Source organism: Brevibacillus borstelensis (assembly GCF_036700025.1).
In the GTDB taxonomy this organism is placed as follows: domain Bacteria; phylum Bacillota; class Bacilli; order Brevibacillales; family Brevibacillaceae; genus Brevibacillus; species Brevibacillus borstelensis.
Window position 1 is genome coordinate 4283446 of record NZ_CP144922.1, and the last position, 57671, is coordinate 4341116.

At 50.4% G+C, this 57671-nt stretch carries 48 protein-coding genes, 1 tRNA gene and 1 pseudogene (2 of these 50 only partly in view); 12 read left to right on the forward strand and 38 right to left on the reverse strand.

Annotation, left to right across the window (positions count from 1 at the left end; translation table 11 throughout):
- Both V5G20_RS20590 and V5G20_RS20595 read right to left on the reverse strand, forming a co-directional pair.
- Positions 1–224: the start of a hypothetical protein gene (locus tag V5G20_RS20590; RefSeq protein ID WP_051925441.1), read on the reverse strand. Its footprint begins 301 nt before the window's first position; 224 of the gene's 525 nt are visible here — the first part of the coding sequence; its start codon is at positions 222–224; the stop codon falls past the left edge of the window.
- Between the two features lie 284 nt (positions 225–508).
- On the reverse strand, positions 509–1147 hold the full coding sequence (locus V5G20_RS20595) for a cysteine hydrolase family protein (protein ID WP_024984450.1): 639 nt from the start codon (positions 1145–1147) through the stop codon (positions 509–511).
- Positions 1148–1443: 296 nt separating this feature from the next.
- Between V5G20_RS20595 and V5G20_RS20600 the strand changes: the two genes are divergently transcribed.
- A complete protein-coding gene (locus V5G20_RS20600) occupies positions 1444–3966 on the forward strand; it encodes an SEL1-like repeat protein (protein ID WP_024984451.1) in 2523 nt (840 codons plus the stop codon).
- A gap of 301 nt (positions 3967–4267) precedes the next feature.
- On the opposite strand, the gene V5G20_RS20605 is transcribed toward V5G20_RS20600, so the two are convergent.
- From V5G20_RS20605 to V5G20_RS20620, 4 genes are all read right to left on the reverse strand, one after another.
- Positions 4268–5449 carry an MFS transporter gene (locus tag V5G20_RS20605; protein WP_031932261.1) on the reverse strand — a complete coding sequence of 394 codons (1182 nt, stop codon included), beginning with the start codon at positions 5447–5449 and terminating at the stop codon, positions 4268–4270.
- An 82-nt stretch (positions 5450–5531) separates the two neighbouring features.
- The gene (locus V5G20_RS20610) at positions 5532–6086 is read right to left on the reverse strand and encodes a MarR family transcriptional regulator (protein WP_338462012.1); all 555 of its coding nucleotides are present in this window, start codon (positions 6084–6086) and stop codon (positions 5532–5534) included.
- Positions 6087–6386: 300 nt separating this feature from the next.
- On the reverse strand, positions 6387–7355 hold the full coding sequence (locus V5G20_RS20615; protein WP_003387920.1) for an NAD-dependent epimerase/dehydratase family protein: 969 nt from the start codon (positions 7353–7355) through the stop codon (positions 6387–6389).
- A gap of 179 nt (positions 7356–7534) precedes the next feature.
- Positions 7535–8056 carry a TetR/AcrR family transcriptional regulator gene (locus V5G20_RS20620; protein WP_003387921.1) on the reverse strand — a complete coding sequence of 174 codons (522 nt, stop codon included), beginning with the start codon at positions 8054–8056 and terminating at the stop codon, positions 7535–7537.
- A 594-nt stretch (positions 8057–8650) separates the two neighbouring features.
- On the opposite strand from V5G20_RS20620, the gene V5G20_RS27170 reads away from it, so the two are divergent.
- The gene (locus V5G20_RS27170) at positions 8651–8893 is read left to right on the forward strand and encodes an Ig-like domain-containing protein (protein ID WP_375338706.1); all 243 of its coding nucleotides are present in this window, start codon (positions 8651–8653) and stop codon (positions 8891–8893) included.
- Positions 8894–9393: 500 nt separating this feature from the next.
- Here V5G20_RS27170 and V5G20_RS20625 read toward each other — a convergent pair whose 3' ends face one another.
- From V5G20_RS20625 to V5G20_RS20660, 8 genes are all read right to left on the reverse strand, one after another.
- Positions 9394–10065, reverse strand: a complete 672-nt coding sequence (locus tag V5G20_RS20625) for a formylglycine-generating enzyme family protein (RefSeq protein WP_024984454.1) — start codon at positions 10063–10065, stop codon at positions 9394–9396.
- Between the two features lie 36 nt (positions 10066–10101).
- Positions 10102–10470 (reverse strand): DUF4180 domain-containing protein, encoded by a 369-nt coding sequence (locus tag V5G20_RS20630; protein WP_003387923.1) that lies wholly within the window; start codon positions 10468–10470, stop codon positions 10102–10104.
- A gap of 29 nt (positions 10471–10499) precedes the next feature.
- Positions 10500–11153 carry a TetR/AcrR family transcriptional regulator gene (locus V5G20_RS20635; RefSeq protein ID WP_338462017.1) on the reverse strand — a complete coding sequence of 218 codons (654 nt, stop codon included), beginning with the start codon at positions 11151–11153 and terminating at the stop codon, positions 10500–10502.
- 283 nt (positions 11154–11436) lie between these two features.
- Entirely contained in the window at positions 11437–12735 is a 1299-nt protein-coding gene (gene ltrA / locus V5G20_RS20640; RefSeq protein WP_024985477.1) for a group II intron reverse transcriptase/maturase, read from the reverse strand.
- Positions 12736–13354: 619 nt separating this feature from the next.
- Complete coding sequence (locus tag V5G20_RS20645; RefSeq protein WP_243013933.1) at positions 13355–15424, reverse strand: HelD family protein; 2070 nt, start codon at positions 15422–15424, stop codon at positions 13355–13357.
- A gap of 199 nt (positions 15425–15623) precedes the next feature.
- Entirely contained in the window at positions 15624–16208 is a 585-nt protein-coding gene (locus V5G20_RS20650; protein WP_003387927.1) for a TetR/AcrR family transcriptional regulator, read from the reverse strand.
- Positions 16209–16215: 7 nt separating this feature from the next.
- Positions 16216–16974: an alpha/beta fold hydrolase gene (locus V5G20_RS20655; RefSeq protein ID WP_003387929.1), complete on the reverse strand. Its 759-nt coding sequence runs from the start codon at positions 16972–16974 to the stop codon at positions 16216–16218.
- A gap of 395 nt (positions 16975–17369) precedes the next feature.
- The gene (locus V5G20_RS20660) at positions 17370–17945 is read right to left on the reverse strand and encodes a LysE family transporter (RefSeq protein WP_039071098.1); all 576 of its coding nucleotides are present in this window, start codon (positions 17943–17945) and stop codon (positions 17370–17372) included.
- A 137-nt stretch (positions 17946–18082) separates the two neighbouring features.
- Between V5G20_RS20660 and V5G20_RS20665 the strand changes: the two are divergent.
- Positions 18083–18948, forward strand: a pseudogene (locus V5G20_RS20665) (LysR family transcriptional regulator).
- Positions 18949–19150: 202 nt separating this feature from the next.
- Complete coding sequence (locus V5G20_RS20670; RefSeq protein ID WP_232425931.1) at positions 19151–19231, forward strand: putative holin-like toxin; 81 nt, start codon at positions 19151–19153, stop codon at positions 19229–19231.
- A 176-nt stretch (positions 19232–19407) separates the two neighbouring features.
- Here the strand turns inward: V5G20_RS20670 and V5G20_RS20675 are convergent, their stop codons facing one another.
- The 7 genes from V5G20_RS20675 to V5G20_RS20705 form a co-directional block, all read right to left on the reverse strand.
- The gene (locus V5G20_RS20675; RefSeq protein WP_003387932.1) at positions 19408–21684 is read right to left on the reverse strand and encodes an ATP-binding cassette domain-containing protein; all 2277 of its coding nucleotides are present in this window, start codon (positions 21682–21684) and stop codon (positions 19408–19410) included.
- 155 nt (positions 21685–21839) lie between these two features.
- A complete protein-coding gene (locus tag V5G20_RS20680) occupies positions 21840–22181 on the reverse strand; it encodes an ArsR/SmtB family transcription factor (RefSeq protein ID WP_122958667.1) in 342 nt (113 codons plus the stop codon).
- A 451-nt stretch (positions 22182–22632) separates the two neighbouring features.
- Entirely contained in the window at positions 22633–23376 is a 744-nt protein-coding gene (gene istB / locus V5G20_RS20685) for an IS21-like element helper ATPase IstB (RefSeq protein WP_025846873.1), read from the reverse strand.
- Positions 23373–24881 (reverse strand): IS21 family transposase, encoded by a 1509-nt coding sequence (gene istA / locus V5G20_RS20690; RefSeq protein WP_251256056.1) that lies wholly within the window; start codon positions 24879–24881, stop codon positions 23373–23375. The genes istB and istA overlap by 4 nt, the downstream gene beginning before the upstream one ends.
- A gap of 111 nt (positions 24882–24992) precedes the next feature.
- Positions 24993–25475 carry a DUF1062 domain-containing protein gene (locus V5G20_RS20695; protein WP_338462024.1) on the reverse strand — a complete coding sequence of 161 codons (483 nt, stop codon included), beginning with the start codon at positions 25473–25475 and terminating at the stop codon, positions 24993–24995.
- A gap of 202 nt (positions 25476–25677) precedes the next feature.
- The gene (locus V5G20_RS20700; RefSeq protein WP_228006877.1) at positions 25678–25839 is read right to left on the reverse strand and encodes a Mor transcription activator family protein; all 162 of its coding nucleotides are present in this window, start codon (positions 25837–25839) and stop codon (positions 25678–25680) included.
- Between the two features lie 466 nt (positions 25840–26305).
- A complete protein-coding gene (locus tag V5G20_RS20705; RefSeq protein WP_338462027.1) occupies positions 26306–27259 on the reverse strand; it encodes a YafY family protein in 954 nt (317 codons plus the stop codon).
- Positions 27260–27352: 93 nt separating this feature from the next.
- Between V5G20_RS20705 and V5G20_RS20710 the strand changes: the two genes are divergently transcribed.
- Positions 27353–28330 carry a quinone oxidoreductase family protein gene (locus tag V5G20_RS20710; RefSeq protein ID WP_172921036.1) on the forward strand — a complete coding sequence of 326 codons (978 nt, stop codon included), beginning with the start codon at positions 27353–27355 and terminating at the stop codon, positions 28328–28330.
- Between the two features lie 55 nt (positions 28331–28385).
- On the opposite strand, the gene V5G20_RS20715 is transcribed toward V5G20_RS20710, so the two are convergent.
- A tRNA-Ala gene (locus V5G20_RS20715) sits at positions 28386–28461 on the reverse strand.
- A gap of 399 nt (positions 28462–28860) precedes the next feature.
- Here V5G20_RS20715 and efeO point away from each other — a divergent pair.
- The 3 genes from efeO to V5G20_RS20730 are packed head-to-tail and all read left to right on the forward strand — an operon-like array spanning position 28861 to position 32900.
- Positions 28861–29721, forward strand: a complete 861-nt coding sequence (gene efeO, locus V5G20_RS20720; RefSeq protein ID WP_051567333.1) for an iron uptake system protein EfeO — start codon at positions 28861–28863, stop codon at positions 29719–29721.
- Positions 29722–29724: 3 nt separating this feature from the next.
- Entirely contained in the window at positions 29725–30996 is a 1272-nt protein-coding gene (gene efeB, locus V5G20_RS20725) for an iron uptake transporter deferrochelatase/peroxidase subunit (protein ID WP_338462030.1), read from the forward strand.
- 8 nt (positions 30997–31004) lie between these two features.
- Positions 31005–32900, forward strand: coding sequence for an FTR1 family iron permease (locus tag V5G20_RS20730; protein WP_422388006.1), 1896 nt, complete (start codon positions 31005–31007; stop codon positions 32898–32900).
- Positions 32901–33106: 206 nt separating this feature from the next.
- On the opposite strand, the gene V5G20_RS20735 is transcribed toward V5G20_RS20730, so the two are convergent.
- Positions 33107–34945: a copper amine oxidase N-terminal domain-containing protein gene (locus V5G20_RS20735; protein WP_338462034.1), complete on the reverse strand. Its 1839-nt coding sequence runs from the start codon at positions 34943–34945 to the stop codon at positions 33107–33109.
- Between the two features lie 226 nt (positions 34946–35171).
- The gene (locus V5G20_RS20740) at positions 35172–37757 is read right to left on the reverse strand and encodes an Ig-like domain-containing protein (protein WP_003387949.1); all 2586 of its coding nucleotides are present in this window, start codon (positions 37755–37757) and stop codon (positions 35172–35174) included.
- A 458-nt stretch (positions 37758–38215) separates the two neighbouring features.
- Here V5G20_RS20740 and V5G20_RS20745 point away from each other — a divergent pair, with 458 nt between their 5' ends.
- The gene (locus V5G20_RS20745) at positions 38216–38827 is read left to right on the forward strand and encodes a YdcF family protein (protein ID WP_051925436.1); all 612 of its coding nucleotides are present in this window, start codon (positions 38216–38218) and stop codon (positions 38825–38827) included.
- Here the strand turns inward: V5G20_RS20745 and dnaI are convergent, their stop codons facing one another.
- The 3 genes from dnaI to nrdR form a co-directional block, all read right to left on the reverse strand.
- Positions 38828–39769, reverse strand: coding sequence for a primosomal protein DnaI (gene dnaI, locus V5G20_RS20750; protein ID WP_003387953.1), 942 nt, complete (start codon positions 39767–39769; stop codon positions 38828–38830). It lies immediately after the preceding gene.
- A gap of 8 nt (positions 39770–39777) precedes the next feature.
- Entirely contained in the window at positions 39778–41256 is a 1479-nt protein-coding gene (locus V5G20_RS20755) for a replication initiation and membrane attachment family protein (protein WP_003387954.1), read from the reverse strand.
- Positions 41257–41484: 228 nt separating this feature from the next.
- Positions 41485–41958, reverse strand: coding sequence for a transcriptional regulator NrdR (gene nrdR / locus V5G20_RS20760; RefSeq protein WP_024983186.1), 474 nt, complete (start codon positions 41956–41958; stop codon positions 41485–41487).
- 136 nt (positions 41959–42094) lie between these two features.
- On the opposite strand from nrdR, the gene V5G20_RS20765 reads away from it, so the two are divergent.
- Entirely contained in the window at positions 42095–43225 is a 1131-nt protein-coding gene (locus tag V5G20_RS20765; protein ID WP_003387956.1) for an HD-GYP domain-containing protein, read from the forward strand.
- 206 nt (positions 43226–43431) lie between these two features.
- Here V5G20_RS20765 and V5G20_RS20770 read toward each other — a convergent pair whose 3' ends face one another.
- On the reverse strand, positions 43432–44478 hold the full coding sequence (locus tag V5G20_RS20770; protein ID WP_003387957.1) for a glyceraldehyde-3-phosphate dehydrogenase: 1047 nt from the start codon (positions 44476–44478) through the stop codon (positions 43432–43434).
- A gap of 768 nt (positions 44479–45246) precedes the next feature.
- Between V5G20_RS20770 and V5G20_RS20775 the strand changes: the two genes are divergently transcribed.
- Complete coding sequence (locus tag V5G20_RS20775) at positions 45247–45687, forward strand: VOC family protein (protein WP_024983185.1); 441 nt, start codon at positions 45247–45249, stop codon at positions 45685–45687.
- A gap of 274 nt (positions 45688–45961) precedes the next feature.
- Here V5G20_RS20775 and argH read toward each other — a convergent pair whose 3' ends face one another.
- The 9 genes from argH to polA all read right to left on the reverse strand — a co-directional run bounded on the left by argH (position 45962) and on the right by polA (position 56248).
- Positions 45962–47380 (reverse strand): argininosuccinate lyase, encoded by a 1419-nt coding sequence (argH, locus tag V5G20_RS20780; RefSeq protein ID WP_327927672.1) that lies wholly within the window; start codon positions 47378–47380, stop codon positions 45962–45964.
- 28 nt (positions 47381–47408) lie between these two features.
- Positions 47409–48137, reverse strand: coding sequence for an amino acid ABC transporter ATP-binding protein (locus V5G20_RS20785; RefSeq protein ID WP_003387960.1), 729 nt, complete (start codon positions 48135–48137; stop codon positions 47409–47411).
- Positions 48138–48166: 29 nt separating this feature from the next.
- Positions 48167–48826 carry an amino acid ABC transporter permease gene (locus tag V5G20_RS20790; protein WP_003387961.1) on the reverse strand — a complete coding sequence of 220 codons (660 nt, stop codon included), beginning with the start codon at positions 48824–48826 and terminating at the stop codon, positions 48167–48169.
- A gap of 96 nt (positions 48827–48922) precedes the next feature.
- A complete protein-coding gene (locus tag V5G20_RS20795) occupies positions 48923–49750 on the reverse strand; it encodes a transporter substrate-binding domain-containing protein (RefSeq protein ID WP_003387962.1) in 828 nt (275 codons plus the stop codon).
- Positions 49751–49979: 229 nt separating this feature from the next.
- Positions 49980–51275, reverse strand: coding sequence for a hypothetical protein (locus V5G20_RS20800; protein WP_003387963.1), 1296 nt, complete (start codon positions 51273–51275; stop codon positions 49980–49982).
- Between the two features lie 122 nt (positions 51276–51397).
- Positions 51398–51961, reverse strand: coding sequence for a lytic transglycosylase domain-containing protein (locus tag V5G20_RS20805; RefSeq protein ID WP_003387964.1), 564 nt, complete (start codon positions 51959–51961; stop codon positions 51398–51400).
- Entirely contained in the window at positions 51958–52560 is a 603-nt protein-coding gene (gene coaE / locus V5G20_RS20810) for a dephospho-CoA kinase (RefSeq protein WP_003387965.1), read from the reverse strand. The genes V5G20_RS20805 and coaE overlap by 4 nt, the downstream gene beginning before the upstream one ends.
- 4 nt (positions 52561–52564) lie before the next feature.
- Positions 52565–53434 (reverse strand): DNA-formamidopyrimidine glycosylase, encoded by an 870-nt coding sequence (gene mutM / locus V5G20_RS20815; RefSeq protein WP_003387967.1) that lies wholly within the window; start codon positions 53432–53434, stop codon positions 52565–52567.
- A 165-nt stretch (positions 53435–53599) separates the two neighbouring features.
- Positions 53600–56248 (reverse strand): DNA polymerase I, encoded by a 2649-nt coding sequence (gene polA / locus V5G20_RS20820; protein WP_003387968.1) that lies wholly within the window; start codon positions 56246–56248, stop codon positions 53600–53602.
- A 141-nt stretch (positions 56249–56389) separates the two neighbouring features.
- Here polA and V5G20_RS20825 point away from each other — a divergent pair, with 141 nt between their 5' ends.
- Entirely contained in the window at positions 56390–57229 is an 840-nt protein-coding gene (locus V5G20_RS20825) for a divergent polysaccharide deacetylase family protein (protein ID WP_003387969.1), read from the forward strand.
- On the opposite strand, the gene V5G20_RS20830 is transcribed toward V5G20_RS20825, so the two are convergent.
- A protein-coding gene (locus V5G20_RS20830; protein WP_003387970.1) for an N-acetylmuramoyl-L-alanine amidase family protein crosses the window boundary here: on the reverse strand, positions 57206–57671 show its 3' portion. 281 nt of this gene lie beyond the right edge of the window; only the last 466 of its 747 coding nucleotides appear in the window; its start codon lies off the right edge, out of view; its stop codon occupies positions 57206–57208. The genes V5G20_RS20825 and V5G20_RS20830 overlap by 24 nt on opposite strands.

Here is a 57671-nt window from a genome sequence, read left to right on the forward strand (position 1 = left end):
CGGTATTTTCGCGGATTAAAATTCAATGCTTTTTGAACTTCTGCCGGTGTCATCCCAAGTCGCAAAACGCCTGCACCCACATAAGGATCGATCACAAATTCCGTAATGCCGGGATACTCGCTGTCATTTTTGGGACGATCCTCTTTGGGAACATTTCTCGGAGGCTCTGGATCCGGAATGTTGTACTTTTTTATGATCTTTTCCTTTATATCATCGGGAAGCAAAGCCCTCTCCTCCTTGAGAAAAATCATATTCGACTCAAACCATCCATCTGCTCACCTATACAGTTTCCGCAGCGGTAACGAGCAATGGAACTTTTTCGAGCCACTCTCTCAAACTTTAGCACAAATTGCCAACGGTCTATATCGCCTCTCAATCACACATAAGTTCCAATTCGATCCTTTCAACGCTTCCCCTTCCATACAGATACATTTTTCTTTGTCCGCATAACAGAAAAAACGGCATCTCTGCCGTTTCTGTATGGGTAGATGAATTTGCAAGACGGACCTCACCCTCGCTGCACACGATGCATAAAGTCCTCCGCCGTCATGACATGAGCGGTCGACACATTGAGCAGAGCGAGCGTGACGCGGTGCACTTCCTCTGCCGGGACCTGGCCAAACCCAGTATCGGGATAGTCATACGTTCCGGTCGCATCGGAGAGAAAGGCGACGCGATACCCCAGGTACATCGCATCGCGGGCGGCGGAATGGCAGCAGTTTTCCGTCGTTACCCCGGTTATGGCTACCGTCTCGATCCCCTTGCTCCTCAAAATGATGTCCAGATCCGTACCGAAAAACGCGCTGTAGCGGTGCTTTTTAATCACCGGCTCACGGGGCTGCGGCGCCACCTCCGGATAAATTTCCGCACCCGGTCTGCCATCTATGAGACAGGCCCCTTCAGCGATCGGCGGATAGATTTCGCCAAACATGCCAAGGTCTGACCCATCCTCGCGATGAACATGCGCCGTATAGATCACCGACATTCCTGTTTCCCGGGCAAACGCAAGAAGGCGAAGCAAGGTGGGCAGGATGCGGCGCCCCATCGGCGTCTCAAGCGGCGCACCTTGTGCGATAAAATCATTTTGCATATCTACGACGAGAATGGCCGTCTTTTTCGGGTCAATCTGTTCAATCCGCATACCCATAGCAGTCGCCTCCCGATCTTTTGTCCAGCGCTTTTGAAGCATTCGCTCGGCAGCACCAGCTTGCCAGCCTAATGGAATCATTCTATCAGAGGTGCAGCCGCTTGAGTGTAATCCGGTTAACACCTTATCTGATTTTTCTGTATATTCATATAAGTATTCGCATTGACTCAATCGTATTGTGAGCGAATGGGTCTTTTGAAATATGAGCTAATAATCTATTGGTGCTATACTAAAGGGAAATTTAGCATAATCTAGCGTTTATCGTGAATTTAGAAAAAACAAGGAGAAACCAAAGGATGTCACACAGGGTATATGTATACAATGTCAGCACCCCTTCCGAAGCGCAGGACACCGACAGGATGATGCTGGAATGGGGCTATGAAATGCCTCTTTTATTGCAGCCGCTCCTGGTCGACGGCGGATTTGTTGCCGGCAACAATTACAACAATCACACAGAGCCCGATAATGCCGGCCTGTATTATGCTGCCCAACCGGGTATCGAAAACTTGAAGCGCTTTTACGATTTTCTCGAAAAACAGGAAATGCTGATCACAAACAAAGAAGCCTTTGTTGAAGCCAAAAACAATCTCTTCACTTACCTCGACAAACTGAAACTCCCGTATTTCCACCTGGATGCCTGGGACGTATTCAATATGGACGACACCCCGCATGCCGAACAGGCCGAAGTCTGGCTGGCCAATATTGCCCATAACAATGAGATCATCAAAAAGGCAATGGAAAACGACGACATCTCGCTGCTGAACGATTCCGACTTGATGGACGTGAGCCCCGGCTTTGCGTCGTTTGCCGAGCTGCTCAACTATGAAAATTACCAATACGGCTGGGGACACATCTGGCAGCCCTATGAAGAAGAGCCGGAAGTAGAGATTTATGAGGAAAATGGCTTATGGGGCCTGAAAGACAAGGATGGAAAGGTATTGCTTCATCCGCAATTTGACGAGTTTTACGGTTTTGGTCCCGAGGATCTTGCCGTGGTCTCGCAGGGCGGCAAATTCGGCTACGTGCATAAATCAGGCAGGATCGCCATCCCCTTGGTCTGGGAGGACGCATACGATTTTGAATACGGCACCACATCGGCTATTGTCAAACGAAATGGTCAATTCGGCCTGATCGACCCCAACGGCAACACAGTCGTCCCCGCACAATATGAAGCATTGGAATCCCTGGACTACAGCGGACTTTTCACGGCAAAGAAAGACGGGAAATGGGGAGTCGTGGACCAGAGCGGCTCCACCGTCATCGATTTTGAATGTGACGAAGCTTTCGAGAACGGGCACGGATTTTACCATACAGCAGTAAAAGGCCGTAAAAACAAGAAAATATTCAATGATCATTTTGTCTATATCGGTGAATTTCCGTTGTCAGCAGTGGAATCCATCGGCGAGGGGCTTCTCCTCGTAAAACCGCACAAGAATGCCAACCACAGCACCTTATACAAAAAGGACGGCACCATTTGCGCATCCGGCTTCGAGAAGATAAACAGGCAAGCCAGCTTTCCCAATATGCTTGTACTGCGAAAAGGGAAAAAGTATGGCGCTCTCGGTTTGCGGCAGGAAAGCCTGTTGCTCCCCTATGAATTTGATGCGCTGATTGATATGAACGCCTATATCGATTCTCGGCCGAGCAATTTGGTACTGGCCCAAAAGGACGGGCAAAAAGGCGTGTTTGACGGTGATCCCGATCGCCCGACATGGTTATTTCCATTGGAAGATTACCAAAGCATTCTTTGGCTGTACGAAAACGCTTTTGCCCTGAAGCGAAACGGGTTGTGGTGCATCGCCTATTCGCCTGAAAACCGGCTCGGCGGATTCGAATTCGATCTTGTGGTACGAAAAGCGCCTGTTAGCGGTTTCGCTTATGCTTTTAAAGGACCTGACGTGTTTGTGGCAGACGAGTCCGGGGTGTCGATGGCTGATAAAACTCTGGTTCTGCAGGATGCCGAGGATATCGATTACAACTATTATTTTGATGCCAACGTGCGCAATCGCCTGCTAACCTATGCAGAAGCGGCCATCGCCGATGATGGCGAAGCAGATGAACACACATCGGCGGAGGATTTGTATGATCTTGCCCTGGCTGCCTGTGACGCGGGCGATTATGAGAAAGCCATCCAGTACGATACCATAGCCGCTGAAAAGGGCTATGCCCCCTCCATGAACAATCTTGCTCACATGTATTACAGCGTAGAGGGCTATCTCGATGACGACAAGGCCTTTTTCTGGTACGAAAAGGGCGCTGAGGCAGGCAATGCGTATGCCATGAACGGTCTGGGCATTTGCTATCAAAACGGAGTAGGGACAGCACCCGATATGGAAAAAGCGTTGTATTGGCTCGGCAAAGCTGCGGACAACGGCCTTGCGCTTGCCCACACCAACATGGGCTCCTTGTATTATGAAGGACATCTGGTGCCGCAAGATATCGACAAGGCGCTCTGGCATTACCAGCAGGCGGAGCAATTGGGCTCGCCGCAAAACGGCTGGCTTGGCTACTTGCACGACCTGAAAGGGGAGTATGAAAAGGCCTTCGGTTATTACCAGAAGGATTATGCAGAGGGCAGCGACGTGGGAGCCTATAACCTGGGGATTTGTTTCAGTCAGGGACTGGGCACAAGCAAGGATGTTGCTGCGGCCATCACCTATTTTCATGCCGCTCTGGATAGAGAATATCTACATGCCCATATTGAATTGGCTAGAATATACCGCAACGAAGATGACTTTACGGATGAATCGCTGGCAAGACACCATATCGCGGAGGCCGAAAAGGCCGGCCTGGAAATCCCTGACGATCTCCATTCTTAACCCGGCCAACATCCCATGCACGCGCCTCTTCCGGCTCTACGTTGCGGCGCTGCATGGCGGCGGTGTTTATTTTCTTAAAAACCGCCGACGAATCTGTCGCAGTGGCCGTTCTCGGAAAAAGTAAGGGAACTACCACATACAAATCCCATGTCTTTTCGTGTTCACTATATGAAGACATAAGGGATTTTTCATGCCATGCCGCAGCAGCCCCGGGAAAGAACAAAAAACGCTCGGAATTCCAAGCGCTTGAGATTATTTTGATGGAGTATTGGTTGAAGCCCGGATGTGTCCATGAACGTGATTACTTCCCGGCATCCATTTCTTTCGGAATGTCTTCGCGGACCAGGCTGGCAGCCGCCAATCCAATGCCGAGAACGAGTGCAAGCAGGATAAATGTCTCCGCGAAGCTGCCCGTTTTCATAAATGAAATGGATAAAATCGGCCCCAGGCTTGTTCCCGCAAACAGGACAAAGGTATAAACGGAGACCGCAATGCCGCGCGATTTGCCTGCCAGCAGACCAACGAGAGAAATCAGCGAAGGAACAGCCAACGAGATTCCGCTGACAAAAATAAGCGACATCCCGATCAATAGCGGCAAATTGTCTGTCATTCCCAAGGGAGCTATCCCCGCAACAGCCAGCAACAGAGCGAAGCGCAATACGGTGCGGACTCCGAATCTTTTCGCCAGTTTTCCAGCGAGCGGGGAAATCAGCATGCCGTAAACACCGATCGCCCGGACGTACAGGATTTCCTGACTGGCAAGCCCAAAATCAGGCCCGCTCAGGTAATTTCCCAGCACGGTATACATGCTCACAAAAGACATCAACAATACCAGAGCCACAAGGTAGCACAATACAAGATTTTTTTGCCTGAACAGTCTTCCGATATGCTGAAACGGCTCCAAAATATTGGCATGAGGATGCTGAATTTCTCCCTTCGGCAGAAGCCACTGAACGAGTATCGCGGTAGCGGCGTAAACTGCTGCCAGGGTATAAAATACGGCGTTCCACCCGTATGCCTGACTGATCAAACCGCTGGCCACCTGTCCGACGATTCCGGCAACCAGAAATCCTGTGCTGATAAACCCGATTGTCGTCACCCTTTTGTCTGCCGGAAACATCTCTACAGCGTAGGCCAAAGCAACCGGGGAAAATGTGGCCGCAGCGGCCCCTTGCAGCCCTCGAAGGACAAGCACCCATGAAAAACGATCCACTGTCCCGAGCAGCAAAGAAATCAGCGACAATACAACAAGCCCGACAAAGATGATTGGCTTTCGTCCGTATTTATCGGACAGCGCACCGTAAATCAGGCAGCCAATCGCAAAACCGATTGAAAAAACGCTTCCTGTTGCGGCGGCTTGTGTAAGGGTAGCGCCAAACTGTTCTGCAAATAGGGAAACAAGCGGAATCGTCACATAGAGACTTGACATAACAACCATCCCGGACCAGCATAATACGGCCGTCATCAAGGAATAATTGCGCATGGTGCACCTCTTTTTCGTTTTTTCGATTTTGAAACTGATGCATGAATATAGTTAGATAATCTAATCATTAGCAGAAAAAAATTTATCTTCCCACTCCCAGCCTTCTTTCTATAGCAGCATTCAACCTAAGCAGCAGCTTTTCCAATACTCTGCGCTCCTCCGGCTCCAGCTCGCTGACGAGCGAAGAGCATGCCGACCAAAAGGTGGGAAGAACACCTTCGACCAACTCCCGTCCCTCGGGTGTAATGCTGACATGAATCATACGCCGATCCAAAGAGCTTTGCTCCCGTGCTATCCAATTGCGCTTTTCCAGCCAATCCAATAAAGCTGTCACAGAGGCGCGACGGATTCCAAGCCGCTCCGCGATTGCGGAGGGAGTGATCAGTTCCCTTCCATCGTGAAGCGTCAGCAGCAACAGCAAATCGAATTTGCTCTCGGTAATGTTAAAGGGCGCCAATTCCAGGTCCATCACATCTAAAACGTTGTCCCCGAGCCACATCAACAGCAGCCCCAGATGTGCCGAATGCCGGTCCGTGTTGCTGGAAGCAGTTTTGTCCATCAGCTCCAAATATGGCGTAACGCCTAACTTGGGCAAGGACTGATCCGCTAAATGGTCATGACTGTTTTTCCTGACCATGACTCCACCTCTATAATTAGATTATCTAACTATATGGTAATATAACTTGTTGTACACAGATTTGCAAGCCTTTGTTTTATCTTTTCTAGTCTTCCAAAGCCACCTTTGCCCATGGGAAGAACCCCCGCTTTTCTTTAGCTCCAAAAAGATTGATAAATAAATAAACGCAGCATACATCCGGCTGCGTTTAAGATAGAAATGGCAGGATATAGCGGGATCGATACACCGCTCTCTACCAGGTCAGTGCAGAGCCTTCCCTTAACGGTTCGTTCTACCTGATCATTAGTGATTAATCAATAACTATTGCAGAGACCCATTTCTTCCCTGCAGCAAACGAACCGTTCTCCCGATACCCTCTTCAAAAGCTGTCGCCCGAATCGGACCGATCAAGCTCTCGTATTTTTCTCCACTCAAGACTAGCGGCTCTTCTGTTAAATAGAGCATCTCGATTACCTCCTTCATCACCGGTACGAACATCCCAAGCAATGCCAGCCCTCCTCTGCCGAGAGGTATAACCGGTTTGGAGCTTCCGCTTGCCTGCCTGGCGATTCGCACGATCTCCTTTCCCGAAATCAGGCCTGCCCCCGGTATATTCCAATTCTCCCCATAGGCTTCTTCCTTGGCGGCCAGCTCCGCGATCATGAATGCCGCGTCCGGCAAGTAAACGTACTCCCGGGGAACACGCATGTTTCCGATGAAAAAAGCCATCCTGCCAGCCGCAATTGCTTCGAGCGTAGAGCCCAGATAGGAAGCCTCGTTCGCGGTGGGACCATAATAATCCGGCAAACGGACGATCATTACCCTGGCCCGCTTCCACCGGCTGTCGAACAGCATTTGCTCATACGCAAGCCTTGTCTTCCCTTTTCTCGTATGAGGCTGCTTCGGATGATCCTCGGTCACCCGCTCCATCTGTCTTCTGCCATAGGGATAAATGCCATCGATGGCGACTACCTTCAAGCTTAGCTGGCCCGCTGCCTCCATCACCGATTCGCCGAGAGGAAGCAGCTTGCTCTCCATCTCGTGATACGGCACATTCGCACAATGAAACAGGACATCCGCACCTTCCGCAGCCCTGACGATGTCATACGGACGAAAAGCATCCCCTGCCGCAAGCGTGAGATTCTCCGGATTGCCGAGTCTGTCCCTCAGCCGCTCCAGCTTCTGCAAAGATCTTCCGAAAGCCACCGTACGAATGCCCCGTTTCACTAGCTCTTCCGTTATCGCAGCGCCTGTACCGCCAGTTGCTCCTACAACAATCGCTTTTTCCAATGGGATCACCTCATTTGCTTTTGTTATCGATTAATCACTAACTATCGGACTAGCTAAATTGATCATCAGCAAGCTATTCGATTTCGTTATTTGTAATTGATCAATCACTAACTTAAAGACAATGTATCACGTTGTAATTGATCAGTCAATCACGACTTTCGCAAAATCTTTCCCCCCCTTCAAAATTCCTTCAATTCGGGCATGTTCAGCGCTGTCGAGATGTTGCACAGCATCCCTCGTGCCAGGAACAGCATTGTTCGTTCTTCCGGATTTGGAATGCCGGCAGCACGGAAGGCTTCCAATACGATGCGGCGAACCTCCCCGAATCCATTTCGCATCGCTTCGCGGATCGAGTCTTCTTGAATCGTCTGCGCCTGCATCTGAAGCAGTATTTCATTCCGGTACGCATTCAAAATTTCATCATAAGCCTGGATCAGGTCTGTCTCCAGATGCTCCGGCGACGCAGACCCCACGACCTTGCGGAAGGAATCGATCACCCGCATCCAGGATACCTCCAATGCTGCAAGCAGCAACGCTTCTTTGGTCGAGAAAAAGCGAAAAATGTACGGCTGCGATATTTCGGCTCGTTTCGCGACTTGTGCTGTCGTTGCCCTGTAGTATCCAATCTCTGCAAATACCTCGATGGCTGCAGATATGATCTCCGTCCTGCGATTCACTGAAGTCGTCTCTGATTTCGACATCGGATTTCTCCTCACTTTTTACTGGTTAGTGATTCATCAATTAGTTCCCTATTATATACCAGGATTCGCTATGAAACAATTCAGCAATGACCGATTCTTCATCAATTTGCGCCTATAGTAGCGCTGCTGGCGCTGGTTGTTGCCACGGTCACAGCGGTTTAATCAAATGGAATGACCGTCCTTGCAAAGGGTTACGGTCTGTTTTTCACCGTATTCCAAAGCAGACCGCCTTCAAAGGGGGTCTACTGAGCAAGGATTCGTGTCATCGCACGCCTCCTTCCCTGCGCCAATGACGAACTCGCGGTCTTTGGCCAGTTCATGAGTATTCAGAACCTCTCCATTTAATCGTGAGTTGTTACAAGCCGACGTTTTTTGTCGACAACAAAAACTGTAAATCAAGCAATATGCGTTGTACGATTAAATTGCCCGTTGTAAAGTATCTGTCTTATCCGTTGATGGAACGCCGTGTGCGATGAAAGTCGCCCGCACGGTGTATGCTCGAACGAAACCCTCACAAAGAGAAGGGGATAAGTCGAGAATAGCAATCGACCTCCTGTCGTTCAAGATCATAATGGAGTCCTGGAAGTAACTTATATAAATCAATACGCCGAGGGGACTTTAGGTCCAACTTACTCTGCTTTTTTGGACCCCGACGGAGATGAACTTACATTTACAGCCGAATCGGATGATCCATCAGTCTCTGTTACTGCTTATCCAACCAATTTATCTGCGAGATTTCCAAAACAAACAGTAGGAAGCACGATAACGATTACCGTTACAGCTCACGACGGTAAAGGCGGCACAGTATCCAGCAAGTGGCTTATCATTTGTAGATAACTTCCCTCCATCAACGGCCCTCGGGTTATTCCGAGGGTTTTTTATCGCTTTTTCGGGAAGCTCCCATCGTACTTTCTATAATTACCGTTTGTTACATGCTTGACCAATAACCAAACCCATTATGTAGGTCCTTTTATTCACCCTGTCATGAGTCTATTTTTCATTCCCGGAATATACTGCTGCTGAGAACTGGGAAGGAGTGTAAGAAAAATGGCTTATCCAGTCCAAGGACCTTCTTCACCGCCGCCTGGAACGATCCCTCCAAAACCTGCTGTTTCCTATATTGTTGATTGTTTATATGCGTTCACTTTTGTGTGGCTTATCAATGGGATAGGTTTTGGTTTTATCCAACGCGAGTAGAGTACGGCGAATTTTCCGGTTATAGATGGAATGGATTTGCTTGGGTGTTTTACGGAATCGATCCCAGATTTATTGATGCAGCTTCATGCCCACCAACCCCTCCCCCTTAGTAAGAGGCAGGGGTTACTTCATTTGCCGCCTCACACGGACCTGGCAAGACGAAAACCGAGGTCATCAATGCGAAACGTAGGGTGACTGCGGCGTCGGCATGTCGCTCCGCAGCCTCTAGCCTCTTCTGCCCAACTGCCACCGCGGAAAATTCTGTAGGAACCGTATACATTCTCATCATAGAGATCCCAGCACCATTCCCACACGTTTCCGATCATATCATAGAGCCCCCACGCATTTGGCGCCTTACTTCCTACCTCGCGAGCCATGCCGCCAGAATTTCCACGATACCATGCGATCTTATCAAGCTCTCCATACCGATACCCGGCAGCTCCTGCCTTGCATGCGTACTGCCATTCCGCTTCTGTGGGAAGACGATAACCATCCGCCTCCCAGTTGCAGACGACACTCCCACCATCATCACTTATCGAGTAACATTCCTGCAGGCCCGATAGCTGAGAAAGCAAATTGCAAAATAATACCGCATCATTCCAGGAGACCTCTACAACGGGAGTCTGAGGCGAGTCATTAGCTCCGGCTGTCTCTTGCATAATCGAGAAATATAGCTCATGCGTCACGGGAACCGCTGCGAGCAAAAACGAATTCACTTTTACCGTCCATGTCGTTTTCTTGCGATCATCTCTTAATTGAATATGACCCCGAGGAATTTTCACCATCGGATACTCAGCATGACTATGTCGCATGATTGACTGACACCCCCCTTCCGCCCGCTCTGTCTTCTACTTCAGCCTGCTTAACTTCTCAATCGCTTGTTCTTCTGTCGGCAGGAAAAAGATATCCTTTCCGTTGTTGGATTCATAGATGAAATCCTTTAAGCTCTTGCTTGAATACACAGAGAAATCTCCGACGATGGCAAGCTTCACGCGGTAATTGATGAACTTCTGCAGGATTTCGCCCGCCAGGCGTGTTTTCAAATCGAAAAAGCTTTCGCTTACCAGAGACTTGTTTAGAATGATGCGATCGCAGCCTGTCTCGTAATGAACAGTTGCAATAAGATCCAATGCCGACTGCACATCCTCTATAACGATCTCGCTGCTGCTCACAATGGCAACATCCGCCCCGCCTGCTTCGATTTTCGCTATTTTCATATATCTCCTCCTCGTTTTGCTTTGACTGCTTATTCCTTGGCAAGCCTTCTCACGTATTCCTCACAAATGTATCGGTTGTCTTCGCCATTTACGGTCGGAATGCCCGCCACTCGAAAGAAGCTGAGACCTACTACCATCGCCAGCAGTCCATACGCTGCGCTTTTGGGATCTTCTACAGACATATGTCCCGTTCTGTTGCCGTAATCAAAAATCTTGGCAATGCCATGAAGATCATTTGAATAGCTCTCGGATACGACTTCCTGCAAATTGCGATCCAGCGCGGCTTTTGAAAAAAACTGCAAAAAAAGCTTGGCTTTGTCTTCATATGGGATATACATTTTTTCAATGCCATCCAACTGAGAAACATTCATGCTTTTCCCTTCGTCATCACGGTAAGTCGGGAGGATATGCTTCAGAGTAACGTCAATCATTTCCTTGGCTGTCATCGTGCTTTCCATTTCTGCTTCAATTTTCAGACCAAAATACGCCAGAAATGCTTTAAAGGCTTCAATCGTCAGCGTATCCTTGTTCTTGAAATAATAGGTGACCACCCCTTTTGAGCAGCCGGCATACTCCGCGACCTTTTCAAAAGTCATGCCATCAATCCCGTGCTTGCTAATGCAGGTGAGCGTGGCGTTGATGACCTCTGCTCGACGCTTTGGTTCCATTCCTACTTTGGGCATTGTTTCACTTCACCTTACTCTTTTTTATACCGAACAGTCAGAATAAAAAGAGTGTACTCGATGATGGGGATTATTGTCAAATGGGGACGTTCATATGATGAGAAGATATGCATGGGACGTACTCTGCCTTGCCTGCTTGAGCGCGTTGTAGAGTAGAGAACTGAAACTTTCGGGCGACCGTATGGTCGCCTTGCTCATTTCAGCTCCCCCTCATCAAACCGTACGTGAGGTTTTCCCTCATACGGCTTTCCGATGTTCTTCTTTCTTTGGCATTCGGCTTACTTTATCCGGCTAATTTCAATAAACTACCCTGCGTGTTTTGTATGACCTTCAGCTTTCCGGCATGTTTATTCCGCTTGCTTCTTTTCTTGTTGCAGAAGATTGTAAGGCGTTCAATCACATACCAGTCTATCCGTCTTGCCCATCGTTTGGCGATGGGCGAGATGAAGTAGTAGTTCTTGAACCCCCTTAGCTTGCGATTTAGCCCTTTCACTAGCTCTTCTAGAGACAGAAACAGTTTGTTCCTTGGTGCAGTGTATTCCTTAATTTTACGTCTCATTTCCTTCATTGCTTTCTTAGCTGGTACATGAGACATAGCAAATACCTTGCTCCCCCCTTTGTTGAACACGGGGAATTTGCGATGGTGCAGCCCAAGAAAGTCAAACCCAGTGGAATTGTCCCAAATATTAACGAGTCTAGATTTCTCTTTACTGAGACTAAGCTCCAGCTTGTTTAGAATAGCCATCAGCACTTGAATGCTTTCCAATGCTTCTTGTTTGGTTCTGCACATGATAACGAAGTCATCCGCATAGCGGATAAGTGTGCCAAGATGGGAGAATTGATTTTCCCAAATGGTGTCCATGTAGTTTAGATAGATGTTTGAAAGAAGAGGCGAGATTACCCCTCCTTGCGGAGTTCCCAGTTCTGTTTCATGGAATTGATCATTTTCCATGACCCCAGCCTGCAGCCATTGTCGGATAAGTTTCAGAACACGTCTGTCGCTGATTCTCATTTCGACCAGTTTCATCAACTTCTCATGGTTGATGTTGTCGAAATACCCTTTAATGTCAACATCTACGACCCAATAACACCTCTTGCTTGCTTTGCGTATCTGTGCAATTGCCTGGTGAGCATTTCTTCCTGGCCGAAAGCCATAAGAACAGTCCCGAAAATCAGCTTCAAAGATCGGTTCAATGACTAGCTTAGTAGCCATTTGGACCACCCGATCCTTGATCGTCGGGATGCCGAGTGGACGTTTCTTGCCATCCGGTTTAGGGATGTAAGTTCGACGAACCGGATGTGGACGATACCGCTTTTCTTTTAAATCTAGATAGATCTCGTTAAGAAAACGGCTCTCCCCATACTCCTCCACAATCTGTGCGATGGATTGTCCGTCGATTCCTCCGCTCCCTTTATTTGCTTTTACTCTCCTCCAAGCTGTCGCTAGAATATCCGGGCGGTAGATTTTGTCATACAAGGCATGAAATCGCCGTTTTGAGTTTGCCTTGGCACAAAGATATAGGGTTGTCCAAAGTTGTCGAGCTTTTACATCGGTGTAGTTAGCAAGTTTACTTGCATTCACTCACTCTTACCTCCTTCGACCCGTGAACAAAGCAGGGCTCCTTCCCTCCATAAGGTTGTGTTGTCCTTATGTTCATCGGTACTATGAACCCCTCCGACTCCCTCTCTGCCATCCACCACTTCCCTTACGGTTATAGGTTTCCGTTTTACGCTCCTGACGGGGCGTGCAGAGTAGGGTCTCCCCAGTTCCGTTAACTACTTTCTCAACATACCGCTCCCCATACCCCGAGGGATTCATAGGTGCTGTATTCCAAGTTCTCCACACCGTCCTTGGCCTTCGCCCATATGAAACAAGCTCGGCTTCCCTTTGTCCACCTCTCGGTGGTCTTTCTTAACGAGGCTGCAGGATTCACTTTATGTTACGGCCTGCTGATTTGCTCGCACTCTTTCGAGTTACTTTGTCACAGGGCTTCAACCTTAGGATTTCTCCACCAGTTGCCTGTCAGCTACGAGGTGACTTGGCTCCTGCCTCGGTTGGACTTTCACCAACTAGCAATTAACGGCTTGCTGGGCACGCTTCACACAAAAAACCACGCTCATCTGGGCGTGGTTGCGTCTTAAAGCGGCTAGCTTCACCATTTCACCGTTCCATCGCTTACCTGCTTAACTTCTTCACCGCCTCACTGCACCAACTGCAATAAAAATGGCGAAGCCTCTCCTGAATAAGTAAGCGTAAGCATATGCATGGCTCTTGTGCAGGCGATATACAGCAAGCTTCGGTCCATGTCTGTCTTGTAGTTTTCCGCATCGACAAAGGGCACGAGCACTTGATCAAACTCAAGGCCTTTGGCCAAATGTGACGACGTGACAATGACCCCCTCACGGAATTGATCGCTGCCAAAATCCAGTAGATGGACGGCTTCGCCACTACTCGCGATCTCTTGATACAGCTTTTCCGCCTGGCTTTGCGACTTGCAGACGATGCCCAAAGTACGCTGCTCCGATTTCTGGAAGCTTGCGATGATTTTCTTGATCTGTGCAAGCTCGGCGCTGCTGTCACTCGCCTTTTTGATCTCAGGGGAAGGGCCATGGCGTTCGATCGGAATCATTCGGCTGTTCGGGTTGATTTGCTGGGCAAACCTGATAATTTCCACGGTCGAGCGGTAGCTCTTTAACAACTCAACGGTTTCCGCATTTGGAAACACCTTTTTGATCTCTGTTATCGAAGAGGAGGAGTAAGGATTCACGGATTGATTGCAGTCCCCCAGAATGGTCTTTTTGCATGTGAACAAACGGGACAAAACGGCGTATTGTACGGGTGTATAATCCTGCATTTCATCCACCAGCAAATGCTTCACTTCCTCAAAGCCCTTTGTTCCTTCCAGGTGGATTTTCATATAGACCAGAGGAAAAACATCGGAAAACTCCAGCATCTTTGGCTTTTTCAGCTTGAACAATTCCGGTCTTCCCATGTATTCATAGAAATCCTTGTAGATTACAAGCAAATTCAGAGATGCAAACATTTTCTTGATTGCCGTTTTGACTTTTTTTGCTGTGGCTGCCGTTGCCTTGTCGCCATTTTCATCCCTTGCGTTTGCCGCAATGATCGACGCTGTTTTCTCCAGTCTTTGCTTGATTGGCAGGTTTGCGGCACCGCGATAAGCGCGCATGATGTCTTCTTTTGCGATATGCACGTTGTCGAATGCTATATCATCTGGGACAAAGGAAGCCTCGCTCATATGGGCCAGAAACTGATCCAGACGTTCTACCATCTCTATGCCGGATTTATATTGGATGCGTTCAATGAGAGACTGGTCGTTCGAGGCTGCAAGCTCCGCCACCTGCTGGCTGAAGCTCTCGAATTTGCATACGCCGTCAAGCTCTTTCTCCGCAATCTCTTCGATCCCGATCTCCATAATCTTCTCCTCCCCCAGCTCAGGGAGGATGTTGGAAATATAGTCGGAAAACACTTTATTCGGGGAGATAATCCATATATTCTGCGAAGTGATCGTCCCTTTGCTTCTGTACAGCAAAAAGGCGACCCGGTGAAGGGCGACCGAGGTTTTGCCTGATCCGGCAACGCCTTGAATGATTAGTTCATGGGAATGCTCATTGCGAATGATGACGTTTTGTTCCTTTTGAATGGTAGCGACAATATTTTTCATCTTCTCGTTGGATGTCTGACTGAGCTCTCTTTGCAGGACTTCGTCGTTGATGTTCAGCGAGCTTTCAATCATGTATTGCATGACGCCATCTTTGATCTTATATTGTCTTTTCAAACAGACCTCCCCTTCAACCTGTCCTGCCGGAGAGGGGTAAGAGGCTCTGCCTACCTCAAAATCATAGAACATGCTCGCGACAGGGGAACGCCAATCATAGATGAGGTTCTTTTGGCTGTCCTCTTCGCTGAAAGCATGGACCCCGATGTAGTGGGAATCGCTTCTGCTCTGGCCGTCAAGGACGAAATCCACTCTTCCGAAATACGGGGACTCTATTAGTTTCCGAAGCCTTCTTTCTTTGTCGACAGCCTTCTCTCCCTGGTCAATCGTGAGCATGATGTCGATCTTGTTTGCTGCTGTTTCCGCCGGGTCAAGCTCGGACCTGTTCTCCCAAAGGTATTTTTTGGATTCCATAATCTCATGATGTGCCTTGCTGATCTTTTGCTCAATCGTTTGCAGCGCTTTTTGCAGCTTGGACACGATGTTGGCCAAATGTTCTCTTTCTTCCATTTCCGTCTGATTCTCGATCATAGACGCCGCCCTCTTTTCTTAATAAGAATGTACTCATAAGTGTAGAGAACTTCGCAAAAAAATATAGACTTATACTTTTCTTTGTAGTATTATATTTTAATCGTGGGTCCAAAAAACGGCATACAAAAATGCCATAAATTTTCATATTAAAGATGACAAAAACCAAGTTCCTGAGAGCAGGACTTGGTTTTTTTGGTGATTAACCATGACAGAAATCCTTGATAATCTGCTTCTTTACTTCCTCAACCGGATAGCCGGGGTACACAGTCATCAGCAGCATAACACCGTGAAGCGCGGAGGAGAAGTATAAGGAACGGAGTGCTGGATTCGCTACTTCCATTCGCTCGAATATTGCACACTGGGTTTCGAATTGCCTGGCCATTTCCTGGTTTAACATTTGGCTGTATTTGGATAACACAGCATCCTCTTCAGGCTGCGTCTGCAGATGAAGGAGAAACCGGTACGCCTTCGGATTTTGTACAATGTGGCTTAACGCGCCTTCAACAATATGTGCCAACTGATCTTTTGGTGAAGGGAGCGCGGACGCCGTTTCGATGACATTCGCTATCTCGTCTGTCCGAATTCGAACGATTTCTGCCAAAAGGCCTTCTTTGCCCTGATAGTAGTTGTAAAGCAGCCCCTTTGAGATGCCTGCTCTTTTGGCAATATCCTCGACAGATGAAGCATGGTACCCCCGTTCAAGGAAGACCTCCATGGCTGCGGTACTTATACTGTTCTTGGTCTGTTGGCGAATTCGTTCGTTTTCTTCCCTGCTGCGTGGCATGGATCATTCACTCCTTCGATTTTAGAAAAGAATGAATATGCGTGGCAAGGTCCTCAGCGTGCGTCAATGTCAACATATGATCCGCTCCCTCCACCTTGGCGAAAGCGATCGAAGACACTCGCTCAAACTCCTTGGCCACACCGAGCATGTCGCTCCACTCTTCCGTTCCGTGTATAAACAGAGTAGGCTGGGCAATCAGCTCCAAACGCTCTATGGCAAGCGGCTGTGGCCAAATCACTTCAAAGCTCCGCCACTCCGAAAAGACGCGGGTCATGTATTGGGTATGCATTTCAATAAGCAAGTCACGGTAGTCGCTTGCCATTACAATTCGATAATTGGGACCATCCAATGAACACTTCACCATTTTACCGATATCAGGAGCTAGCGAATTAATCTCGGCCATCCAATCCGTAAACACTTTGGAGTAAGGATATCCCGTCAAAGACGGCGCGATGACAATCAGATGTTCCACTCTTTCCGGATAAGAGAGCGTGAAATTGGTGGCCAATTCGCCTCCTATGGAATGGCCGACAAGCGTAACCCGATCCAGCTTCAAATGGTCGAGCAGTCCTAGCAAATCAGCAACGAGGTCCATCGGTTCTTCAGGAGCTGGCGAACGACCGGTGCCTCGACCATCAAAGGTGACGACCCGATGGAAGTTGGCAAGCAGCGGGATGAGCTCCAACCATTCTCTTGAGTCGACACCCCCACTGTGAATCATGACAATCGCCGGTCCATTTCCATACGAATTATGGTTCAGATTCATGAAATAGCCCCTTTCCTTTTTTGGATTGGAATTATCTCCATCTATAGTTTATTTTATGACTGAATGTCCAGTCAATAAAAACGCTAGCGATGCGACTGCCAGTTGCACACAAAAAACGCAACCCATATCAGGTCGCGTTGAGTTTCATGCTCCCACCGATTGACGCTATCATTGCTACGATTAACCAATAGAAATAGACCGCCCTCGCCAAGATAAACGGTCTATTTCTTCTATCGCAACTTCCGAAGCCGAGCGCTTTTGAAACGGTCTACTATGCCTGGAAGTCTTCTTACCGGACGGCTCCTTCCCTCGTTTTATTGTACATTTTCCCATTTATGCGTGACATGTTCGGGTCACAGTAATAAACGCTGGAGAAGGTAAAGCTCACTTCTTTCTTAGAAAATGGTTATCGCAGAATAGATGAGCAACAAGCACATGATCATATTTATGATCCTATCGTATTTTGCAAATACCTTTTTAAAAGCCGCACCACATAAGGCCCACAATAGCAATGCTGCGCAGCCAATCAGTATGGTGACGCACATAAAAAAGAGCTTGGCTTCATTTGAGTCGTGATAGGGAAGAATGAAAGTTGACATGGCAGTTAAGAAATACAAGATGCTTTTTACATTCAAAATCTGAAAAAGCAGGCCTGCAAAAAAAGAAGACCGGCTATTCGTGTCCGTACCCTCGGCTCCCTTGGAAAATGCCATTTGCCATGCCAGATACAACAGGTACGCCGCACCCGCTGCTTTCAAGTATGGTTCTGCCATGGGAATCCACTGATAAAGACTTGCCGTCAGCAGCGAGGTACCTATCCCAAGCATAATAAACCCTGAAACTATTCCCATGTTGAAGGGAGCAGATCCTTTGAAACCATATCTTCTTGCCGTGTTCATCACTAACAGGTTGCTTGGCCCCGGGGTAATGGATGTAATAATGATATAGAGAAGGAATGCGGTAAGATTCATTTCCTTGATCTCTCCTCTCGTTAATCAGTTGCAAAAGAATACGTGATTCATTGTAATACCTGCCTATTTATCGGTAAAATTGAAATCACGAATACCAAATATCATTTTTTTGAATACACAAGAGGAGGCCAACCCTTTTGGATATACGACATTTTCTTACGTTTCGAACCATTGTCGATGTCGGCAGCTACACGAATGCCGCCAAAAAATTGGGCTATACGCAATCAACCATTACTTCTCATATACAAGCGTTGGAAAGGGAGATCGGCGGCGAATTATTTACTTACATCAGAAGAGAGCTGCAGCTGACCTCCCTGGGAAAAGAACTGATTCCCATGGCCGATGAATTGCTCGATACGTATCATCGCATAACCCAGATGAAAAACCATGACAAAGTAAGCGGAGAGCTAAAAATTGCTGCCCCGGAGTCATTAACGATTTCGCGTTTGGGGCCCATTCTGAGGGAATATACAACGAAATATCCGGATGTTACGATCATCGTAAGCAATGGCACCTGCGGGCAAAACCAAAAAGATTTGATGAGCGGACTCGTCGATATTGCTTTTATGGTTTGGCCCAAATTGGAAATCGATCATTGCATCCACCATCAATTGCACAAGGAAGAGATCGTTTTGATCGCCAGTCCAAAAAAAAGCGGCACTTTGATGAATATAAAGGGACTGACGAATACTTTATTGCGAATGAAGATGGATGCAGTTATCGCACCATGTTTGAGACGTATCTCGTGCAGAATCAAATCCCGACATTTCAAACGATGGAACTGTGGAGCCTGGAGGCCATCAAGCAATGTGTGATGAGCGGTTTGGGCTTTTCAGTATTACCCTATGTCACCGTAAAAAATGAAGTTGAAAACGGATTATTGAATATTCTTGAACACAACGAACAATTTGAGCCCATTTACTCGCATCTGCTCGTCAAGTCAAAAAAGTCGCTTTCTCCTGCGGTGCAAAAGTTTATTGAGCTGACGTTGGAAGCTGTGTAGGTACGGAGAATGGAAATGCTGAAACGCAATGGGTCTCTGCTTTTATAGCATTTTTGAAGCTGGTGGATCGTAAAAGTTCAATAGCCGATATTCTACTTAAAGAACATCGGCTTTTATTTTTTTATATACCGTACAACTTTTCATGTTTTACACGGCCAGTGTAACGTTTCTACCGGCTAGGGTTAAAGACGCTTTGACACGGATGATCGGTTTTGGTCCGCTTCTTATTGCACTGCTCTCACTGATTGTCGCGATCATTGCTGCGATTAGCCAAAAGAAATAGACCGCCCTCGCCAAGGTAAGCGGTCTATTTCTTGGTCACAGATCCGAAGCCGACTGCCTTTGAAGCAGTCTGCTGTGCCAGGGAGTCGTGTTACAGCACGGCTCCTTCTTCTTCTTACTAAACGTTTTCCAGTTTTTACAGGCAAGATTCGCGTCATGAAAATATACAGACTTGCTTTACGGCAGTGGATTAGATGCCTTCATCAAGTATTTTCCCGTGATCGACTGTTCTGCATGGATGATCTGCGAAGGGGTGCCCTCGAACACCACCTGCCCGCCCTTGCTGCCGCCGTCCGGTCCCATATCGATGATCCAATCCGCTTGGCTGATCACATCGAGATTGTGCTCGATGACGATCACCGTATTGCCGGCATCCACGAGACGGTTCATGATCCCCAGAATGTGACCGATATCTGACATGTGTAGTCCGGTCGTCGGCTCATCCATCACATAAATGCTGCCTTTCTTATGCAGCTCGCTTGCCAGCTTGATACGCTGGCATTCCCCTCCCGAAAGCGTGCTGAGCGGCTGACCGAGCGTAATATAGTTCAGCCCCACATCACTCATCGCCTGGAGCTTGCGAACAACCTCTTTTAGCTCAAAAAAATCCAATGCCTGCTCCACAGTCATCTCCAGCACTTCTGCAATTGACTTGCCGTTCAGCTTGTACGCGAGCACTTCTTCCTTGAATCGTCTACCTCCGCATACTTCGCATGGCAGCTTCACGCTGTCGAGGAATGCGAGGTCTGTATACACAACACCCAGCCCTTGGCAGTTCTCGCAAGCCCCCTTGGAGTTGAAGCTGAACAATCCTTGGCTCACCTTGTTCGCGGAAGCAAACGCCTTGCGCACATCATCCATAATGCCCGTATAGGTCGCGGGATTCGAGCGTGTTGACACTCCTACCGCCGATTGGTCGATGACAATCGCATCCGGATGCTGGCTGAGGAATACTTCGTTAATCAGCGTGCTCTTGCCCGAGCCGGCGACACCCGTAACGACTGTGAGCACCCCCGTTGGAATATCTACACTTACATTTCGCAGGTTGTGCAGTGTGGCATTCTTTATGGACAGCTTGCCGGACGGCTGCCTGCAATCGTGCTTCAGGAGGAGCGGCCGCTTCATATGGGTGCCCGTCAGCGTATCTGCTTCGAGCAGCCCCTGGAAGCTTCCTTCATACACGATGGTACCGCCGCGGCTCCCGGCATATGGTCCAACATCGACGATATGATCCGCCACCTTGATCACATCGGGATCATGCTCGACGACGATCACGGTATTCCCCTTGTCGCGCAGCTTCTGAAGCAACCCATTTAACCGGTGTACATCACGGGGGTGCAAGCCAACGCTGGGCTCATCGAAGATGTAAGTGACATCCACAAGACTGCCGCTCAGGTGCTTCACCATCTTGACGCGCTGCGACTCGCCGCCGGACAATGTATCCGTCTCCCGGTCCAGCGTCAAGTAGTCAAGTCCGATATCCACCAAATGCTGCAACCGCTCTGTCAGCGATTTTACGATCGGAGCGGCGACCTCGTCGTCAATCTCCCGTATGACGCCGATGAGCTGTCCGACCTCCATGGAGGACAGCTCCGCAATGTTCCGTCCATTGATCCTGCAACTGAGCGCGGCCTGACTGAGTCTCGCGCCGTGGCAGCTGGAGCAGGTACCTTCGGTGATGTACGGTGCAACAGCTTTTTGTGTGCGCTCCGATTTCGTCTTTACATCCTGCTTGATGTACTTGTTGGTGAACTTCTCGATGACACCCTCCACTGTAATATTCATTGCCTTCCCGGCGAAATCCATCTCCACTTTCCTCGCCTTGGCGTACAGCAGCTGCTCCAGCTCCTCCTCCGAATAATCGCTCAGTTTCTTATCGAGATCGAAGGCCCCCGATTGCACGATCATATTCCACTCCCAGCCGTTCACCTTATAGTCAGGGAGCAGGATGGCCCCTTCATTCAACGACTTTGACATGTCCAGCGCCTTGCTCATGTCTACTCCCAGCCTGCGGCCGATTCCGTTGCACTCGGGACACATGCCCTGCGGATCGTTAAATGAAAACATGTGCGCTTGTCCAATATAGGGCTGACCCACTCGGGAGAAGAGAAGACGAAGAATGGGAGAAATGTCGGTAATCGTGCCCATTGTGGAATGGGAACCGCCGCCCAGCCGCTTCTGATCCACAATAACCGCCATGCTCAGGTTCTCGATCGCATCCGCATCTGGCTGCGGATAGCGCGGCAGGAAATTACGCACGAACATGCTGAAGTTCTCATTTAGCAAACGCGTGGATTCTGCGGCAATCGTATCGAAGACGATTGATGACTTGCCCGATCCGGATACCCCGGTGAAAATTGTGATCTTCCGCTTGGGAATGCGCAAGGATACGTTCTTGAGATTGTTTTCCCTTGCAGCCGAGATTACGATATATTCCTGATTGGATTCGCTCATGTTATCATCCTTCCGAAAGTGAATTTCTGCTTGCCTCCTCGCAGAACGGCCGCAAGCGCTTGAAGATCAGGGTTTGGCATTGGCGGTTGATACGCACTCGTTCCAGGTTGCCTGGTAGTTCCGAGAGCAATTCGCGGTAAAGCTATTGAGCCCTGTCATACGTTCTCCTTTCTTTTGTAGTCGTAGTCGAACATATTGTCTTCGAAATTGTCGAGTCGTTCTTCCCACAGGATGCTGAATGAATCGAACCATTCATCCAGCTCCTGAAACGGCCGGGCTTCAAGGCTATATATTCGCTGCTGGGCCTTGCTGCGGACGCGTACCAACCCAGCCTCGCTCAAAATACGCAAATGGCGAGACACTTGCGGTTGGCCGATGTTGAGAGCCTGAACGATTTCACTTACGGATCGCGGTCCTTGTTTTAAAAGTTCGACAATGTTAAAACGGTTCGGCTCGGCGATCGTAATTAATGTTAGTTGCATCGATGTCGTGTTCATGTTTTTAATATACACCATCGCGTATATACACACAAACGCATATAACGACTTTTTTAACCACCTCACTATCAGGGAACCAGCATTTCTTTCCAGCTTCAAAACTCCGAAGCTGTGAGTGCGATTTTTTACGTTCGATGTCGGAAACCGCCAGTGAACGTCTTCGACGGAACTCCGTCATTTAAAGATAAACAAAAAAACGGCATCTCTGCCGTGTAGAAGGAAAACGGCGGCTACATACCTGTTGTCAAAACCGCCGTTGACTTTCAGTTCTCAATTATCAAAACAACTTCTGTTTGTATTCTGCATTTTTTTAAGTCAAGCCCGCTAGCGCTTCGGATTGACTCGTTGGTTATTGTGAATGTCAATCAAAATGTTGACCACCGTGCTCATCAAAAAATTGACCACCATGGCAAAAATCAATCCACCCGTCGGGTGGGTAACTTTTTCATGATCACGATCTTTGAATGCTCTGCTTAAAGCGATAGCTGTCTCCATTCATTGCAAAGATATGGGCACGATGGGTAAGCCGATCAACCAGGGCTGACGTCATTTGCTCATCTTTGAAAATCTGTGTCCATTCCGTAAATTCCAGATTACTGGTAATGATCATGCTTCCTTTCTCATAGCGGGCCGCACAAAATTGGAATAATAACTCCGCCCCGGTCCGACTCAGAGGGACAAACCCGACTTCATCCAAAATAATCAAATCTGTTTTCAACCATTGCCTCTCTAGCTGGAGGATTCGCTTTTGGGACTGAGCTTCCATAAGCTCGTTACATATTTTAGCGGCAGTCCAAAACTGAACGGAATAGCCATGATGGCAAGCTTCCTTCCCGAGTGCAATGGAGAGATGAGTTTTGCCAGTGCCAGAGTTTCCGATAAACATGATGTTCTCTGCCTTTTCGATGTACTCACAACGAGCCAGTTGAAGCAATTTGGGCTTATTGAGGGACGGAATCGCCGAGAATTCAAATTGATCGAGCGTTTTCATAGAAGGGAATTTGGCGTGCTTGATGCGACTCGCGATTTGGTTAGCATCCCTTTGCTGAACTTCTTGCTCTAGTAGGGCTAAGAGGAACTCCTCGTAGGGAATTTGCCGTTCAGCAGCATCATGGGCGATTTCCTTATAGACACGTTTAATCGCAGGTAAGCGAAGGCGTTTCGCGTAGGTTTCAAGCAGGAAACTCGTACTCAATGAACCACACTCCTTTTCTGTAACAAACGATTGTACTGGCTAAGATCTGGGGCCTTTACCTGAATACGTGGAACAGAGCTATCCTCCGCCAACGAGAGTTGGGGCAAACGGTGTTCCGGCAATGTTCGCTGAAACAATAATTGCCTTACGGCATCATACTGGAACATCCCTTTTTGGCAGGCCTCCCCCAGTGCTTCTTCGACGAGAGAAGTATCGAATTCACGGTGCAAAAGCAAGAGTCGAACGAACTCCTTCATCCCTCCTGGTCGGTTACGGCACTTGTCCAAGAACTTTTGGTAAATGGCGGGTAATCCTGCCTGATGCAATGGTCTAGCATAAAGAACTGCTCCTGGGCGAATAAGAAGTAAATCCAGATAATGATCGTATTGCAAAATCTCCTTTCCTTTTTCCAAGCACCGCTCATGCGTCGCAATCAGGCTTTTTCCGTGATACACCTCAATTTTTTCAGCAAATACTCGGCAAATAAGTTGGGTCGATGCATAGGAAACCGGGACGGAATAGGCATTTTTTTCAATGTGGATCATGGATAGCGTATTGCTTTTCACGGGTACAACACGGAAACAATCCAATGGCCGTGGAGGCAATGGAAGCATGATGGGCAACTCTTGAACAAATGCTTCTCCAACCGTTAGGGAAGACCGGGGAACGGTTGTATTCTCGTAAGAGATACATTTTTCGAGGAGGATTTGATTTAGCTCCTCCAGAGAAGAAACACTAGGAACAGGTGCAAAAAATTGCCTCTGGGCAAACTGTACGAGGTTTTCCACTTGGCCTTTTTGATGCCCTTTTCCCGGATCACAGAAATAGCTTTCAAACAGGTAGTGGGCACGTAGCTGAATAAATCGCTCTTGTTCCTCGCGATTTTTGCCTTCCAATACCTTCTTAACGGCTGTTGTCAGGTTGTCGTATGTGATGACTTGGGGAACAGCACCGAAAAATTCAAAAGCATCTACATGACCTTGGAGAAGAGCCTCTTGCTTCTGATGAGCAAATGTCTTGATGAAAATCTTTCTGCTGTATGTGCAACGCATACAAAAGACTTGAACCTTCACTTGTTTCCCTTGTAAATGAACCGTAACCTCACCCCAGTCAAATTGGGCAAATCGCCCTGGCGGGAAATCAAGAGGGACAAATGCTTTAGGAGGAGAAACCCGCAACTCTCTGACGTAGCGTCGTACAGTAGATTCACCGCCGGTGAATCCATGTTCGTCAACGAGTCTCTGGTAAATACGTTTGGCAGTATGACGCTGCTTCGGGGGAGCCTGTTCATCTTGACGCAGCCATTCCAAGATGATGGGCTTGACAAAATCAATGACTGGCTTCGGCTTCGGTTTTGAAAGCTGGTATACAGGGATTTCCGTTGATGTCAAGGCTTTTCGTATCACTTGACGCGAGTAGCCAGTTTCGCGAGAAATTTGACGAATCGACTTCCCTAGCAGAAAGTGTTGTTTCCTGATAAACTCATAATTAGCCATCTGAAGCATTTCCTTTCCTCCTATATCTTGTTGTCTAGACAACTACAAGATACAGGAAAGAGGTGCTCAGGTGGTCAACTTTTTTATGAGCGATGTACCACTAGGTGGTCAATTATTAGATTAGCATTCACAGGTTATCCTTTGCTCAAAAGCCTTTTGAGACAAATTCAAGATTTCCCGTAACAAAGCAGATACTTTCAGCCGAGATGGATAGGGGCTTTTTATGTGTAATTCGATAGGCATGGAAAAATCAATAGCGGGCCCTCGTATTTTGTACTTTGGAAGGCCAACTTCAGCTCCGTTTTTCTGTATCAGCTCCGTATCCATAGCATATTTCTCCACAAGCTCTCCGTTATTGCTATGGAACCCCTCCAATATTTCGGAGGCAATGCTTTTGGGATTGATACGGGAGTAAATAGTCATATTCCATGTAGAATCGCAATTTGAACATTTATAGATTAACCATATATCTAAATACTTGCGTTGAGCATTTACACGAAATAATCCGGAACAAACATACTCTGTTTTTTTGCCACATTTCTTGCAATACTTGATTGCAGGTGGTGGAGATAGATACTGTATATCCACGTTTACGATTTGCATAAAATGTTATCCTTCCTATTCAGAATGAAATAGGAAAGAGAAAAGGCGGATTGTCACAAATCCTTTTCATAAACGTCCCCCCAGTCTGGCATTTCGTCTACCTACATTGTATGATCCTGTCCTGCAAAGCCAAACCTCAAAGACTTTTCGTAAAAGAAAATGAGCCAATACAGTAGATAAACTGCATTGGCTCATTCTATGCTCAAGGAATGTTTCTTTGTTCCCGTATTATCCTTTGCATGCTTTTCAAAGACAAAAAATATTTATCAGCTAATTGTTGCAGACTATTCCCCGCCAAATACTCTTCATAAATCTGCCTATTTCGCTGCTGTAATTCTGTGCGGGTAGATGTACTTGACCCCATTCTTTTTTCTTGCCTGATTTTCTGGGGATATAGATAAACTCACCGTCTACATACTCTTGCACCATCTCAAGCAAGTCATTCGGGAGTATATGAATCGCTCTCTTATAGCTCATTTTGCTCTCCTAAAAGTTTTATTTTTAGGAATAGCATAGGCTATGTTCGCATCTGATTTCTACCCTTGTAGCTGTTCATTGCAATAGCCTTTGCTATGCAATGTTAACGATTGGATTAAGCATATATACAAGCCTCCTCCTGCCTAATTTTGTAAAATTATAACCCCGCCCTGCTTTGTTATCAAGAACAAGAGCATTTTGGTGCAGCACCGAGCGTGGGCTCCAGATGGGACCTACCCGGGATCGAACCGACGACCACTTGACTGCCCAGTGTGGCGCACTCCCGTAGTGGTTTATTCAACTGCTCCAAAAAACTGATTGGGTACGATCCGCGACTGCAACGGGAGCAACCGTTACCTATCAGAATAGTGCTTGAGCAGCTCTTGTGACAGGAAATAAATACGGTCAATCATTTCACGCGGCTCGATAACCTTTGCCGCAGTACCTAACTGGAGAAAATACCTGGATACAAATTCGACTTCACTTTTATCAATCATAGTGTCAATGTATCCTTGATCTTCATTCATCATCACAATATCAGGCTCCAACCAGGGCTGGCTCCGGCATTGTCTCAGTCCTTCCCTCGTCAACTCCACGTATAATCGGAGCGGATTCATTGGCGATTTGGCAGCGTGTCTGTCCAACCATTCACGAAGAGTGACTTGCGGGTCTTGATGCCTTTCCATAACCTTCAAGGATAAAATCCGATCAGTCCGAAACAATTTTACCTCGTTATTGGCAAGATCAATGGCGGGCATATACCAGAATCCATTGTACGTATAGATACCGATTGGGGAGACTTCGCGGATCGTATTCTTTTCTTTTGACGCGTATTCGATTTGCAGGTTCTGCTTCTCTACAGAAGCTTCGATAATTTCCTGTAGAAATTGTGACGGAACGCTTCTTTTTATATTCCAAAAGGACAACACACCCTCCAGCCGATCTATTTTTCTCTTTATATCAATCGGAAGGCTTGAATACAGCTTTGCGGAAACAGATTTGATCTCAATGTCAAAGGGCAGTGATTGATAGAATTGTAGTGATTGAAATGCAAAGAAAATGGAGAAGGCTTCATTCTCGTCAAAGATAATGGGTGGCAGCAGCCTGCTGTTCAACACTCGATAACCGCCGTTTCGACCAGGCTCGGTATAGAGGGGGACGCCCATTTCACTCAACTCTGACAAATACCTATGTGCTGTTCGCACCGAAATATCGAATTCATAGGCAACGTCCTGAGCAGTAAAGGAGCGCTTCGCATTGACATACATCATCAGGTTGAATAAGAGCTTTGCCTTGGATATAAACATTCACTCCTCACCATAAAACATGTCAGTTATTGTCATGGTATTCTTGTACACTTTCAATTGCAACAAAAACACAGGTCAAATGAGGAGGTTGCTATGATTAATAAGATGGATACGATGAAAGCTGCGGTGCTTAATCGGTTTGGTGGTCCTGAAGAACTCGTTCTGCAAAAGATTGATTTGCCCGAGATCGGACCCGAGGACGTGCTGATTCGCGTTGAATACGCAGGTGTGGGAGAATGGGATACATTTGAACGTCAAGGAGGGTATGCGTCAATGCTGGGCATAGAACCCCGTTTTCCTTATGTATTAGGTTCAGAAGGGGCTGGAACTGTGGCTGCAACAGGCGAAAAGGTTTTGGCATTCAACATTGGCGATAAAGTGTACGCCCCCGGCTTTCTTCATCCCCGAGGCGGATTCTATGCAGAGTATGCATCTGTTCATGTCAAATACGTGTCTCCGATTCCAAATGGTATGACCGTTCAGGAAGCAGCGGTGGTCTCCGGAGTGGGGATTACTGCGCTGCGTGGACTTGAAGATGTATTGGAGCTTAAACAAGGAGAGTCTATCATGATTTTTGGCGCCAGCGGAGGAGTAGGCCACTTGGCGGTACAGCTTGCGAAGTGCAAAGGGGCACGAGTATTTGCCGTTGCTTCAGGTAAAGACGGCGTTGAGATGATACAGAATCTCGGCATCGATGCGGTGATGAACGGCCGTACAGAGGATATTGCTTTGGCATCTAGTACGTTCGCTCCTGAAGGTTTCGATGCTGCCTTGTTTTGCGCAGGCGGGGAGGCCGCCAATGCAGCGATGAAATGTATTCGCAGGGGGGGACGCGTCGCATATCCCAATGGCATACGCCCCGCGCTGCAGGCACGTGACGGAATAAGCGTATCTGGATATAACGGCGAACCGGATACCGACATTATTAGGCGATTGCATCATTACCTTGAAAATGATCAAATAACCGTTCATACCAGCCGCACGTTTTTGCTGGAAGAAGCACGCGATGCACATATCGCGCTCACGAATCATTACCTGGGGAAATTATGTCTGAAAGTAAGCTCAGAATGATGGTGGCATGAAATCAAAAAACGCAGCCGGGATTGGCTGCGTTACTTGCTATATATGGTGGAGCATAGCGGGATCGAACCGCTGACCTCTACACTGCCAGTGTAGCGCTCTCCCAGCTGAGCTAATGCCCCATATTTTCCTGAACTTCTCTCGCTTACAAATAGGAGTATAGCACATCCAAATTTATGATGCAACTAAAAATTTCGCTTTCCAAACCTAAAAAGTTTAACCCCCGCCTTTCATTATCCCCCCCATCCCCCTCGGAAACACTCCCCCGTTTTCACTCCCTGCCCTCAACAAAAAACAGTTGACGATTTCCCCTCTCCCCTATTACTATAAACAACAGCATTGATAATGATAAACATTATCAATTACTTATATCCAACTTTTATCTCTTCCTTATTCATTCGTTCAACCCATACTTACTGACCAAAAATCAAAACACAAAACGCTCAACCAGAAAGGGGAAAACTCCCGTGTCCATCAAGTCCAATCCTACCAAATTCCTCGCAGTTCTCAGCCTGTCGGCGATGCTTGCCGCTTGCGGCCAAGCCGGAACCGCCGAAAAAACGGACACAGCGGCCGGTCAATCGCAGTCCGACGCAGTAGCCGGCACTAGTCAAGCCGGTGAAACCACTCAAACTAGCCAGTCCGCCGCTTCAAACGAAGCCGACCAGGCAGCGATCGAGCAATACCACAAATTCGTCATCAGCCAGACGGATCAATTTGTAAAAGAAACCGACGCTTTCGTCAAAGCGGTCAAGGCGGGCGATCTGGAAACGGCCAAAAAGCTGTATGCGCCTACCCGCATGTACTTTGAAAGAATCGAGCCAATCGCCGAATCGCTCGGAGATTTCGACCCGTGGATCGACGCTCGCGAAGGCGATGTGCCGGATAGCGAATGGCGCGGCTTCCACCGTTTGGAGAAAGCACTATGGGTAGACAAGTCAACCAAAGGCATGGACAAAGTGGCTGACCAGCTGCTCCAGGACGTAAAACAACTCCGCGTGAAAGTAGAGCACGTCGAGATCGACACCCAGATGCTCGTGACCGGCGCTGTCGAGCTGCTGAACGAGGTCTCCTCCAGCAAGGTTACCGGCGAGGAAGAGCGCTACTCCCATACCGACCTTTACGATTTCGCAGCCAACGTCGAAGGCGCCAAGGAAATTTACCTGGTCCTGAAGCCGACACTGGAGAAAAAAGATGCAGCCCTGGCGAAAGAAATCGACACCCGCTTTGCTGAGCTTGACCAGTCGCTTGCACCGTACCGCAAAGGCACCGATTTTGTTCTCTACACGGAACTGAAACCGGAAGAAACGAAAAAACTGAGCCAAACGATTGACGCTTTAGCCGAGCCGTTGTCCAAAATCGGCACGGTGTTGGAGGGGTAACGGATGGATTCCAATCAGGACCGGAAAACATACACCCGACGCGACTTGCTGAAGCTGGCCGGAGCAGGAGGCGTCGGGCTGCTGCTCGGCGCCGGCGGCGTGGGCAGTCTGATGATGAACAGCAAGACAGCGGCATCTGGGTCCCCCGATACTCATCCATCTGCTTCCGAAGACATCGTTCCGTTTTACGGGAAGCATCAGTCTGGCATTGTGACGCCCATGCAGGATTTTATTTGCATGGGTGCTTTTGATCTGACGACGACCGATGTCCAAGCGGTGCGGGAGCTGTTCAAAAGCTGGACAGAGGCCTGTGCGCGGATGGCTGCGGGGCAGGGCGTCGGGGAGGAAAGCACGAATGCATTCCTCCCTCCTACCGATACGGGCGAGGCCATTGGGCTATTGCCGACACGGCTCACCTTTACATTCGGGGTGGGCGCTTCCTTCTTTGACCAGAGGTTTGGCCTGGCTGGAAAACGGCCGGAGGCACTGATCGACATGCCCCGCTTCAAAGGGGACGCGCTGGTCGACGATTGGTCGGATGGCGATGTGGTCGTGCAGGTATGCGCCAACGATCCGCAGGTCGCCTTTCACGGAATACGCAACCTGGCCCGGATCGCCCGGGGGAAAGCTGTCCTGCGCTGGCTCCAGCAAGGCTTCCAGCGTACAGGAGCGGCTGATCCGAAAGGCTCCACTCCCCGCAATTTGCTCGGCTTTAAAGACGGGACGAACAACCCCGATGTAAAAAATGCGAGCGTTGCCGATGAGGTCGTCTGGGTTCCCCCCACTGACGGTCCGGCCTGGATGACAGGTGGCAGCTACATGGTCGTCCGCCGGATTCGCATGCGTATCGAAGTGTGGGACCGCACCTCGCTTGGCGAACAGGAGCTGACCTTTGGCCGCCACCGCGATTCCGGTGCACCAATCGGGGAGAAGGACGAATTCGCCAAGCTCGATTTCAGCAAAAAAGATGCCAAAGGAAGGCCGCTCATCGACCCGGCCTCGCACGTGGCGCTTGCCCATATGGAGGGCAAGGTGCAAATCCTGCGTCGAGGCTACTCCTACTCGAACGGCATTGACCTTAAGACCGGCCAGCTCGATGCAGGCCTGCTGTTTATTTGCTACAACCGCGATCCGCGCAAGCAATTTGTCCCGATGCAGCAAAAGCTCGCTGCCCAGGACCGGTTGAATGAGTATATCGTGCACGTCGGCAGCGGACTGTACGCGTGCCTGCCCGGCGTCGGGCAGGGCGGGTATATCGGAGATACATTACTGTGAGGTTGGAGGTGGGCTTTTTGAAACGCACAATATCGATTCTGCTGCTATGCTTCCTGCTTGTGTTGCCGGCCTCCTCATTCGCCGCTCCCGAATCGGGCGCCGCCAAGCAGTCAGACCAGCTGATCTCCCTCGTCAGCGATGCGTTGATCTCAGCAGGAGACAAAAATCTGGATCAAGTGAAGGACGCGATCTCCAAGCTGAAGACGCTCTGGGCGGAAACAGCTGCAAAGGAAGCTGAGGGAGCTTCCTCGCCTGGTACGAGCAGTAATTCTACGCCAGGCACAAGTACGGATTCCCCGGACGCCCCCGCCCCGATTGCGGGCGAGGCCAAGAGCAACGGTCCAGAGGCGAAGGCTGTCACGGAGGCCATTGCCGCTGTCGAGCAAGAGCTCTCGCAAGCAAATCCCGATACGGATGCCGTTTATGCGAGCGTGTCTGCCTTGGCAAAAGCGATCGATACGTACGTCTCTTCCCTCGACGGCGAGAGCAAGCAGGAAAAGGCGCATGAAAGCATCAAGAAAATCCTGCCGCTCATTCAAAACAGTCTGACCGCAATCCAGTCGGAGAAATGGGAAGAGGCCAAAAGCAGCTACCAATCGTTCGTCAATGGATGGTACAAAGCAGAGAGCCTGATCCGCCAAGAGGACGGCAAGTTTTACGGAAAGATCGAAGTAAAAATCACCGGCGTGCGGATTGCGCTGAATACAGAGCCGCCGGACAAGGCAAAGGCCGTGCAAAAGGTGCAAGAATTGATCTTTGTCCTGGACGACTATCTGGCCGGCAAATCTGCTGCAGCAAGCGGCGATACGGGGGCTATGGGCGAGATTCACAGTATCTCCGACCTGATTCAGCTGCTCAACGCTGTGCAAACGGACGTGCAAAACGGCCGGGCGACAGACGCAGCGGACAAAATGGACCAGTTCATTGTAGCCTGGCCAACGGTCGAGGGAGTCGTTTTGACGAAGTCGCAGGATGCGTACAACCGGATTGAAAGCAGGATGGTTTCCATCCCCAGCCTGCTGCTCTCCCAGCCTCCGAAGCTGGAGCAGGCGGATGCATTGTTAAATGAGCTCCGTGATGAGCTTGCGCCGTACAGCCAGTCCGCTTCCTACTCGGCTTGGGATGCCGGAGTGATCCTGTTCCGCGAAGGCTTGGAAGCTATCCTGGTCATCGCTGCCCTGCTGACGTTTTTGAACCGCACGGGCAATGCCGACAAGCGAAAATGGATCTGGTCCGGCGCCGGTGCAGGCGTGGTTGTGTCTGGAGCGTTTGCGCTCGTCCTGACTGTATTTTTGTCCCACCTGTCCACAGGCAACTCCCGCGAGCTGATCGAAGGGGTTACCGGTCTGATCGCCGTTGTCTTCATGGTGACGATCGGGGCGTGGCTGCACAGCAAGTCCAATCTGCGCGCCTGGAACCAGTTCGTGGAAAAATCGATTGGCGCATCGGTGGCAAAAGGAGCGCTCTGGTCATTGGCTTTGACGTCTTTTCTGGCTGTAATGCGGGAAGGCGCAGAAACGATCATTTTCTACATCGGGATGGCGCCTTCTATTCAAATGTCTGACCTTCTGTTCGGCATCGGGGTCGCACTCGTTTTACTGGCCGTGATCGGGTACGCGCTGATCAAAATGAGCTCTCGCATTCCGATTCGCTCGTTCTTTTTGGTCGCGAGCCTATTGCTCTACTATTTGGCGTTTAAATTTATCGGCGTGAGCATACATGCCCTGCAGATTTCAGGGAAGCTTTCGGCGCATATGTCTGATCTGTTGATCGACGCCCCTTCATTTGGTTTGTACAGTAGCTGGGAGGGCACCATTCCGCAACTGATCGTTCTGCTTGTCATTGTGTGGAATATAATCCGGGTCGAGCGGAAAAACCTGAAAGCCAGGGCTGCTGTCTCTTAACGCTGAGCATTCCCATTCAATAGAAAATCCCTCTGGCAATACGGCGACTGCTCTTTCGTTTGCAGTCCGCCAAAGCTAGAGGGATTTTTTATTGACTAACGCAAATCTTTTTATTGACTAGTTACTACACTTATCAAGGAAGAAATATCACGTTAAGCTCTGCCGTCTTTTCGGGCAGCGGACAAAAACGGTTTCCCCCGCTTCGCCTATTCGTTGCTGATCACGACCGAGTTGGAGTAAGCATCCCAGCCTACCTTCGCTCCCAGCGCTTCGCTGACAAAACGGATCGGCACCATCGTCGTGTCTCCGTTAAAGAGCTGGGCCGGGACGTCCAGATTGATCTTTTTTCCGTTCTTATACGCGACCTTGGACCCGATCGTCAGTTGAATCGTGTTGTTGTCTTTCGTAGCCGTTACGGTTTGGGTCGCTTCGTCCCATTCTACCTTTGCCCCTAGCGCTTCAAAGATGGCACGCAAAGGAACCAGCGTACGACCGTCGATTTCGACCGGAGGCATTTGGAACACTTGCAGCGCCCCGTCGATGAAAATGACGATATCCCTCGTTTGGTTGACGGTGACAAAAGCCGGCAAAGAGGTTGCCCAGGAACCGCTGGCCGTATCCTCCACCTCGATCACAATCGTGTATCCACCTGTCGGCAGGTTCAGCCCTTGCAGGGAGAAGACCGGATTCTTCGGATTCAGCGAAATGCGCTTCACCGACTTGCCGTACTCATCATAGACGACGACATACCACTCATAACTGCTGTACGAGCTTTTCCACTCCAGGGTGATGCTGATCGTTCCATCGCTGTTTACTTTGATGCCGCCCGGAAAGGAGGCGCCGCTCGGAATCGTAAACGTCGAGCTGCTTTTCGTTGAGATCGTCCACGAAATGCTGGAGGAGTACGATTTTTTGCCGCCGTTCACCATTTCCAGAACGAGCGCGTATTCGCCTGCCGGAAGGGACAGGCCTTTGCCGGAGATGGTTGGATTTTTCAGGTTGATCGGAATGCGTTTGACGACCTTGTCGTCCTCATTCAAGACGAGGAGCGTAAATCTCGCCTTTGCGTACTCACTGGTAAGGTCCAGACGGATCTGAATGGTGCCGTCGTTTGACAGGCGGATTTGTCCAGGGAAGTTGAGGCTCGGTACAAATCCTCCGTTGCCCGCAGTTCCTGTGACTATTCCTACACCTGCTCCCGGTCCTGTACCGACATTACCCGCGCCGCTTCCTGCCGTTCCCGCTGTCGGTATGACAAGCACAGCCGATTCGGAGCGAAGAACGTCACCGCCGTCTGTGACTTCCAGATATATCGTGTATTCACCGCTCGTCAGCTTCAGGCTGCCAAGTGAAATCTGCGGGTTCTTTGGATTGATGCTGATGCGCTTTACTTCCTCGCCATTCTCATCGATGATCACCATCACCCATTTGGCTCGCGTGGAGACAGCGGATGACTTGATCGTAATCTGGATGGTGCCATCCTTGTCGACCTTGATTCCTCCAGGAAAGACTTTCTCCGCTCCCGCATCAGGCAGCACGATTTGCTTTTCCTTGGAGTACTCTTCTCTCGTCACGTCCGGTACGAAAAACGCGGTATCGCGTCCCCGTACGATTACCGTGTACTCGCCCGGGGCGAGATCCAAAGCCTTCGCCGGAATGGTGAATGTCAGTGTTTTGATATTGATTTCAATGCTTTGTCCAGATGGATGGAGAACTCTTTCCTTGCCGTTCTTTGCTTTGGTCGTCACGCCCGAAGCCAGCTTCTCTTTGCCTCCATTCCAAATCTGAATCTCCCTGCGATTCTTTCCTTTTTCATCGGTAAACAAGAGCGACACGTCTGCCTCGTATCGCGTATCGACCACCACCGTACCTGTAATGCTTCCTGTCTGATCTGCGATTACCTCCAGAAAAACAGGGGGAAACGAGTACGTAGAGACAAGCTTCGCCGTATCGTAATCTGCTGCGTAGGCGGGACCTATCCCTGCTGAAAGAATGAGAGAAAATACGGTAATTACGATACTGCCTGCTTTGAAACCCCTTTTCATGCTGTCAGTCTCCTTTTGTCTGATTAAAAGAATGATGGCCGTTCTCCTGAGTGTTCAGGAGATATATTTGTTGCACATTCTTTTATCGGCAATAACCGATGCGAAATTTAGGTATTTGTACCTGATCTTTAAGTCCGAACAAACGAAAGAACCCTGCACATTCGCAGAGTTCCCGTTGCTGATAGACACGCTATTTCTGTTGCACTTTTTCTTTCTGTTGCATTCGCTATTTCACGATCACGACCACCGGTGTACGCTTGCCGCCATACGTGACCGTAATCGTCGCCTTTCCTGTACCCGTCGCCTTGATGATGCCGTCCTTCACGTCGGCCGTCAACAGGCGGGAGGTTGTCCAGAGAGCCGGTATGGTTACATCTTCTTCCGTGCCATCCGTATAGGTGGCAATCGCCTTCACCTTTTTGGTCTCTCCTTTTTTCATTTCGATCTGAACTACATCGGTTTTCAGATACTTCAACATATCCACTTCGACCGGAATGGTAACGGTTTTTCCGTTGTAACGGGCAGTGACGGTCGTCTTGCCGTAGCCGACGCCCGTAATTAATCCTTTGGACACATCGGCGACTTTGTAGCCGGATACCTTCCATTCGGCATCTGCACTGACGTCCGAAGTCCTGCCGTCGGAGAACTTGGCGGTCAGCGCGACTTGCACGCTTTTACCGGATTTCAGTGAAACAAATCGCTTGTTTGCCTCCAGGGCCGTCACGATTCCGACTTCGACCGGCACGGTGACGCTTTTGCCTCCGTAAGTGGCTGTAATCGTGGCGCGTCCGCTGCCATAACCAATGACATGCCCTTTGTCGACATCCGCCACCTTTGGATTGCTCGATTTCCATACGGCGTCATCCGTAACCTTGCGGGATGTGCCGGAAGCGTCTGTTGCTGTCAAAACGATGTCAGCCGACTCGTTGACGGTCAAGATCAGCATGCGAGGCTCAATGCTCAGTGTTTGGGCCTGATCGACTTCGACAGGAATGGAGATCGTCTTGCCGTCAAAGACAGCCGTAACTGTTGTTTTTCCTGAAGCCATCGCCGTTACTTTGCCAAGCACGACTTCAGCAATTTCCGGATTGGCACTTTTCCATACAGCCTGGGCGGTGACATCCTTTTCTTCGCCATCCGTGTAGGTAGCGGTCAGCTTGATCGTCTCGCTTTGTCCATTCTTCATGACCAGCTTCTTCTGGCTCGGGACGATGCTTTGGATGACACCTACGTTCACCGGCAGACTGACAGAGCGGTTCGCATAGGTGACCGTAATCGTAGCCGCACCAGTGCCGACGCCAATTACCGTACCTTGGCGCACAGTCGCTACATTATCCGCGCTGCTCTTCCATTCCGCCTTTTTGGTTACATCTTCATTGGCTCCGCCCGGATAAATGACGGTCGCCTTTACGTCTGCAGAACCGCCGATTTGGAGATTCAGCGAGGTTTCATCCAGTGTCAGCTTTTGCGGCAGGTCTACATCGACCGGGATGGTCACTTGCTTTCCGCCGTATTTGGCTGTAATGGTGGCTGATCCGGCTTTATAGGCAGAAACAACGCCGTCCTTGACGAACGCGATGTCACTGTTGGAAGAAGACCACTCTGCCTTGTCGGTAATGATTTCCGGTTTCCCGGAGACAAAGGTTGCTTCCAGCGTAATTTTCTCAGAGCTTCCAGAGCGCATTGGCAAGTATGCAGGCTTCGGATCGAGATAGCGGGGCACCTCTACATCCACCCGGATTTGCACGCTTTTTTCTGCGTATTTGGCAGTAATGACCGCTTCGCCTGATGCGTGGGCAATGATTTTTCCTTTGCTGACAGAAGCGACCTCAGGCTTGTCGGAGCTCCATTCCGCTGTTTCTGTTACCGTATCCTTGTTGCCATCTGCGTAGAGAGCCGTGAGCTCAAGCGTTTCCTCGTCGCCAACGTGCATGAACAGATCCTGCTTGTTCACTGTCAGCGTACGAGTCGAGTCAACATCTACCTTGATAGTAGCTGTTTTTGTACCGTACTTGGCCGTAACGACCGCTGTACCCGGCCCGTATGCGGTGATTTTCCCCTTGATCGCATCCGCTACCGCTTCGTTGTCGCTGGACCATTCTGCGACACCGGCGACGTCTTCTTCGACCGAGCCATCCGGGTACAAGGCGGTCAATTTAATCGTTTCAAATTTGCCATTCAGCAAGGAAATTTGCGTTTTTTCCGGCTCCAAACGACGGACAATTTCCACGCTGACCGGGATGGCGACGGTCAGGCGTCCGAACTTGGCTGTTACCGTAGCCGTACCCGAGCCATGACCTTTGATCAGTCCGTTGGTCACAGTGGCTACCGATGTATTGTCGATCGCCCAGTCCGCTTTTTCTGTTACCTCTTCCGTTTTGCCATCACTATAGGAAGCGGTCAATTTCAACTGTTGGGATTTATCCTTCCTGATATCGACCGACTGCTTGTCCACTGTCAAGGCTTTCAGCTTTTGGGTGACCGTGGCTGTAGCCACCGCTTGTTTTCCCATGTAAGAACCTGTAATGACAGATGTCCCTACCGCTTTGGCTGTAACCGTTCCTGCGTAGACAGTGGCTACGCCTGTGTTTTCACTATTCCATTCCGTCTTTATCGTGACATCCTCTGTCTTCCCTGAGACATATACCGCAGTTACTGACAGCGAGATCGTGTCTCCGGTCTCCATCGCTAATTCGTTTTTGGACAGGACCAGACGTGAGATTTCATCCGCTGCCAATGCTGTCCCCACGGTTCCGCCTCCACATATGAGCAGCAGAGCGAGAAACCCAAGTAACAGTTTTCTCCAGTTCATGACTTTCCTCCCCCGTTGGTATTTTGAAGTCCCTTTTATGGTTATCGGCACCAGGGAATAATTTTACATGAGCCTTGCGTTTTAATTGTGTCCAAAATGTGTCTGAATAGTGTCAAGGCAACCGCCTTTGGAAAAACTCCCCGGAAAAACATGCGCTCCCGTAACGCTTTTCAAGCTAGAATCGTCATTAATACTTGAAAAGCTGCTCGACCAAATCCATGACGTGTCTTGTGGTCCGACTGCAGCCATACAGCTCCGAGCGTGTGCCGAAGTACCGAACGTGTACCGCGTCCGCAGGAGGCACCCTTTTCCGCAAAAAAAGCAGCCGTCGGGGCGGGCTGGGCATTTTTCATTGGTTCGGACGATTCTTTTGGTCCAGCCGATTCTACATAATTGATACAGGAGCTTGAGGAAAAATGAATGTACAAACAGGAAATAACGATGGAAGGTCAGTTCGAATGAATCCATCCCGCATAAAGCCCAGCAAGAGCCGAAAGCAGCGAATATTTCGAATCCTCGCTGCCTGTATCGTGATCTTGGGCTGCTGGTCCGGATATCTTTTGTGGAAAATCGAGCGCACGATTCAGGAGGCTGTGCCGCGAAAGGCGGATGTGGCGATCGTTCTCGGTGCAGGCGTCTGGGGTGACCGTCCGAGTCCGGGACTGCGGGAGCGGCTGGACCAGGCGCTGGAGCTTTATCGGGAGGGGTATGTACCATACCTCTTGGTTACGGGGGGGCTTGGCGAAGGGAAAACGTCCACGGAAGCAGCCGTCATGCGAAACTATCTGGTTGAACAGGGGGTGCCCGAGGATCGGATCTTCATGGAGCATCAAGCACGGGACACCTACGAAAACCTGCTTTTCAGCAAGGAAATCATGCAGCAGCACGGGCTGTCGCAAGCTCTCGTGGTCAGTCACGATTACCACCTGGCGCGAGCGGTCGACATGGCCGAGTCGATGGAAATAGACGCTTCGCCCGTCGGAGTGAAATCCCACGTCCTGTACGGCCCTTACCATAAAGCAAGAGAGGTGCTGGCTCTCACCAAATGGCACCTCTCTCATCCGTTTTGACTATTTTCCTTCGATCCGCTGGTTTTTTCGCATAATCGGATATACATCGACATAATGGCGGATTCGCTCCATGACGCGAGCCGCCTTTGTTCGTTCGATCCGGTTGCCGTTGGAGATGGACATGTGCTCCTCCAGCTCTTCCAGCGAGTAGTTGGAAGTAAACAAGGTAGGCAGGTGATTGTTGACGCGATGGTTCAAGATGACGCCGATAATCTCGTCTCTCACCCATGGCGTCAGGTTTTCCGCCCCGATGTCATCGAGGATGAGCACGGGCACTTCCTTCAAGACCTCCAGCTTCGCCGAATGGGAATGGTCAGCCAGCGAGTCTTTCATCTCCCGGATGAAATCCGGCACATAGACCATCAGCGAAGGCACGTTCCGTTCGGAAAGCTCGCGGGCAATCGCCCCCATCAGGTAGCTTTTTCCGACTCCAAACGGTCCGTGCAGGTACAAGCCTTTCAGCTTTTCCCCTGTTCCTGCCCGCTCGCTGAATAATATCCCCGCTGCGACAGCGGCCCGATTCTCCGCATCCAGCTCCAGTTTTTCAAAGCTGGCCTGCATCGTCTCTTCTGAAATATAGTAGCTGCGCATCAGCCGGCGGCGGCGCTGGTCTTCCTCGTACACTTGCTGCTTTTCACATGGCGTAATCGGACTGACGATGGAACCTTGAGTCACTTCGAGTTTGCTCCTGTGTCCCTTGACCAGGTTCGGGCATTTCTCCAGCCCTGGACAGCGCTCGCACCAGTATTGCTCCTTTACGGCTGTATAGACGCTGGAGAGCGCTTTGAGATAGTCATCGCGGCCAAGCTCGGGATGTGCCTGCTGAAACGCCTGGAGGTACCCGGATGAACGGAACATTTTGTCCAGCTGCTGGTCAGGCGTCAGTAGCTGCCGAGGCGTCCGTTTGGCCAGCTCTTGCATAAATTCTCCGATTGATTCCATCTGCCTTTTTACACTCCTCTCTGCCGCTTCCTGAGGGATTCAAGCATCTTTTTCAGTTCCGGATCATCCTCGATCGTCTTGACCCGCTCCGGCTTTGCTTGTGGCGTCTCCTGATCGCTTTGTTCCCGCTGCTGCTCCTGGGAAAGCTGCCATTCTACCGAGGCAGGCAGCTTGTCCTGCAAAACGGCGCGGCCATTTCGGCGGACCGGTGTATCCTTGCCCGTTTTTGTTTGTCTTGTTTTCTCCGCATGCTGAGCCTTTTGGTCGGCCCGCTCCAGTATCTGGCGGACGGCTTCGTCCACTGTCGTAATCCGCTTTGCCTTCCAGCTGTCGCGGATTGTCTCCATGTAAGCCTTTGGCAGCTCCATCTGCATGCTGCTGAGCGTATGGAGCAGCAGCGCATTGACCACCTCGACCGTCATCCCGTCGTTGAACAGCAGGCTCTCCGCCCGCTCCAGAAATACTTTGCTCACGCGGCCTCCGACGACCTTTTCAAGCAGCGTCAGCGGAGAGAGCTGGCGGCAGACCCGGACGAACATTTCGCTGCCTGGCTGAGGAAGCTGGCCCGGCCCCCATTCCTCTTCACCGGGAACCGCGCTCGGCGCTATCCGCACGAGCTTGTCGTCGGTATAGCGTTGAATCAGCCGTTTGCGGAGCACCTCGCTGTCCAGCGAGCCGTCCGGCTTGTACAGCGTCCAGTCTCTGAGCTCCTGGCCCAGTCCCCAACTGTCCAGCTGGTAGAAATGTTGCAGCCTGTACAGAACCTCGACGCCTTCTTTGGAAAACACCTTGTCGGACTTGGCGTTGTCCGGAAGGTAGTGACGCAGCGAAGACAGGCTGAGCGGATGGTCCACGGCAGGCTCAAACCCGGCCTGCATCGGTGCGGGAGGATAGCTCTTTTCCATCTCCGAGAGGAACTGCTCCCGCTCCGAGCCCCGATGCACTTCCAGCTCGGAAGCTTTCAATGATTGAAACACTTCGTGAAAATCCTTGGTCACATCTTCGGTGATCGTATATTCCTGATCCAAAGCCGCTCCCAAGTGATCCGCATATTTTTGTCTGAGCTGCTGGTAACGAATATTTTCAATCTTGTTTAACAACATGAGCGACAATACGTAATCCGCAAAAAATTCATTCGGTGTCAGCGGAGGCTTCACCATGTACTCGTAAAAGTAGTCTCGCTGCAGGTTTTCCCTGCGCCGGACTGTGACGAGGCCGAGTGCTTCCAGCCGCTCACGGGCCAAGAGCAGTCGATCCAGTGTAAGTCCGCTCATCAGCATCAGATTGCGGTGTGTGCTTTCAGCTGCGGCCCCGCTTACCTCCTGCACCTCGTGAACGAGCAGTTGATAGAGGGAAAACGAATCTGAACCGATGATCGGCAAATATAGCTGCGTGACGTAGCCCAGCTCGGCGAAGCTGAGAGGTCTCATCATTCGGACCACGCAACGATCTTTGGGCATCAGTTCGTTCCAAACGAGACGGCGCATGTATCTTGTTCCTTCCTGTCCATTCTGGTTCTCCTATTATAGCATGTCTGACTGGTGATAGATACGAGAGTGACTGGAAGCCGGGAGCCGAAGCGGCTGCAAAGCATGCCGTCTCGGTCCGTCGAATATGGGCTGCCTTTCGTCTGTATGCCAAAAAAGGCGGAGGCTGAAGCGCCTGTCGCCTGAGACTAAGTACCCAGAAAAATTTATGGTGACCGCAGTGGCTTTTTATGATTCCGTGTTGCCGCGAGCCTGGGACAGCAGCTCCTCCAGTTCTTTCATGAAAACATTGATGTCTTTGAACTGGCGGTAGACCGAGGCGAAGCGGACATATGCCACTTCATCCACATGGTACAAACGCTCCATGACCTTCTCCCCGACATCCTTGCTTGGTATTTCGGCTTGACCGCAGCTGCGGAGCTCTCTTTCAATCTCATTTACCACATTTTCCAAGACTTCGAGCGTGACAGGCCGTTTCTCGCATGCCCGGACCAACCCGCGCAGTACCTTCTCCCGGCTAAACTCTTCTCGTGTTCCATCCTTTTTAATGATCAGCAGCGGTGTTTCCTCGACCACTTCAAACGTGGTGAAACGGCGCTCGCATTCTTCACATTCGCGTCGACGTCGGATTGACTTGTTATTGTTAAAAGGGCGGGAATCTAGGACTCTAGTCCCGTTATACTCGCAAAACGGACATCGCATCCGAAATCAACTCCAATACTGTCAATACTTTTAATAGTGTCCCTCAATTTGACAGCCAAAGTCAAGTCAATCCTTCTACCTATTTCATGCACCTGACTATTGGAGTACAATAATGGTACAAGCTGGAGGGATTCGTATGAGATTAGTTTCAATCAGACATGTGCAACCCGGGATGAAAGTGGGACGCACGATCTTTACGGAAGACGGCAAGGTTTTGCTCGGCGTTGGAATGACGCTTACCGATCGCCTGATCCAGGGATTGCAGCGATCCGGTATTGACTCTCTGTACATAGACGATCCGCGCACGGCCGATATTGTGGTGGAGGATGTCATTCGTCCGGAGACCCGTCAGGTTGCTGTCGAAACCATTGAGAAAACCGTCAAACAGATCACCAATTCCAATAAATTGGCCCGCAAAATTTCGCTCAAGGAAATGGGGCTGCACTTTCAACAAGCATTCGGCTCCATCTTGGACGACCTGATGCAAAACAGACAAATCGTCATGCATCTGGCCAATATATCTACTCACTCCCCATCTCTGTACCATCATTCCGTCAATGTCGCGGTGCTGTCTACCGCCGTGGGAATGTCGCTTGGCTACAATCGCAATCAGTTGATGGAGCTCGGGATTGGGGCAATGCTGCACGATATTGGCAAGGTGGAATTGCCCGCCGAGATGCTGAAAAAGACCGAGCGCTGGAATCAGGAAGAAATGGAAGCTGCCAAACAGCACTGCATTCTGGGATTCAATATATTGCGCAAACAGCACGATATTTCACTTCTCTCTGCGCACGTCTGCCTGCAGCACCACGAACGGCTGGACGGCAGCGGATATCCACAGGGCCTAAAGGGTAAGAATATTCACGAATATGCACAAATTGTTGGCATTTGCGATATTTACGACTCGCTTACTTCTCCGCGTCCATGGCGCAAGCGCTACATGCCGCAGGATGCTCTCGAATATCTCCTCGGCTCAGGCGGCCATTTGTTTGAACATCGGCTGATCAATGCCTTCCGCAGCCACATCGCGATTTTTCCGATCGGAAGCAGCGTGGTGCTCAACACGGGCGAGGTAGGCGTCGTCTGCCGCGTCGATCCGGAGTACTGCCATCGTCCGACCGTCCGAATCCTGAAGGACGGGCGCGGGAATGACGTGCGGGCAAGCTATGATCTGGATCTGAAGACGAATATCAAGCTGTTTATCGTCGGATTTGAGGACGATCAGCTCTTCTCCCTCGGAGGATTGTCGGAGAGCAAGACGACGTAATTCCATTACTTGGGAATTCCCTCTGCCAGGAGTTGTGATTTCGAAGACAGGACGCAGAAATTGTATCTGCGTCTTTTTTGTGCGTGGCTTTTGTAACGGGAGCGTAAGTATGGTACACAAAAAACCCCCAAGCAGTTGGGGGTTTTCGCAATTTATTGTTTCATTCCGCTCATTGATTCTGTGTTTCCATTCTCTAAGCTTCTGCATTACTTCGCTGCGACTGCTGCCTTCGCCTCTTGGCGAGCCTGATTGTGGTCTTCGGAGACGTGGCGAACCAAATCGACTACACGGCAGGAGTAGCCCCACTCATTGTCATACCAGGCGATTACTTTGACTTGGTTGGTGCCCATTACGAGAGTGGAAAGACCGTCGATAATAGAAGAGTGGTCATTGCCGTTGAAGTCGCTGGACACGAGCGGCTCATCGCAAAATTCGATGTACCCCTTCATGCTGCCGTCCGCCGCCTCACGCAACACGCGGTTTACTTCCTCTACAGTGACTTGCTTTTTGGTATTGATCACCAGATCGACCACGGAAACGTTTGGCGTCGGTACGCGCAATGCAAAACCGTTCAGCTTGCCATTCAATTCTGGCAATACTTTTCCTACGGCACGAGCTGCACCAGTCGTTGTAGGGATGATCGATTCACCAGCTGCACGAGCCCGGCGCAAGTCTTTATGCGGATTGTCGATGTTTACCTGGTCGTTGGTGATGGAGTGTACCGTCGTCATCAGGCCCTGCTCGATGCCAAATGCCTCATGCAGCACCTTGGCAACCGGTGCCAGACAGTTGGTCGTGCAGGATGCGTTGGAGACGATGTGGTGCTTCTCATGATCGTAAATATCGTGGTTGACCCCCATAACGATGGTTGCGTCTTCTTCTTTGGCGGGAGCTGTGATCACTACTTTTTTCGCACCGCTCGCAAGATGCTTGCCTGCCCCTTCGCGGTCCTTGAACTTTCCGGTTGCTTCCACCACGATTTCCACGCCGAGCTCTCCCCAAGGCAGCTTGAGCGGATCGCGGTCAGAAAGGACAACGGTCGGTTTTCCGTCTACGATGATTTTGTTGTCTTGTACTTCCACTTTATGGTTAAACCGTCCATGAATGGTGTCGTATTTCAACAGGTGTGCGAGTGTTTCGGGCGGATAGCTTGCGTTGATAGCGACGATTTCGATGTTGGGGTCCTGAACGGCGCGGCGAAATACCATGCGCCCAATTCGGCCGAAACCATTAATACCTATTTTGATAGTCATATTTAGAAACCCCTTCCCTTATTGAGTTACACTTATCCGTTACTCTTATTATAATAAGTATGACACAATTATCAATGTGTTTTACTGAAAAATAAATATTTGGACGATTTGCCTGATGCGATTGTCCTGAATTTCCGCTGATTTGTCCTGACGTTCCCTGGTTTCGGGCCTCTCTTCGGCCTGATTTTTGCCTGCTTTTGGCTATTTGGAGAGGCCTATAAAAACTCATTGAGGGGCTTTAGTGGAGGAGATGAAAAAGGGAGAAAACGGCTCAAGGTTCGGTGGGACACTGCATGGAAGCTACTCTGTCCGGCCGGCTTCCAAAAGCGAAACCGCGTCCAAAAGCAGTATATTCAGGGGGCAACTCAGAGGTTGGACGCTAAAAACGTGTTTCGCTTTTGGAAGTCGGCCTGGGTCGTGTCCCAAAGACCTTCGCTGTTTTCTCCCTTTTTCATCTCTACAGCTTTTTTCTTTGGCCGTCTTTTTTTGAGAGCGAATCATGGTGGTTTGCTGTTTGCCCAAATAACTGGATTTGGCTGGCGGTGATTCGCCAACGGCAGCTATGTTTGGGGACGCTTATCGGTTGATTCCACGATTGCAGAAGATAAAGTCAAAAAAAAAAAGAATCTACTATTGTTTATTGGAAGATCAGGTGTTGGATAGGAAATGATATGTGATAATTACTTTCATAGATACTTCAACATATTCATTTGGATGTGCTCGCAAGTGTGATTGAAGCAAGTCAAAATAATTGGAGGCGTTCCAAACATGGTACAGTCAATCGTTCATATCGCTCTCGTTGTGAAGGATTATGATGAGGCAATCGAGTTTTATACGAAAAAGCTGAATTTCACATTAGTAGAGGACATCTACCAACCAGAGCAAGATAAGCGGTGGGTCGTAGTATCTCCCCCCGGTTCGGCTGGCACGACGTTGTTGCTTGCAAGGGCATCCAAGCCTGAACAAGAGCCCTTTGTCGGAAATCAGACAGGCGGCAGAGTTTTTCTCTTCTTGCATACAGATGATTTTTGGAGAGATTATCATAAAATGGTTTCCAGAGGTATCGAATTTGTGAGAGAACCCAAAGAGCAACCATATGGAATGGTTGCGGTATTTAAGGATCTGTACGGGAACCTGTGGGATTTGCTGGAACTAAAAGATGATCACCCCATTTCTCAAAGAATGAAGCGGGGAGAAGGTTTGTCCTAAACAGAAGCAGTTTATAACGTGAACTATAGTAGGCGGCAATCGTGAGTTTGCCGGATAGCATTGCTCTGCAGGAGATTTCCTGACAGTGAATACTGTCAGCAAGCAAGGAAGCCGCTTGGCCAGCAATCCTGACCGCTTGAGCTCTCGTATTTTATTCAGTCGAGTGCTTAAAATTAAAAGTTAAAAGTTATCGCTTATAAAAAAACACGGGCCCCTGTGTAGGCGACCCGTGTTTTGCATTGTTCTTTTTCATTGTTTCAAAATTCTTCGCCGCTTAGTCCAGCGGCTCGACTTTCATGGCCTCGTCCACCCAGTCCTTTAGCTCGGAGATGGCTTTGTCGGCACGCTCGATGGCCGCTTGCACGCGCTTGCTGCCGGTGCCGCCGAAGACGTCGCGGGCGTCGACCACTGTCCTCACGTCGATGGCTGCATACACGTCCTGCTCAAAATGCGGGCTGTGCTCCTGGTACTCCTCCAGTGTGAGGTCGGCGAGGAATTTGCCCTGGGTGATGCAATACAAGACCAGCTTTCCGATCACCTCGTGCGCCTGGCGGAACGGCATGCCTTTTCGCACCAGGTAGTCTGCCAGGTCTGTCGCGTTGGAGAAATCCTCCTTGACTGCCTGCGCGAGCCGCTCCCGGCGGACTTCCATCGTGCGGACCATCCCCGCGAACAGGGCCAGCGCTCCTTTTACCGTCTCTACGGTGTCAAACATGCCTTCCTTGTCTTCCTGCAGATCCTTGTTGTAGGTGAGCGGCAATCCTTTGAGCACGGTCAAAAGGCCGAACAGATTGCCGTACACTCTGCCGGTTTTTCCGCGCAAGAGCTCGGCCACATCGGGATTTTTCTTCTGCGGCATGATCGAGGAGCCTGTGCAGTACGCGTCGTCCAGCTCGACGAAGCCGAATTCGGTGGACGACCAGAGCACCATCTCTTCGCAGAAGCGGGACAGGTGCATCATCAAAATGGAGGAAGCTCCGAGGAATTCCAGGACGAAATCCCTGTCGCTCACGGCATCCATCGAGTTGTCGTACATGCGTGCAAAGCCCAGTTCTTTGGCGACGAGCTCCCGGTCGATCGGAAACGTCGTGCCGGCCAATGCCCCGGCTCCCAGCGGCAGGATGTCAATCCGTTTGAGCGCATCCTGCAGCCTTTCCGCATCGCGGGCAAACATGCCGAAATACGCGAGCAGGTGATGGGCCAGGAGCACTGGCTGGGCCCGCTGCAGATGAGTGTAGCCGGGAATAATCACGTCCTGATGCTCCCTCGCTGAATCCGTCAAGGCTTGCAGCAGCTCTGTCACCAGCGCGATGATCTGTTTCGTTTCACGGCGCAGATAGAGGTGAATATCTGTCGCCACCTGGTCGTTCCTGGATCGGCCGGTATGCAGCTTGCCGCCCACGGGACCAATCCGTTCGATCAGTTTTTTTTCAATGTTCATGTGGACGTCTTCGTTTTCGACGGAGAACACAAACCGTCCTTCCCGGACATCCTGGAGAATGCCCCGCAGCCCTTCAGAGATCGTGTCAGCGTCCTCCTGCGGTATAATGCCGCAAGCGCCCAGCATCTTGACATGGGCCAGCGAGCCACGGATATCATCTGCCGCCATCTTTTGGTCAAAGCCGATCGAAGCGGTAAATTCCTCGACCAGCTTGTCCGTCGGCTTGGTAAAACGTCCGCCCCATAGTTTCATCCTGCTTCTCTCCTTTTGGTTCATTCGATCAGTGGTTGAGCACCTTCGCCAGGAAGTCTTGCGCCCGGTCCGTTTTCGGGTTGCTGAAAAATTCCTTTGGCTCCGCCACTTCAACAATCTTTCCTTCCGCCATAAAGACGATTTGATTGCATATTTCCTTGGCAAAGCCCATCTCGTGGGTCACGACGGCCATCGTCATACCCGTCGATGCCAGCTTGCGGATGGCATCCAGCACTTCCTTGACCATTTCCGGATCGAGCGCCGATGTGGGCTCGTCGAACAGCATGACCTTCGGGTCCATCGCCAGCGCTCTGGCAATCGCCACGCGCTGCTGCTGTCCACCGGATAACTGACCCGGATAGGAGGCGAATTTGTCCCCCAGCCCGAGAGAAGCCAGCAGTTCCTTTCCTTTTTCTTCCGCTTCCTTTTTATTCGTGCTTTTCACATTGACCGGAGCGATCGTGACATTCTCGAGAGCTGTCAAATGCGGATACAGGTTGAACGACTGAAAGACGAATCCGATGTTGGCACGAAGCTTGTTGATATCCGTTTTTTTGTCATGGACAGAGACGCCGTCGATCAAAATTTCCCCTTCCTGGATATCCTCCAGGGCATTGATCGTGCGGATCAGCGTACTTTTCCCCGCTCCGCTCGGTCCGATCAGGGCAAACACCTGCGACTGCGGAATCTCCAGATCAATATCGTGCAGGACCTTTACCTGCCCGTAGCTTTTGGAGACGTTCCGGATGGAAATCATGAAGCAGTCCTCCTTCTCCTTGTCAAAAGTTATTCCAGCACGCGGTACTTCCGCTCAAAGTAACGAATGATCTGCGAAAGGCTGAATGTAATGACGAAGTACACCGCGGCGATAAACGTCCATACCTCCAGTACGCGGAATGTCGTCGCAACCAGATTGTGTCCGACCAGACTGAGATCGACGACGGCGATGACAGAGGCAAGCGACGAATCTTTGATCAGGATGATGAATTGGGAAGCGAGCGGCGGCAGCACCTTTCGCAAGGCCTGCGGCAAAATGATCAGCTTCATCGCCTGAAAGTAATTCATCCCCGAAGACCGGGCCGCTTCCATCTGCCCGCGCGGCACAGACTGAATTCCAGCCCGTACAATTTCCGCCACGAAGGCGCCGGAGAACACCGCAAGACCGATAACCGCCGACCAAAACGATCCAAGCTTCATAAATTTGCCGAGAACAAAGAAAATCCACAGAAGCAGCACCAACAGCGGAATCCCCCGGATGACCTCTACATAGCTTGCCGCCAAAAACGAGAGGACACGATTGCGGGAGATCCGGCACAAACCGGCTATGATCCCGATCGGTATGCTGATCGCAAGCGACAGCGCGGAGATTTTCAAGGTAACCAATAATCCTTCCATGAAAATGTCGAAATTATCGGTGATGACGCTCCAGTCCATCTGGTAATTCACATGCTCACCCTCCCACTTGCAACATTTTTTCTTGATAAGACAGAGGCGGGAAGAACCAGACGATCGGCTCTTCCCGGCGAGGACAAACCCGTGCTCCTATTTCTTCTGCTCCACATTGCTTCTCCAATCGCTAGAGTTAAACCATTTATCGATGGATGCCTTGTCTTCCGGGCTGTTTTTGTAGGCAGCCAGGAATGTATTCAGCCATTGCAAGGTGGCAAAATCATTCAGTTGAACGGCAATCCCCAGATTTTCCGCAGAGATCAGGTCATAGATGCCTTTGACGCTGTAGTCTTTTTGCGCTTCGTATTCGCGAACCACCACTTCTTCTGTCACGACCCCGTCTGCTTGTCCCTGATTCAGCGCCAGCGCAGCGGAAGCGACGTTTTCAAAGTCCATGACCTGGGCTTGCTTGAAAATTTGCTTAGCCAAAAGGGCTCCTGTCGTGCCTTGCGATACGGCGATTTTTTTGCCTGGCTGATCGAGGTCCTGCCAGGATTTTGTCACGTTGTCCGCTTTCGGTACCATGATGATTTGTCCGGTGGAATAGTAAGGGTCCGAGAAGCTGACAGACAGCGCGCGGTCGCCGCGGATCGTCATGGCGGCAATGGCCATATCGATGTCACCTGTCTGCAGGGCCGGAATCAACCCGCTGAATTTCATTTGCTTGAATTCTACCTCTACGCCCAGCGCCTTCCCGATGGCATTCCCCATGTCGATGTCATAACCGACAAAGTTCCCATCCTTGTCTTTCATTTCAAACGGCAGATAGGCGACACCGGTACCGATGACCAGCTTCTTTTTCTCTTTCACCCGGTCAAGGGTGGAAGGGACCTGCTGACCCGGTGCAGCAGTTTCCCCAGAACACCCGGCGGCAAGTACGACCAAAAGCAGAGACAACAGAACGATAAGTACTTTTTTCATAGAAACATTCCTTTCCGGCATCAAGCGATCAATTTTAGGGTTATTTAAGGGTAAATACCCTGATATAAGTATTATAAGGAATACTTTGAGTATTTCAACACTTTTTTCACCTCGATTAAAAAAACATAATACTGAATAAATATAAATCATGTACGAATTTTTTTCCATATGACGAAAAAAATAACCGCCCTTTTTATTTGGGCGGTACAAGAGACAGGTGCTTGTTCATTTATTTCAATCGATAGATTTTGCTCGGCCTTCCGCGTGTGGATACTGATTCTTCGCCTATGCATTCCGCGAGGTCCACTTCGCATAAATATGCGACAATTCTCCGTGCATTCCGCTCGTCCAGATGGAGGTGCAGTGCGAGATCCTTGGTCGTAAACTCGCTCCACCCCATTCTCCGGATCAATGCCTCGATCTTGTTGTACGTTCTGACGCTGATATTTCCCTTCTTCAGCTTTTCCAGAAACTCTTGGTCCTGCATGCGGTATGAATACGCAAGCTCCGATTCCAGGCCAGCCGCTTCGATCACGGTGCCATCCTCCTGGACGATGACAATTCCCCGCTCGGCTTTTTCCTTTGACTGCCCAATCGCGCGGCGAGCGTTGACTTCCGCTGTAAACACCGTCTCCCCAAATCCGACGCCGACCGCTACCATCGACTCCGAGACGAGCGACAACTGCCTGATCGTCTCACGCAAAATGTCAATCTCCCGTTCAATCGCTCCCCGGGAGCTGAACACAACGTAGCGTCCATTCCCTTTTTCCAAAAGCGAACCGTTGAGCTTTTCGCACAAATGCAGCAGCGCTTCCTTCAGGCGCAGCTCCAGATGCTGCAGGTGATAGGGGCTTTTCGCTTTCTCCGCGACCCTGTCAAAATGCTCGATCTCGATGATTTCGACCCCGATCTGCGTATCCTTGAAATACAGGGTCCGCACTTTTTCGGCCACGATCCGAAACGTTTGCAAAATCTCCAGTCGTGTCGGGGTAAACCAGTAAACCGGCACTCCCGCCGCTTTCAGACCTCTGTAAATCCCTTCGAAACAGGTGATGGCCCCGTCCGTTTTGCCTTCTCTCCACATCTGCAAATGAAAGTCGAGCAGCTCCTCCGGATTGGTATCTACGTCGTAAATTTTCAGGTAAACGTCGCGATGCTCCATCTCCAGCTGCTGCAGCGCATAATCCAGCTGCGTCTTTTCCAGCTCGTCAATGCTGACCCGCTCCAGAAATCTTCCCTGTTCTTTTGCCATCATCAAAAAACATTTGTAGAGACTCGCTTCCGTATGCTGGACATGCACCATATTTTCCGCACTGCCAAGCTCCTGTCTGGCGATCATATACGACAGCTTCCCCGAGAACAGCCATACATCCACCTGATGATCGTTGGCCTTCACCAGCTCGCGCGTTTCTTGAAACCTCTCGTAGGGATAGGGATAAAAACGCATGTCCTTCTCAAATGCCTTGCCCATATCAATCATCCGTTCCACAGATGGCTGCGGCCCGACGACTCCGATCCTGTGCATACGATACCCACTTTCCCAGTTTCGTAAAAGTACACTAAGTATAATCGATCGCGCTCGATTTCGCTAAACCTCCGTTTGAGACAAAAAGCAAAAGCCGCTTCTCCTTTTGACAAGAGAGCGGCTTATTGCAATTGATCCGTATAGATGCTCCGATATCGATCATGGTAGTAAAGGACTCGCTGGACGTACTGGCGTGTTTCCCCGAACGGAATGTCTTCGATCGTCTCACGCTTGCCGTCCCACTGTTCCCGCATGAGCCAGCTGCTCACCTTGCCCGGTCCGGCATTGTAGGCTGCGATCACTTTCACGACGTCTCCCTCATACCGCTTCTCCAAAAAAGAGAGATACCACGTGCCCATGTTGATATTTGTCACCGGGTCGTACAAATACCTTTCATCCGCTGGCCCCAGACCGGCTTGTTCCGCGATCCACTCCGCCGTATCAGGCATCACCTGCATCAGTCCGATGGCGCCCTTCCTCGATACTCTGTCCGTCTCAAAACCGCTTTCGGAGCGGATCACTGCCAAGATCAGGTACGGGTCTACCTGATAGCGGCTGGACGCCTCCAGGATCTCCTTTTGGTATTTGATCGGGTACATCCATTTCCAGACAATCGGTGAATTGATCAGGAAGAAAACAGCCATCAAAAAAAACAGAAAGACTGCCGCTCGCTTGCTCCTTTTCATGGAGCCGTTTCCGCCTTTAACCGGCCCAGCAGCTGGATTACTTGTTTCTCGGTCTCTTCCCGTGAACCGGTATTGTCGATGACAAAGTCGGCATCAGCCCGTTTTTGCTCAATCGGCAATTGCGCACGCAAACGCTTTTGCGCCTGTTCTTCCTCAAATTCGTCGCGTTCCATCATCCGGGCCAATTGCAGATGGGCGGGGGCGTAGACGACGACAATCTTGTCCACCATATGCTGCAGCTTGCTTTCAAAAAGCAGCGGAATGTCCATAAACACAATCTTGGCGCCGTTTTTCTCCGCTGCCTCCGCCTCCTCGCGCATGACGCGGCGGACTTCAGGGTGAACGATCGCATTCAGCTTTTGACGCTCCGCTTCATCCGAGAAAACAATTTCCCCCAGCTTTTTTCGATCGATCTGTCCCCCTGGGAGCAAAATCTCTTTTCCGAAGTGGCGAACAATGGCTTCATAAGCCGGTTTGCCCAGCTCAACCACTTCACGGGCAATTTGATCCGCATCGATGACAGGTATTCCTTGCTCCCGAAGCATAGCCGTAACCGTGCTTTTTCCAGTGGCTATGCCTCCTGTCAGTCCAAGAATCATCCGCTCACCCTCCTTTTGGCTGCTGAGCCCCTTTTTTTCGCGTGACCGCCGTCTTTTGACAAGCGGGACAAATATGCGTCCCCCTTCCGCCAACGACAAAGCGGATGATTTCCGTACCGCAGTTTACGCATGGCTCTCCCTTGCGTCCGTAAACCAGTAGCGATTGCTGGAACATGCCCATCTCGCCTTGTCCGTTTACGTAAGACTTGACCGAACTGCCTCCTTGCTCGACAGCTTCGGAGAGCGTGGCTACAATCGCCTCGTGCAGCTTCGCTACCTGCTGGGCGGTCAGCTTTCCGGCGGGACGCTCGGGATGTATCCGCGCCCGAAAGAGGGACTCGTCCACATAAATATTCCCCAAACCGACGATACATTCCTGGTTCAGCAGAAGCGGCTTGATTTTTGTTGTCCGCCCCTTGAGCAGACTGCGCAGCACCTCTGGCGTAAACTCCTCTGCCAATGGCTCGACACCGAGCTTGGCAAGCGGACCTTCTACGGTCTCCTTGCCGAGCGGAAAGAGATCCATCGTCCCGAACTGCCGGACGTCGCGATACCGCAGCTCTGTTCCATCGGTAAAATGGAAGATCACATGTGTATGTTTTTCGACGGGCTCATCCGAGCGGTAAAGACCGTAGCGCCCCTCCATCCGCAGGTGAGAGATCAGCACGTCCCGATCCAGTATGAACTGGATAAATTTGGCGCGACGCTTGATCTCATGGATCGTCTGCCCGACGAGCATCGCTTTGAACTCTTCCATATCGTCCGGTCTGCGGATGATTCGCGGCAGCAGTACGCTGACGCTCCCGATTGTTTTTCCCAAGACGAGTTGGCGCAGCGTACGCACCACCGTCTCCACCTCTGGCAATTCCGGCATGGCTCTCCCTCCTCCTGTTGTCTGTTTGTCATGCCTGCGCAAAGCAAAAGCACAGCTTGTCTCTTATGCAGTGAACCCGGCTTGCCGTGTCAGCAGTGGCCTCGGCTTGCCGGCTTTTAGTTGCCCTGGGCACTTCCGCCTCGTTCCTTGTTCGTTCCTTGCTCGTTACTTGGCTTCGTACCAGCTTCGCCCGTAGTTGACATCCACCTTCAGCGGAACCTCCAGCTTCAGGGCGTTTTCCATCACATCGGGGACGAGCTGCTGCATGATGTCCAATTCCTCTGTCGGCACTTCAAAAATCAGTTCGTCATGCACCTGAAGCAGCATGCGGCTCTTCAGGCCTTTTTCCTGCAAGCTCTCCTGCATGCGGATCATCGCCAGCTTGATAATGTCAGCCGCCGTACCCTGGATCGGCGTGTTCATCGCTGTCCGCTCTGCAAAGGAACGCAGGTTGAAGTTGCTGCTCTTGATGTCCGGGAGATACCGTCTGCGATTCAGCAGCGTCGTGACGAACCCGTCTTCCTTGGCCTGCTTGACGATGTCTTCCATGTATCGCTTGACCCCGGAGAAAACGGCGAAGTAACGCTCGATAAACTCTCCGGCTTCTTTGCGGGTAATATTCAAATTCTGAGACAAGCCGTAGTCGCTGATGCCGTAAACAATACCGAAGTTGACGGCCTTTGCTTGGCGCCGCATGAGAGAAGTGACCTCGTCCTCGGAAACGTCAAACACATCCATCGCCGTCCGCGTGTGAATGTCCATTCCTTTTTGGAAAGCGTCGATCAGATTCTCATCCCCCGAGATGTGAGCCAGCACCCGCAGCTCGATCTGGGAGTAGTCCGCCGCCAGCATGAACCATCCTTCCTCGGACGGGATAAACGCCTCCCGTATTTTCCGTCCTTCCTCCAGACGGATCGGGATGTTCTGCAGGTTGGGGTCCGTACTGGACAAGCGGCCAGTCGCTGTCGTCGCCTGGTTGAAAATGGTGTGAACCTTGCCCGTGCCTGGATGGATTTCCTTTGTCAGCCCTTCGATATACGTCGAGCGCAGCTTGCCGAGCTGACGGAAGTGAAGGATCGACTCAATGATCGGATGGTAAGGGGCCAGTTTTTCCAAAACGTCGGCGCTGGTGGACGGCCCCGTCTTTGTTTTTTTCAACACCGGAAGGGCCAGCTTGTCGAACAGGATTTCCCCCAGCTGCTTCGGCGAGTTGATATTAAAAGACGTGCCGGCCAATTCATAGATTTGTCCGGTCAGCTTCTCCAGCTGGGCGTCCAGTTCTTCACCCATTTGCTGCAGCCGCTGCTCGTTTACCTTGACCCCCTGTTTTTCCATCGTGGCCAAAACGAGGCTGAGCGGTCCTTCCATCTGGTCAAGCAATTCATCCAGCTTGCTTGCGCCCATCTCTTCTTTGATCTTCGGTACGCTCTGGTACATGGCGGCAGCCTTCAATGCCACGTGTTCGCTCAGTACATCCGTTTCCGGGACGAGCCGCTTTGCTCCTTTGCCGTAGACCTCTTCGTCCGGCATTACCCGCACATCCGCATAGTGAACGGCAATATCCGACACCTGCGGACTGCTCTCTGCCGCATTGAGCAGGTAAGAAGCCAAATAAATGTCAAAGCCGATGCCGGCCATGTCCAGTCCGTGCCATGCCAATCCGACCGTGTCGCGCTTCCCGTCAAATACCCACTTTTCCTTCGTTTCATCTGCCAGCCACTGGCGGAAAGCGGACCATTCCTTGGCTACATCAAAAGGAATGTAGAGCGAAACGCCTTTTGCAGCAAGACCGAAGCCCAAAATCGGCGCTCGGTGGTAATTTTCTCCGTCCATCTCCACGCAGACCGCCATCGGCGAGGTCAGCTTGTCCTCAAAGCGTTCCGCATCCCCGCTGTAGACCACATCGAAGGCAAACGGAGCGGCATCCCGCTGCTCGCCCTCAACCGCATTGCTTGTTCCTTTTACTTTGGGCAAAAGGGATTTGAACTCCATTTTTTTAAAGAATTCAATAACCGAATCGGCTGTATAGCCGGCGTAGGCGGTCTCTTCCACATCCACTTCCACCGGAGCGTCGCGCATGATCGTTGCCAACGCCTTGCTCAGCTTGGCCTTGTCGACGTTTTCCCGCAGGTTTTCTTGCAGCTTTTTGCCCGACACCTTATCAATATTCTCCAGCACCGATTCGACCGAACCGTATTCGTGCAGCAGCTTCAGCGCTGTTTTTTCACCCACCCCGGGCACGCCCGGTATGTTGTCCGAGCTGTCCCCCATCAGTCCCTTCAGATCGATGATCTGCAGCGGCTTCAGGCCGTATTTCTCGGAGATTTCCTGTGGTGTGTACATCTCGATCTCGCTCACGCCTTTGCGCGTCAAGGCGACCGAGACGTTGTCGGAAACAAGCTGCAGCATGTCCTTGTCCCCGGTGATAACCGTCGTTTTCCAATTGTTTTCGTCCGCTCGGAGCGTCAGGGTGCCGATGATGTCATCCGCTTCATACCCTTCCAGCTCAAACCGCTGGATCGAAAATGCGTCCAGCAGCTCGCGTATCAGCGGGAACTGCTCCGACAATTCCGGAGGCGTTTTGCTCCGGCCACCCTTGTACTCGGCAAACTCGCTGTGGCGAAACACCACCTTGCCCGCATCAAACGCAACCAGCACATGGGTCGGCTTCATTTCGTCCAGCACCTTGAGCAGCATGGTGGTAAAGCCCAGTACCGCATTTGTGTGCAATCCCGCTGATGTGGACAAAAGCGGCAAAGCGTAAAACGCCCGGTTGGCGATACTGTTCCCGTCTATCAACACCAAATGGCTCATTTTGTCCGCACCCTCTCACTTTTTTCGCTATCCTTCATCTTACCATAGGGGTCGGATAACGGCAAAGCTCAGGTGTTGCCAAGCAAGTCGGGTAATCGGCGGCTGGCTGACACACACTAAGAGGAAAAAGAAAGGCTGGCGATGCACATGACACTCGATAAACGGGGAAGCCTGCAAAAAGCACTCGCGTTCACGATTGCAAGCATGATCGTGTCCATCAGTATGTTGGCGGGAACGACAAGTGCTCAGGATGTCATTGAACGTCCCCCGCTCAAGCCGATTTCTGGGCCAAAAGCCAATCAGGTCGCGTTTGTCATCGATGACTTTGGCAACAACATGGAGGGAACAGAAGAGATCCTGGCTTTGCCCGTGCCTTTGACGGTGGCTGTCATGCCCTTTCTGCCGAGCACCAAGCGGGACGCGGAGCTTGCCCATGAAAAGGGGCATGATGTGTTTGTCCATTTGCCCATGGAGCCGATGAAAGGAAAGGCGTCCTGGATGGGGCCCGGGGGGATTACCACGAAAATGAGCAACGAGGAGATTCGCAAGCGTGTGGAAAATGCGATTGACGACGTTCCTCATGCAATCGGCATGAATAATCACATGGGCTCCAAGGCGACCGCAGACGAGCGCGTGATGCGAATTGTCCTGCAGGTTTGCAAGGAACGCGGCCTCATTTACCTGGACAGCAAAACCACGGCACGCAGCGTGGCGCAAAAGATCGCAAAGGAGCTGGGCGTTCCTTATCTGGAAAACGGAATATTTCTGGATGACGTCTACACCTTGTCGCACATCACCCGGCAGATGGAGCGGCTGTGCAAACGGATCGACAGCAAAGCCGGACCTGTGCATATTGCGATCGGCCACGTAGGGCCTCCGGGAAAAAAGACGGCCTCCGTCCTGTCCGAGTACATACCGCGGATACAGAAGGAGGCGTCGTTTGTAACGATTTCCATGTTAATTTCGAACGGGATGCCATAAACGTTCCCACCAGGTGCGCTTTTGCTCTCCCATTGATGCACGGCTGCCATCTCCGGCGAGCTCGCCCGTCAGGAGTAGGTATTCGCCAACAGCGTCGCTGATCACCCGGGCCAGCTTTTCCTGCTGCTCGGGATTGGTCAGCATGGTGCGGTCAGCGTAATTGCTAATGAACCCCATCTCCACAATGACAGTCGGACAATAGTCGTGGCGAAGCAGATAGTACGTCCTTCCCTTTACGGGTCGGCTGTTTGTCTTCGCCATCTGATTCATCGCATCCTGAAGCAGGGAGGCGAGCCAGTAGCTTTGTTCATTTTGCTGGTAAATGACCACCGGTCCCCGTCTTCTGCCGTCGGAAGACCAATTGACATGCAGACTGATCATCAACTGTGGCCTGATCTCTTTGGCCAACTGTCGTCGTTGGGCCAAATCGCGGATATGTCTG

Bases quoted from the DNA above. Each gene is read 5' to 3' on its own strand.
- V5G20_RS20595 (WP_024984450.1), bottom strand. From the start codon at position 1,147: ATGGGTATGCGGATTGAACAGATTGACCCGAAAAAGACGGCCATTCTC.
- V5G20_RS20600 (WP_024984451.1), top strand. From the start codon at position 1,444: ATGTCACACAGGGTATATGTATACAATGTCAGCACCCCTTCCGAAGCG.
- V5G20_RS20605 (WP_031932261.1), bottom strand. From the start codon at position 5,449: ATGCGCAATTATTCCTTGATGACGGCCGTATTATGCTGGTCCGGGATG.
- V5G20_RS20610 (WP_338462012.1), bottom strand. From the start codon at position 6,086: ATGGTCAGGAAAAACAGTCATGACCATTTAGCGGATCAGTCCTTGCCC.
- V5G20_RS20620 (WP_003387921.1), bottom strand. From the start codon at position 8,056: ATGTCGAAATCAGAGACGACTTCAGTGAATCGCAGGACGGAGATCATA.
- V5G20_RS20625 (WP_024984454.1), bottom strand. From the start codon at position 10,065: ATGCGACATAGTCATGCTGAGTATCCGATGGTGAAAATTCCTCGGGGT.
- V5G20_RS20630 (WP_003387923.1), bottom strand. From the start codon at position 10,470: ATGAAAATAGCGAAAATCGAAGCAGGCGGGGCGGATGTTGCCATTGTG.
- V5G20_RS20635 (WP_338462017.1), bottom strand. From the start codon at position 11,153: ATGCCCAAAGTAGGAATGGAACCAAAGCGTCGAGCAGAGGTCATCAAC.
- V5G20_RS20645 (WP_243013933.1), bottom strand. From the start codon at position 15,424: ATGATCGAGAATCAGACGGAAATGGAAGAAAGAGAACATTTGGCCAAC.
- V5G20_RS20650 (WP_003387927.1), bottom strand. From the start codon at position 16,208: ATGCCACGCAGCAGGGAAGAAAACGAACGAATTCGCCAACAGACCAAG.
- V5G20_RS20655 (WP_003387929.1), bottom strand. From the start codon at position 16,974: ATGAATCTGAACCATAATTCGTATGGAAATGGACCGGCGATTGTCATG.
- V5G20_RS20660 (WP_039071098.1), bottom strand. From the start codon at position 17,945: ATGAATCTTACCGCATTCCTTCTCTATATCATTATTACATCCATTACC.
- V5G20_RS20670 (WP_232425931.1), top strand. From the start codon at position 19,151: ATGATCGGTTTTGGTCCGCTTCTTATTGCACTGCTCTCACTGATTGTC.
- V5G20_RS20675 (WP_003387932.1), bottom strand. From the start codon at position 21,684: ATGAGCGAATCCAATCAGGAATATATCGTAATCTCGGCTGCAAGGGAA.
- V5G20_RS20680 (WP_122958667.1), bottom strand. From the start codon at position 22,181: ATGAACACGACATCGATGCAACTAACATTAATTACGATCGCCGAGCCG.
- istA (WP_251256056.1), bottom strand. From the start codon at position 24,881: ATGCTTCAGATGGCTAATTATGAGTTTATCAGGAAACAACACTTTCTG.
- V5G20_RS20695 (WP_338462024.1), bottom strand. From the start codon at position 25,475: ATGCAAATCGTAAACGTGGATATACAGTATCTATCTCCACCACCTGCA.
- V5G20_RS20700 (WP_228006877.1), bottom strand. From the start codon at position 25,839: ATGGGGTCAAGTACATCTACCCGCACAGAATTACAGCAGCGAAATAGG.
- V5G20_RS20705 (WP_338462027.1), bottom strand. From the start codon at position 27,259: ATGTTTATATCCAAGGCAAAGCTCTTATTCAACCTGATGATGTATGTC.
- V5G20_RS20710 (WP_172921036.1), top strand. From the start codon at position 27,353: ATGATTAATAAGATGGATACGATGAAAGCTGCGGTGCTTAATCGGTTT.
- efeO (WP_051567333.1), top strand. From the start codon at position 28,861: ATGCTTGCCGCTTGCGGCCAAGCCGGAACCGCCGAAAAAACGGACACA.
- efeB (WP_338462030.1), top strand. From the start codon at position 29,725: ATGGATTCCAATCAGGACCGGAAAACATACACCCGACGCGACTTGCTG.
- V5G20_RS20735 (WP_338462034.1), bottom strand. From the start codon at position 34,945: ATGAAAAGGGGTTTCAAAGCAGGCAGTATCGTAATTACCGTATTTTCT.
- V5G20_RS20740 (WP_003387949.1), bottom strand. From the start codon at position 37,757: ATGAACTGGAGAAAACTGTTACTTGGGTTTCTCGCTCTGCTGCTCATA.
- V5G20_RS20745 (WP_051925436.1), top strand. From the start codon at position 38,216: ATGAATCCATCCCGCATAAAGCCCAGCAAGAGCCGAAAGCAGCGAATA.
- dnaI (WP_003387953.1), bottom strand. From the start codon at position 39,769: ATGGAATCAATCGGAGAATTTATGCAAGAGCTGGCCAAACGGACGCCT.
- V5G20_RS20755 (WP_003387954.1), bottom strand. From the start codon at position 41,256: ATGCGCCGTCTCGTTTGGAACGAACTGATGCCCAAAGATCGTTGCGTG.
- nrdR (WP_024983186.1), bottom strand. From the start codon at position 41,958: ATGCGATGTCCGTTTTGCGAGTATAACGGGACTAGAGTCCTAGATTCC.
- V5G20_RS20765 (WP_003387956.1), top strand. From the start codon at position 42,095: ATGAGATTAGTTTCAATCAGACATGTGCAACCCGGGATGAAAGTGGGA.
- V5G20_RS20770 (WP_003387957.1), bottom strand. From the start codon at position 44,478: ATGACTATCAAAATAGGTATTAATGGTTTCGGCCGAATTGGGCGCATG.
- V5G20_RS20775 (WP_024983185.1), top strand. From the start codon at position 45,247: ATGGTACAGTCAATCGTTCATATCGCTCTCGTTGTGAAGGATTATGAT.
- argH (WP_327927672.1), bottom strand. From the start codon at position 47,380: ATGAAACTATGGGGCGGACGTTTTACCAAGCCGACGGACAAGCTGGTC.
- V5G20_RS20785 (WP_003387960.1), bottom strand. From the start codon at position 48,137: ATGATTTCCATCCGGAACGTCTCCAAAAGCTACGGGCAGGTAAAGGTC.
- V5G20_RS20795 (WP_003387962.1), bottom strand. From the start codon at position 49,750: ATGAAAAAAGTACTTATCGTTCTGTTGTCTCTGCTTTTGGTCGTACTT.
- V5G20_RS20800 (WP_003387963.1), bottom strand. From the start codon at position 51,275: ATGCACAGGATCGGAGTCGTCGGGCCGCAGCCATCTGTGGAACGGATG.
- V5G20_RS20805 (WP_003387964.1), bottom strand. From the start codon at position 51,961: ATGAAAAGGAGCAAGCGAGCGGCAGTCTTTCTGTTTTTTTTGATGGCT.
- coaE (WP_003387965.1), bottom strand. From the start codon at position 52,560: ATGATTCTTGGACTGACAGGAGGCATAGCCACTGGAAAAAGCACGGTT.
- mutM (WP_003387967.1), bottom strand. From the start codon at position 53,434: ATGCCGGAATTGCCAGAGGTGGAGACGGTGGTGCGTACGCTGCGCCAA.
- polA (WP_003387968.1), bottom strand. From the start codon at position 56,248: ATGAGCCATTTGGTGTTGATAGACGGGAACAGTATCGCCAACCGGGCG.
- V5G20_RS20825 (WP_003387969.1), top strand. From the start codon at position 56,390: ATGCACATGACACTCGATAAACGGGGAAGCCTGCAAAAAGCACTCGCG.